Here is a 57,671-nt window from a genome sequence, read left to right on the forward strand (position 1 = left end):
AGCCGATAAGGCTGTTGCTATGGCAAGACAGGTCTCCAAAGCCAGACAGCTATTGTTAAGGATTGGGTTTGTACCCGTGGCTGAAATAAAGATTTTCCCTTATATCTTACCGAATTTAAGGGTACAAAATCCTGAGCTAAAAATTGAGTTATTGAGCTTAAATAACCTTGAACAAATGCGCGCATTGAAAAAGGGTGAGCTAGATATCAGCTTTAGCAGGCACAATTTTCATAATGATGAAATCGAAAGTAAATTTGTGCTCCGTGAGCCGTTAATTTTTGTTTTACCCAAAGATCACCCTTTAGCCAAGTATGAACGTATCCCTGTTAAAGCGCTCAATGGGATCGATTTTATAATTCCTGCTGAAGAACAATCCACGACTTTGCACAACACCATTTTAGAGTTTGCCAAACACAATCATATTGAATTGAATATCGTCCAAAAAGCTGACAATATTTCATTGAATATTAACTCAGTTGGAGCGGGCTTAGGCTGTACAATTTTGCCAAGTTATATTGCGCCATTAATCAACAATAACACTGTCATTCGACCTTTAGAGATTGAGCTTCCCTATCTAGACTTGTATGTAAGTTACCGAAAAAGTGCTGGCTCTGTTGCAATACAAAAATTCATTGAACTATTAACCAAGGTATTTTATCTGGATATCAATCGTTTAGAGCAAGAATAAGACCGCTGCGACAAGACATAGAGCGTAAGCTTATTTTTTAATATGACGACTTAAACCAATCGAACTTAATGCTCATTTTATTTGCTCAAATATCCATCATTTTTTAATTCAGGCGGTGTTCATCATGGTAGGACGTGCATTTCACCAACTTCGATCAGGTATTCTGTCTCGTCCATATTTCTTTATTAGTTTTCTCCTTACAGCAGTTGTGTATATGGGGATGTCTTTGAGTACAAATTGGCAATGGTCAACCAATTTATTATTCAGCTGGAATATTGCCACTCTGGTCTACTTAATCCTGACCATAAAAATGCTTTGGGCAACCAATCAAGCGCATATTTTAAAGCGTGCTCAGCAGCAGGATGCCAGCAAATGGATCATTTTGCTGTTGGTTGTGCTCTCACTCATCATGTGTTTTATTGCCATTATTATTGAATTGGCACATTTGCCCGATGTGACTGGAGTTAAAGCAGGACATATCGCCTTAGCAATTTTAACCATCATTTTTGCATGGTTATTTATGCATACTATTTTTGCTATTCACTATGCACATGACTTTTACTTGGCAGTGGAGAATCATCAGGATGGTGGATTGGACTTTCCAAAAACACCTAAACCAACCTACCCTGAGTTTTTGTATTTTAGTTATGTCATTGGTACTTCTGCACAAACAGCAGATGTATCGATTACATCTCGTTCGATGCGCGTTTTAAATATTCTCCATATCCTTTTGGCGTATGGATTTAACACGACGATTTTGGCGATCTGTATTAATGTTGCCGCAGGTTTTATTTAACTGAAGTAAAAATAGAGGGATTAACACCAAAAGCCAATCTCCAAAGTTTTTTATCATTTTTCTGCGCTTGAATGTGACTAAAAAACCTCAATGCAAACCCAGCACGAGATCATGCTAAGTTTGCATCGTCTTGATGATTTAGTCGCTAAAAAGTGCTTGATTATTTCTTAAGTTTTTTCGGCTTTTGATTGAATTAAGATATTTTTCAATTGCAGGATGGCTTTCAATCTCTGCCATCTTCAATTGCCAAAATAGCATGGAACCAACAAACACATCGGCTACCGTAAATTGCTCACCACATAGATATGGTTGAGCCTGCTCCAAGCCCTGAATTAAAGCGGTATAAGTGTCCTGAAAGTTTCCATAGCCAATATGCATTTTTTGCTCGTCGGTAATCTCAACTTTTAATGCGCGATCCGTCGTGGCTGCATCCCACGGTCCAGCAGCAAAGAATAACCAACGGAAATACAAGCCACGTTTTGGATCATCCAGTGCTGGTGCAAGTCCTTGATCAAAAAACTTATCTGCCAAATAGGCGCAAATTGCAGGCATTTCATAAATCACCACATCGCCATCGACTAAGGTGGGTACTTTGCCAAATGGGTTAATCTTTAGATAAGATTCCGACTTGATTTCAGTGTGATAAGCCAACTCAATTTTTTCAAATTCAGCACCCAGCTCAATCAGTAGCCATTCAATAACAAGACCTCTAGACTGCGCGTTGCTATATAGTTTTAAGCCCATTTTTTCCATTCCTTTATAGTGGTGTATTGAATATAAAGGGCGGCTGTGTCAGTTTTTGTCAGGAGCTTTTTAGCATGGATTTTTTTTGCAGCTCTTTTTGCCACCATGCCTGAAAAAGATGGCGCTTAAACTCTGGGTAAATGATTTCGGTCACAGTTAATTTTTGAATCCGATCTAAACGAAAATTTCGAAAATCCTCACGTAATTCACACCATGCAGCCAACAACATTTTGTCATTGAAATACCCTAAGACAAAAGGCCAAAGCATACGGCTAGAGATATTTTGTTTTTCGTCTAAATAATGCACTTCAATCTTGACCTGATAACGAATAGCTAGACGTACTTGTTCGACAATTTTTTCATCAACCACAAGCCAATGGTTGATAGACCGAAGCATGGTTTCATCAATCAGTTCTTGTTTATTCTTGGGCAATACCGCATTGAGTTTGGCCAAAACTGAATGTGCAGCATTTTTTAATGCTGGATCCGGCACTGACCTTAACCAGTGCAATGCCAAGAACACTGCTTCGACTTCCGTTTCATCCAAACTCATCGGAGGCAGTAAAAAGTTTTCTTTCAGCTGAAATCCTAAGCCCGCACTGCCCTCAATATTGACACCTTGGTCACGTAAACTTTCAATATCCCGATAAACACTTCGGACACTAATTTCCAAATGTTCTGCTAAGCATTGCGCGGTAATGGGATAACGCTGTTCACGTAAAAGTTGTAATAAAGTGAGTAATCGAATAGAACGGCTCATGGTCAATTTTCTTATTATATCTCTTTGGTTTTATCTAAGTTTACGCTGAGGGCAATCTGCAAACAGCGTAAAAACAGCATCTAAGCAACTTCACTCGCCTTAAGCTGTTGAGTTAAAAACTGATGTAAATGATCGACGTTATCCGCGATCGTCAGCGGATTAAAACGCTGTAATACATCAATCGCATGTACCCCATAACTCACCCCAACACGTGGCATGGCAATGTTCTGTGCCATTTCTAAGTCATAAGATGTATCACCCACCATAATGGCTTGCTCCGCCGAAATTCCAGTGTAATCTAAAATTTCAGCCAACATCAATGGATCTGGTTTGGATTTGGTTTCGCTCGCTGCACGGGTGATCTCAAATAAATCCTGACTCTGGGTCTGAGCCAAAACACGATCTAAACCACGACGGCTCTTCCCTGTTGCAACTGCCAATTTGATATTTTGATTTTTTAAATCATGCAACATTTCAGAGACACCAGCGAACCACAAATCATCTTTGGAATGCTCAACATAATGATCGCCATAGCATTTCAAAATTTCAGTGTGTAACTCGGGAACTTTTGGAAATAACACTTGAGCAACTTCAGGTAAACCCAAACCAATAATACTTTTCGCAGCATCAGCTGTTAACGGTTGGTCAAAGGCTTCTGCAGCAACCAATAAACTCGCCACAATTTGCCCAACTGAATCAAATAAAGTGCCATCCCAATCAAAAATGATAAGTTCTACAGGTTTTTGCATGAATTATTTCCAATATTTGCTCAGTTTACGCATGACTAATGTTTAGATCTTATGCCCTTTACATGACAAGCTAACGCATTTTTAAACACAAAGGGAACTTTTCATAAAACAAGTTCCCTTTGTGTAAAAGATAAAGTGAGCAGCGAGATCGAATCAATCTTTCTTTTGTGCTCTTAACTGCGCAACCAAGCTTTGCATATCTTCAGGTAAAGGCGCTTCAATCACAGGATAACCAGGAATTTCAAGGCGCATTGCATGTAGGCTCAATCGACGAGCTTTTGGTCCACGATACTCTGTTTCATGACCATACTTATCGTCACCCACTAAAGGATGACCAATACTTAAACCATGCACACGAATTTGATGGGTACGGCCTGACAGTGGAGAAGCATAGACCAGTGTCGCATGCATAAAGCGCTCGGCAACTTTCCATTGTGTCTTAGATTCTTTACCTTCTTCTGAGACACGTACACGACGTTCACCATTGGACAGTTCATAGCGCAATAAAGGTTGATTAATCAACTGTTGATCTAAACTCACTTGACCTTTAACAATCGCAGCATAGGTTTTTTTAATTTTATGCTCACGCAACATATCTTGTAGCGCCTTCAATGTGCTGCGTTTTTTACTCACCATCACCAGACCCGAAGTATCGCGGTCAATACGATGAATCAACTCCAAATATTTTTTACCTGTTGCCGCGCGTAAGCCTTCAATTAAGCCATATGCCACACCGCTTCCACCATGTACGGCAATTCCAGACGGCTTGTTGACCACCAATAAACCTTCATCCTCATACACCACACGGCTGAGTAAGCTTTGTGCAACCTTATCGGATACAGGTGCATCAGTTTCGTCTTTTTGCTCAAAGCGAATAGGTGCAACACGGATTTGATCGCCAATCGCTAGCTTAGTTTCTGCTTTTATACGCTTTTTATTGACGCGCACTTGACCTTCACGAATTAAACGATAAATACGGCTTTTCGGCACACCTTTCAGGCGAGTAAATAAGAAATTATCGATGCGCTGGCCTTCTTGATGCTCGTCTACTTCAAACCAAGTTACATTTTGCCATTGTTGCGTAGAATTCATACAGTTAGGTGATCCAATAAAAAACTAAAATTTGATTAAAAACTGATCATTTAGACTATGCTTTTCATACAAAATAAGCATATAGCCCATAGGCAGATGATTCAAGGTTTGCTATAGTCAGCGCACGGATACCACCGTAAGTGAAATTTAGTGCCACCCTTTTTTAAAAATGAAAGCGTGACACAAACGATAAAATTCACGACAGATGCGGAAAGGTCCCAAAAGAATATGCCGACGCCGAAGGCTTTATTATATCGGCAAAAAGACAAACTGTTGCGTTTAATTGTACTTAAAGTACAGAAATCAGTTTGTTTAAAAATATATGTCGCCAACCCAGACGTTGGTTTTTAAACATAAACTGATACACATCAGGCAAGTCGCTGTAGAGTGTTATTCAGGACATAAGTGTTTGAGGCATTGGAACTGCACAATTTGTAAAGGTACGATGATAATTCCGTATCAAGACGCTCTCACAAAAGTTGAGATGCTCTTCGAGCAATGTGATAGTGAAAGACGAATCAAATCAGTCATCCAATGCACCACTTAAGTGCCAGTGAAGAGCTCAAAACTTTAATCGTGCAAAGATTAAAGAAGTATTGCAGCATCAATACAGGCATCAAACCCAACCTTGCTCAAAACAAGTGGGTAAATTACTCAGATCATATTGGATGTATCCGTGATTTGAGCATTGATCCAATATTTTAGATGTTCGCTTCACTTAAAAAGATAGCGAGTTGTTGGTGTGAATCACTATTAGGTGTTACACCCATGAAACGTATGTTGATTAATGCAACACATGCCGAAGAAGTTCGCGTTGCACTCATCACTGGTCACCGTCTTTACGATTTCGATTTAGAAAACCGTACACGTGAACAAAAGAAAGCCAATATCTATAAAGGCCATGTCACTCGCGTAGAGCCTTCTTTAGAAGCTGTATTTGTAGAGTATGGTGCGGGTCGTCAAGGTTTCTTGTCGATGCGCGAAATTGCCAATACTTACTACAAGGCAGACCCTCGCCAAACATCAAATATTCGTGAACTCATCACTGAAGGCACTGAACTTTTGGTTCAAGTTGAAAAAGAAGAGCGTGGCAACAAAGGCGCTGCACTTTCAACTTATATTTCCCTTGCTGGTCGCTATTTAGTTTTGATGCCGAACAACCCAAAAGGTGGTGGTATTAGCCGTCAAATTTCAGGTTCAGTTCGTGAAGAACTCAAAGAAATGTTGGCGTCATTAAATACCCCTCGTGGTATGAGCGTAATCGTTCGTACAGCAGGGATTGGCCGTTCACAAGAAGAACTGCAACTTGATCTTCAACATTTGTTAGACCTATGGGCACAAATCCAAGGTACAGCAAACTCTGGTCCATCACCAATGCTTGTTCATCAAGAAGCTGGTGTGGTGACGCGTGCTATCCGTGACTATTTACGTGATGATGTTGCAGAAATTTTAATTGACTCAGAGCAAGCCTATAACGAAGCCTATAACTTTGTTAAAGCGGTAATGCCAAATCAATTGGATAAGTTAAAAACCTATACGTTAAATGAACCGTTATTTGCGCATTTTGGTATTGAAAGTCAAATTCAAACAGCTTATGAACGTGAAGTTAAACTTCCTTCAGGCGGTTCAATTGTAATCGACCAAACTGAAGCACTGGTTTCAATCGACATCAACTCAGCGAAATCAACACGTGGACATGATGTAGAAGAAACTGCGCTCAGCACCAACTTAGAAGCAGCTGAAGAAATTGCTCGCCAATTACGTTTACGTGATATTGGTGGTTTGGTGGTGATCGACTTTATTGATATGACCAAAGAACGCAACCAACGTATGGTTGAAGCTAAACTTCGTGAAGCGACGCAAAGTGACCGTGCCCGCATCCAGTTCGGTCAATTGTCACGTTTTGGTTTAATGGAAATGAGCCGTCAACGCTTACGCCCATCTCTTGAAGAAGCTACTGGTTATGTATGCCCTCGCTGTCATGGCACAGGTATGGTACGTGATCTACGTTCTCTTTCTCTTTCAATTATGCGTAAAGTTGAAGAGATTGCATTACGTGAACGTCAAGGTGAAGTTCAAGTTGAAGTGCCTGTTGAAATTGCAGCATTCTTATTGAATGAAAAGCGTCACAGTTTGGTTTACTTAGAACAAACGTCAAATGTGCGTGTTACTGTACTGCCACATCCACATTTAGAAACGCCACATTACGAAATCTCATATAACCCAGAAGGTTTTGCGCCAACTAGCTATGAACGTACTGAAGCTACCCGTTCAAGCGAAAAAGAATTGGGCTATGAGTCATCTGAGTGGCATTTAGAAGAAGAGCAAACGCAACACAATGCTGCACCAGCTCAAGCACAAAACAATAAGCAAAACAGAAAGCAACAACCTGCTCAAGCTCAAAAAGCTCAGCAAGCGGTTCAAGCACAAGTTGCTCAACCAGCTTCAAGCCCATGTGCTTGGTTAGAAAATCTGTTTGTACAAAAACAAGCAGCAACTGTTGACCAATCACGTACTGCAAACAATGCAGCTGCAGCCATTGAACAAATGATTAACGGTGGTGCTGTAAGCCGTGGTCAATTTGGCCAAGTGAATAGCAATAGCGCGCCAGCTGCAATTGAAGCTCAAGTTGTTGCTGAAACCAATGCTTATCTTTCACATGCACCTGTTCAAAAACAAGAACCGCGTGAATATGAAAAACAGGGCGAGAAAGAAGAACGAGCTCCGCGTAACAACAACAATAAAAATAAAAATCGCAACAAGCACAAAGAGTCACGTGAACAAAACACTGATCAACATCAAGTGATTGAAGAAGTGGTTCAGGTGCCTCGTCAAGAGCAACGCCAAGAACAGCGTCAGGAACAACGTGATCAACGTCGTCAGCAAAAGCAGCCACGTCAACAGCATGATCAAAATGCTGAAACGAATCATGCTGAACAAGCTGTTCCACGTCGTGATCGTAACCATCAGCAACGTCCAAACCGCCCAAATCGTCATCGCGATAGCAGCGTGTTTAATGATGAGCAACAACAAGCGCCAAACAACAATGCGCCTGTAGAGCATAATCAACCTCAAGAGAAACAACCTAAGGTTGAACTCATTGACACCCCGAAGCATGCAGCACTTGAAACAGCTTTAGTGGTTAACCTTGATCAAGCTCAAAGTGAAATTGTCGCATTAAACCCGCAACAAGTTGCTGCGCCAGCAAGCAACAAGCCGAAGCGTCATGATCGCAATGAAAAAGCTGAAACTGTTGCTAAAGCACCTCGCACTGTAGATGCTCAACCAGCTACTGCACCGGCTGTAGAAAGTCAGGCTGTAACGACTGAAGCAAAAGCACCTGCAGCAGAGGTTCAAGCAGAACAGCCTGTGCAACGTGCCAGCAATGACCCGCGCCAAAAACGCCGTCAACAACGTGACGCTGCTCAAGCAAAAGCGGCAACGCCTAAAATCGCACCATCTCAAGTACCGACATTAAATCAGTACACAGTGGGAACGTTGATTCGTCATGTCTATGGTGATGACTGTGCGGTACTGATTGAACAGTTTGGGTTAATTCCAACATTCAATCGTGCTTTGGTTAAGTTTACTGAAGAATATTCAGCGACCTTAACTGTGGTAGAAAAGACCGATGTACAAAGCAAGCAGCCTGTAACACGTGATGTTGCTATCTCTAAAGCAGCACCAGAAGCACAACCTGCTGATGTTTTAGACTTAACACCACCGAAGCCTGAGAATGATCGCCGTGTAGCGAATGATCCTCGTGAACGTCGTCGTTTAGCAAAACAAGCGGCTGTACAAGCAAAGCAAGAGCATCAAGCTGAACTTGAGCAACAACCAGAAGAAGTGAAAACTGAGACTCAAGCAAGTCCAGTTGAAGCAGCACCGGTGGTTACTCAAGCAGAAGAAGTGCAAGCTGAAACGCCTGTAGAAACGACAGTTGAAACAGCACCTGCGGAAGTTCAAGTGGTTAAAGCAGCCCCGGCTAAGTCAGCTGAGAAAGCAGTTGTTGTAACTGAAAAGGCGAAAAAGCCACAACAATCGCTTGCTTTAGATACGACTGCTGAAGCTGGTGTAGATGAAGATGCCCAAAAGGCAGACAATGTGGCAACAGATGAAAAACCTGCCCGCCCTCGTCGCCCTCGTGGTCGCCCGCCAAAAAAAGCGACACCGCCAGCGGATGAGTAATTTTTAAAAATTTGCTTAAAATGTAGCGATTAAAGAGAACCTAGTCATTTCGATGGCTAGGTTTTTTTGCTATTTTGAAGAGATTATCAGGACATTTGTCAGATTAGGTTGATTGCACTAGTCTTATACGATTAAAAAGACAAATGTAATGTGAGTCAATGACACTCTAAAAATTGTATTGGATTACGAAAAATAAATAGGATTGATATGAGTCAAACAACACAGGCCGATCTCATCGGATTTACTGATGTCGCAGAGCGCTTACCACAGCTCATCAATAAGCTTCCCAATATCCTGACTGGACTTAAACAAGCTTATATCAGAACACCCAATACGCCTGCTGGGCTAGGTCTTGCTTTTGAACGTGCTGTAAAACGCAATCCTTATGGTGATGCGTTATTATTTGAAGATCAACGCTATAGTTATAAAGAACTGAATAACTGGGCCAATCAAATTGCACACTTTTATCTTTCTATTGGCATAAAAAAAGGCGATGCGATCACCGTGATGATCGAAAATCGTCCTGAGTTGATTGCGACCGTGATTGCACTGGCAAAAATTGGCGTAACAACAGCTTTAGTCAATACCTCACAGACAGGTAAAGTCCTGACGCATAGTATCAATTTGGTCAATCCTGTTGCGGTGATCGTCGGTGAAGAATGCCGTGCTGCGGTAGATGAGATTCGTCAAGACTTAAACATTGCTCAAGACCGCATCCATTGGTTTGCAGATCAAAATACAACGCAAGACCCGGGTATAGCACCTCAAGGCTTTATCAATCTTGCTGAAAAAATTCAACAATTTCCAAAATTCAATCCTTCGACCACACAAAGTGTCAAAGGGAAAGATGGCTTGTTTTATATCTATACCTCTGGCACAACGGGTTTACCTAAAGCTGTGGTCTTTACCAACAGTCGTTGGACCTTGGCATATGGAACATATGGCCATGTCTTAAACTTAGGTGAAGATGATGTGATGTACTGCACTTTACCGCTTTACCATGCAACAGGTATGGTGGTGTGCTGGTGTGGCGCAATTGCAGGCGGTTCAGCCTTGGCAATCCGTCGTAAATTCTCTACCTCTGCATTCTGGTCTGATGTCAAAAAGTTTAATGCGTCAGCCATTGGTTATGTCGGTGAACTCTGCCGCTACCTTATGGATGCACCTGCTTCAGAACTTGATCACACGCACCGTGTCACCAAAATGATCGGTAATGGTATGCGTCCAAATATTTGGGGCAAGTTTAAAGAACGCTTTGGTATCGAAGAAATTTTAGAACTTTATGCCTCTAGTGAAGGAAATGTAGGCTTCAGTAATGTTTTTAATTTTAACAATACTGTTGGCTTCTCCCCTACACCTTATGCCATCGTCCAGTTCGATAAAGAAAAAAATGAAGCAATCCGTGACAGTCATGGTGCATGTCAAAAGGTCAAAAAAGGTGAAGTGGGCTTATTGATTGGTAAAATCACCAAGCGCTCCCCTTTTGATGGCTATACAGACCCAGAAAAGAACAAGTCAGTGATCATGAAAGATGTTTTTAAAAAGGGCGATTCTTACTTTATTACTGGTGACTTGGTTCGTGATATTGGTTTCCGACACGCGCAATTTGTCGATCGCCTTGGCGATACTTTCCGCTGGAAAGGTGAAAATGTTTCAACCACCGAAGTTGAAAATATTTGTAGTGAATACCCTAAAATCACAGAAGCTGTGGTTTACGGCGTTGAAATTCCAAATACCAATGGTCGAGCAGGTATGGCTGCCATTACTTTACATGATGGGGAAGAACTGACTGAACAAGATCTAAGCCAACTTGCAGCCGAGTTTAAAAAGAACTTACCAGCCTATGCTGTTCCGGTATTTTTACGTATCCAACAAATTGTAGAAACGACGGGTACATTTAAATATCAGAAAAATAAATTAAAGGAACAAGCCTTTAATCCTGAAAAAACATCTGATCGTTTATTGGTTTTACTGCCAAGTGCCAATGCCTATTGTGATGTCACTGCGGAAGTTTTTGCCAATATTGAAGCCTATAAATACCGCTTCTAAAGCTAAAAGCCCTGATTTCAGGGCTTTTTTAGTCCATTTTGTGTTATTTATAACCGAACGTTGCAAACTTTCTTAATTTTTACTTGCGCTCTATCAATATCTTGCTAAAATACGCTCCATCAAAACAAAGTGGTGTTTAAAAACTTTTTAGTTTTCTTGCACTACACATTCAAGCCTAGCTTGGATGAAGGTTCAGGGTCGTTAGCTCAGCTGGTAGAGCAGCGGACTTTTAATCCGTTGGTCCCGCGTTCGAATCGCGGACGACCCACCACTTAATTGTTTTGACCTGTAAATGGATAGCGATAGAAAATTCTCAATTTTCACAAATATCGTGTAAAGCAGCGCTTTACACATCCTTGCTCAGGGTCGTTAGCTCAGCTGGTAGAGCAGCGGACTTTTAATCCGTTGGTCCCGCGTTCGAATCGCGGACGACCCACCATCTTCATGTTTCAACCTGTAAATAGATACCGATAGAAAATTCTCGATTTTCACTGATATCGGGTAAAGCAGCGCGCTTTACACATCTCGCTCAGGGTCGTTAGCTCAGCTGGTAGAGCAGCGGACTTTTAATCCGTTGGTCCCGCGTTCGAATCGCGGACGACCCACCATTCTTTCTTAGGGCTTCTTTCTGTACAGTTAAAGTACTACAATAGAAACGAAACCTGCAAACGTTCCGACCAAGACCAAACATCTTTATTAGATGCTTCGCCATTCTCGAAATTTTGCTTCATCTTTTGTTCTGGTTTAATCATGTTTTAAACAAGTTCAGGGTTGTTAGCTCAGTTGGTAGAGCAGTAGACTCTTAATCTATTGGTCGTGGGTTCGAACCCCACACAACCCACCAGATTTTTAAGTCATTTCTCCCCCTTAAAATAAGCTCAGTTGAATTATTTTTCTGATAGCTGCAGGCCCTAATCAAACGGATTGTTTTATCCTTCAATGATGACGAAGCATCAATACTCAAATATTGACTGAGACGTGCGTTAACGGTTTTAGCTTAAAACAACCAAGCCAACAATCACAATCAGATGACACGACCAAACCGAATAAGCTAAAAAAGCTTTTATTCTTCTTGTCGAACGAGTAAATACCAAATCATCGCTAGCAAGATAATATTCTCCTGCTTGACGAGTCATCGTATTCCCCCTCCCAAACAATATAAAACCGTACCCAATAACCAAGATTGCGCACGGTTTAATTATGCGTATGACCACTCAATTAAAACAATCAGCGGGAATTTACCCAGTGGGTTATTGCTGTTGAAGGATAAAATCTGCGGCACGTTCGCCAATCATAATACATGGTGCATTGGTATTACCTGACACAAGATCAGGCATAATGGATGCATCAGCGATACGCAGATTATTAAAACCAACGACCTTAAGCTTTGGATCGACCACACTCATTGCATCAATCCCCATCTTACATGTTCCCACGGGATGAAATACGGTTGCAGCATATTCACGAACATAGGCTTGATAATCTGCATCGGTTTTAACATCAGGTCCGGGTAAGATTTCTCGACCATTGAACGCCTTAAATACATCTTGCTTTAAAATACGCTGTGCCAGTTTAATTCCTTCAATCAGCACTTGCATATCTTGTTCTTTTTCAAGGAAGTTATAATCAATCTCAATCTGCTTTTGGGCATTCACACGTATTTCACCAATGCTCTTGGGTCTTAAAACACAGGTGTGGATTGCATAGCCATGCCCCCATTCAAACAGACGACCACGATGACTCCGATACCCCGGAACAAAGTGAAATTGCACATCTGGTAAATCTGTTGCCAGTGGTGTTTTTGCAAAGCCTCCTGCTTCTACATAGTTGGTGGTCAACCAGCCTTTTCTTTTGAGTGCATACTGGAATGGTGCGGGCAGTATAGATGCCAAAGCCCCAACGGAAAAACCCAGTGTTTTTGAACTATTTGTTCTAACCGTCACCAAACCATCAATATGCTCTTGCAAGTTTTTACCTACCCCAGGTAAATCAAGCTTACATTCAATACCGGCCTGTTCCAGCTCAGATTTCGGACCAATACCAGATTTCATCAATAATAACGGCGAAACAAAAGCACCAGCAGAGAGGATTAACTCTTTATTGATTCTGATATCAAAATTTTGTCCTTGTCGTTGCACATGAATCGAGTGTACTTGCCCCTCACTATGATGAATACGCTCAACCTCGCATTCAGTCACCACTGTAAGGTTTGAACGTGTCAATATCGGCTGAACAAATGCTTTAAAGCTGGATAGACGCTGACCATCACGTTGAGTCACATCATATATCCCCACTCCTTCGCTTGATGCAGCATTAAAATCTTGATTCTCTTTTAGATTAAGTAAAGCAGCAGCTTGGATAAAAAGTTTAGATAATGGGTTCGGATCTTTCGGATGATCAACAAACAACTCACCCTCAACACCATGAAAAGCCAAGTCTTGCTGAATGACATTTTTTTCAGAACGTTTAAAGAAGGGTAAAACCTCTTTCCAGCCCCATCCAGCACAGTCTTTCGCTTCCCAATTGTCATAATCAGAGGCATTTCCGCGAATATAAATCATACTGTTCATTGAACTTGAACCGCCGACCATTTTGCCACGTGGAGCATGAATTTGACGATTATTCAAACGTTTCTGTGGCGTAGAAAAGAAATTCCAGCTGTATTTTTTACTCTTATATAACGTGATCGTTCCTGCTGGAATCTGAATGCGTGGCGAATTATCAGCAGCGCCTGCTTCAATCAAGCAGACACGAGTATTTGGGTTTTCACTTAGTCGATTGGCAATCACACTCCCCGCCGAACCCGCGCCAACGATGACATAATCATAGCTATGTTGCTGTAATAGTTGATTGTCTATTTCAGGTAATGCGCGTTTATATAACATCGCCACAACATAATACAGTGGGCTAACCACCAACAAACCAACCGCCCATGAAATATCCACTTCACCCAATAATTTAGCAAGCGGACCAACATACAGCGGTGTAGATAAAAATGGAATCTGAATCAAAATCCCAATCACATAACAGATTAATGCAGGCCAATTGAAGTAACCATAAATCCCACCATCAGGTTTAAAGAAGGATGGCACATCATATTCAGTATGATGGATAAAGTAATAATCGATGAGGTTGATGGCTGTCCATGGAATCAGTACACACATGAGCAAGAGAATAAAATTGACATAACTCTCGACAAAGCTTTCCGAACTTGAAACAGATAAGAACATCGCCACACTAAATAAGCTTAATGCCACTATGGTTCTGGCAAGCACTCGCGGTGACCACCGGTGAAAAATCGTTTGTAGAATAGTGATGCTCGATAAAGTACCACAGTACAAATTCATTGAGTTTGTGGCAGCAATCCCGAGAGAAAAGACGATAATCAAAGCGGTACTGAATAGACCGGAGCCGGTTAAGTGAATTAAGCCTTGAATAAAGTCACCACTATAGGCACGAGCAACGGTTAAGCCCAAGATCATTGAAATCAGTGAGCCGAGTGAACAGCCCCAATAGCTTGCCCAAAATGCAGTTTTTGCCCCAGTCGCTTTAGGCAAATAGCGGGAATAATCTGATACATACGGGGCATAAGCCAACTGCCATAATGCGGCAATGGATAAGGTTCCCATAAAGCCAATGCTTGAAAACGTTCCCAGCTGAAAGAAATCTTGGGGGAAGTATTGCGAACTAAATACACAAATAAAAGCAGCAAGCAGCATTAAACCTGAAAGTACCGCAAGGATTTGGGTGTATTTATGAATGAGTTTATAACCAAAAATAACTGCAATCAGACTCCCAATCGCAATAATCGTAATGCCTTATACCTTGGAAATCGGCTGATAAATTGTATGTAGTGCTTCACCACCAACCACCAGATTGGATGCATAAAAACCCAAGTACATAATCACCACGACGCCAACAACAAGCAAAGCCCCATAGAAACCAAATTGCCCGCGTGTCTGAATCATTTGCGGCACTGCAAGTTGTGGGCCTTGCGCAGAATGCAGTGCGACAAAAATCGCACCAACAAGATTGCCTAAAACCAATGCCATTAAGGCGGAAAAGAAACTCAGATTAAAAACTGTAACTGCCAATGAGCCCGTAAACATAGTCAATAACATAATGTTTGAGCCAAACCAGATCGTAAATAGATCGCGTGCGTTACCGTGACGTTGATTTTCAGGAATTGCCTGAATCGTACTACTTTCCATAGTTGTGATAGACATAGGAATCCATTCCATAAATAAAAAGTTATAACCAATCTTAGGATCAGCTTAAATTTTTATATTCAGTATCAAGCCTTTAGTTTTTTTAAAGTAAGGCTAAAAAGGACTGAATAGCGTAGTTACTCCATCGCAAAAAGATCAAAATCATTTGCGAAATCACCTTAAAATTTCAAATAAAGACCATCTAATATGTTGAAAATATAGAGGCCAGAATAATCACGAACAAATTAAAGGAAAAATTATCTCAGGCCTGTATTTGATCGATATTCAATATCGACCTATACACCAGCTTGAGTACCACTTGAATTGAATAAAAACGATGGGTGAAAAGTAGATCATTGATCTAGGGTTAAAAAAGTAATGTATCGTTCAAAAGAATTTTTTATTAAAAAATAATTACATAAATAATCATTAAAAAAATTTAACTCAATTGGATAAAAGTCATCGTTATACCCAAGCGATTCAGATTTTTTGAGGCATGTGTTCTGAATATTCTATTATCTCTTTATAACATCACTACTTAAGATAACAAAAACAAAAATGCGTCGTTGATCGACATAAAAAAGGATTTTGGAATAATCCAAATTTTTACGAAAAGGAAAGCAATATGATTAAACCAGTAATTTTATCGGTAATGCTGACAACAATGGCGACACATTCTGCTGTGGCCACAGAAACGGGACATTCATCAGGTCTTAGCTTAAGCGGCTCTGCTGCACTGACAACGGACTACCGTTTCCGTGGTCTATCCCAATCTCGTAATGATCCTGCGGTACAAGGGACCTTTGTACTGTCACATGATTCTGGTTTATATGGCGGAATCTTTGCGGCCAATACGGACTTCGGTGGTTCAACATCACCACATTTTGAGTTTACCTCATATATTGGCTATAACACGGCATTAAATTGGTCTGAAAAAGTTAAGCCAACACTAGATTTAAGCTATAACCGATTTAGCTATCCAGGTTGGTCGGATTGGGCATGGCATGAGTTTTCTGCACGTTTAACCTTTAATGATATCTTTTTAGGTAAAGATAGCCTCCTCACCAATATTAATTATAGTGATGACTATATCGGGTTTGCAGGTGATGCATGGAACTTCACCTTAGGCTATTCAGTACCATTGGCTGAAACAGGTTTTGGTCTGACATCAAGTATTGGTTATTCCATCATCCAAGATAAAGGTGCATTGATTGATGTTGATGCCGACAATTACATCGATTGGAAGCTTGGGGTGAATTATCAATTTAAAACACTTGAAGGTTTAACTGCGGAGTTATCTGGGGTTGGTACCAATTTGAATACCGATCAGCTCTCTAAAAGTGAAAAACGTACAGTCGCAAACGGTGCAATTTTTAGTTTAACCAAAGCGTTTTAACATTGCGTTTTTAGAGGATACACAATGTTCAATTGCTATCTGATTTTCGAAGATTTGTTCAATTTAAAAATGCTTTTTTGAAATGATCATTCATTTCAAAATTTTAAATGCATCATTCTGGTGGGTGACACCCTAAAGCCCCACCAGATTGTTTAATTATCAATTTTTCTAGCTACCAATTTTTTAATTATCAAATTTCTTTAACACATAGGCTTTTGTTGGTGCGGTATGGTGTTGACTAAAATAAAGTCGATTTTCTTCAGTGCCATTGACTATTTTATCAATATCCATCACTAAGTCATTTTGTGCATCCACGTTGTAATAGAACTGAATACCTTCAATTCGATTAATCACAATTTCATGATTTACTTCGTCATAGGCCCAAGTATTTTTTTGATAACCACGGTTCGGCTTGATATCACTATTTTCATAGGTCATTTTACCCATATACACAAAGGTACGATGTGCAGTTCCGTCTGGGAGTAAATTAATAATAAACTCCGCACTGCCTTTGTCACACTTGGCAAACGGATCTTCACAACTCATTTGTACATGATAACGTCCTACAAATGCCTCAGCTTTTGTGGAAACCACGCCACTTTGCTGGTCTTGCCCTTTCATTTCTACCATTGCAGGCAAGGTGGCTTGACCCGCGAGATCGGTCAGTTTTTTCCCTTCACTTGCATTGGCACGTGGTGGCGTTTGTTGCAAAGCAAGTTCGCTGGATGAATTTTGTGTGTCAGATGCACCTTGTTGTTTATCATTTGATTTTGAGGAATCGCAAGCACTCAGTACTGTACAAATACTGATGCCTAAAATTCTAAAAAAAATTACTTTATGAAAAGTTAAATACATAAATCCAAATAACCCAATTACACCGTGCCAGACACATCAAAGATCAATGTGTATATCTATATCTTATTGCGTTGTGCCGTTTCTCGAAATCTTAACGCTGTATTTTTTACAAAAGTATAAAAAACATATTTATCACCACCGCCACCTACATCGGATTGGACACTTTTTACATTATTTTTAATGATTTAACTGGCGTTGTTACACAGTCTTAACAATTTTAATTGGTGATTCACTTGAAGAATCAAACAGAAACGCCACTATTTACTTATATGAATTCATTTTTAATTTTTTAATCATGAATGATGATGAATAACTTTAAGGAGATTTAAATGGCCAATTCTGGTTTATATCGTTCAAGCCGACATAATATGATCGCCGGTGTAATGGGCGGTATTGCTGAACGTTTTGGTTGGAATGTCACATTACTACGAATTATTTTCGTGATTGTTTCATGTTTGAGCGCAGCTTTTCCAGGTATTCTGGTGTATTTGGTGCTTTGGTTAATTATGCCAAAACAAAAATTGCAGCTAAATGAACCGCAAAGCTATGAACGCCCTGTACGAACCATTTATGAAGAGAAAACCCATTAATTGACTTCGATTTAAAGATATGACCCTTTTCAGCTACAACAGTTCCCCCAAACTGCTGTAGCTTTTTTTATGCCGCATCATTTTTAAACGGTTTTATTTTGAAACAGTATCATTGTGAATTATTGAGTTGTTGCTGTAATGCTGCAATCATATCTGCGCGACTAATAATCCCGACCATTTTTTGATGATCAACCACAGGGATATAATTAAAAGAGCGTTCAACGAAATAAGGCACTAAGTCTTGAATCGGTTGTGTCGGCTGTACAGTGACCACTTGTCGATTCATAATTTGTTTGACCAAATGTTCCCAAGGGGCACGCGCATCGGCAGCGCGTTTAAACCACTCTACAATTTCATACAATGCCAATGTACCAACCAATTCCCGATCAGCATTGAGCACGGGCAAACTCATCAAATTCACATGTTTAAACTTATCTAAAGCTTGGTGAATATCATCTTGTTCATCCAAGCTCAGCACATCTTTGCTCATAATATCTTGGCAAAGGTATTGATGTACTGCTCTTGCATTGGCCTTTGCTTGTGCTTCTAAAATAATTTTTTGTAAATCATATTCACTAATATCTAAGAGCTGTGTCTGTTGTTCTAACACATCTTGAATATCTTGCGGTTGAATCGTGACTTTCTGTGTCGGGGTTGGATCCTTAGAACGTGTATTAAGCTGTGCAACTTGTGGAAATTGCTTTCCCAACATACGATTAAAAATGATTGCAATCACCAGCAGCAAGACTGAATTGAGTAATACTGGGTAAAAGATAAATTGATAACCCAACTGGTGAATAGATGCACCACCCAATACGGCAGTAATCGCCACCGCACCACTTGGCGGATGCAATGAATCTGTACTCATCATCAAGAATATCGACAATGCAACAGCAACACTAAATGCCTCGGTTGGATTGGAAATAAAGATGGCACAAGTCACGCCGACTAAACCTGCGATGGTATTTCCCACCACCATATTCCAAGGTTGTGCTAAAGGACTTGCGGGTACAGCAAAAAGCAATACCGAGGACGCGCCCATCGGTGCGATATACCATGCATTAAATCCACCGAGTACATACCAACTGATCAATGATGACACTGCTAATCCAAGCAGTGCACCAACACCACAGACTAAGCGATCTTTTAGCGGTAAAACTTTAAAATTGGGTTTTAAGGTATTTAACCATTCAAGTTGCGTATGAAACACGACAGTCCTGCGCTTTAACACGGTTTAAAGTGTGAATTATACGATGTTGTGGTTATAAGATATATTTATTATCTATCTTAAATGGATAAATTTTTCGCTGATATTTCTCATCTACTGATTTTTCACTGGGCATATTCAGTCAATTGATCAAGTCTTTTTCCATATTCTTGCATTGGACAAAACGCATACATGGGTGAACCAATATAACTTCCAGCATTTTGGCACTCCTGATCAACATAAGCTTTCCATAAGCGTTGTGATTTCATGATGTCGTTATAACGTTCTGGCTGATGGTTTATCTGACTCTGTTTTTTGATCTGATCGAGAACTTTGACAATTTCTTTTTCATAATATGCTCTGCTCTGGTTACTACATGATTCAACCACGGCATTGTTGATGTTGCCTAAAGCCAGTTTTTCGATGATTTGTTCAACACATTGGTTATATACATCGGGTGAAGCAGTAGTCTTTTCCGCATAAGCCGATATTGAACAAATAGTTGTAGATAAAACCATCATGATTGTGCATGCTCTTATCATATTTATTCCTTTGTTGTTTTGATCATGGCTCAATATAGCAATAAATCGATTTTAAAGGCTTTGTTTTTAGCACCCAGTCTGAGCTTAATCCTATTGGTCGCGTTTTTTCTTTTTATGAATCATCAATATGATATACAGTCTTTACTCACAATATTTGGTATCAGCCTAATCGTTTATCTGATTTATTGCATTATTGTCATTCCAATTGCTTATGTCATTTCACTTTGGCTTGCACATCAATATTGGCTTAATTTTTTCAGTATTTTCGCCGGCTCACTGTTGATGTGGCTAATTGTCAGCATCATTGGCTATCTGGTTTTTACTGGGTCATTACCCACACCGCTATGGAAACTATTGAGCGATTGGTTTTTTTATGCAATTTCTGTATTTGCAGGGTGCTGTTATTGGGTTTTGTTAAAAGTATTCTCCAGACCATCATTTACGACTCACGATAATGTAGATAAAACTGATTACTAAAAATCTCCTCTGGATCATATTTTTTCTTCAAACTAAAAAAGGCGTCGGTTTGCGGATAGGCTAAACGCATCTTGTCGCGACTCACATGTAAGCGATAAGGCAAATAAAATGTGCCTTGGTTTTTAAGTGTAATATCAACCAATTGCTGAGTCAGTTGTTGCATATCCTGCTCTTGTTGTGCGGTCTTCTTTTGATTAAACAGAAACACCAAGCCAAAAACATCCTCTCGGGCATAATTCATAAATGCATCATGATCATGTTCAACTTCACGAATCGTGATATTGAGTAGATCCACTTTTTTCGTTTTTAAAACGGGCTTGAGATCTTGAATAAACTGAGCCAAGTGCTGCTTTGGAATAAAATATTCATGCAATAGATCGGTTGAATGGATATCTTTATTTTCAATCAAAGCGGCATCTTCACTGAGAATTTCATTGCGACTAAACGTCGCATAAGGCGATACTGAATTCAGACTACTTTCTAGATCCCAGCGTAGCCGTTTGCCGTATTCACTATCGACAGAGCCACGGAACACAATCCGCTTAGTCTCAGCGTTTTTACTTTGTTGTTGTGACAAGGCTAAGGGTTTTTTATCGATTTTTTCAAAATAGTTTAAGGTTGCCTGCTGTAAAAAATGCTTATCTGAAATACGTAAACGACCATAAGCAAATTGTACATTTGGATTATTACTGACAATCTTTTGGTACGCGTTTACATAGTCTTCAGGTAATACTGAAATTGATTGAAATGTTAAAGCGACATTATCCACAGCTTTTAATTTTACATCGAGAATAATACCAAATAATCCATAGCCACCAATCACCAATTTAAACAGTTCAGGATGTTCTGTACGACTACAGTTTACAATCTCTCCCTGCGCATTCATCAAGGTAAATGATTCAACACTGGATGAAATCGGGGGTGAATTCTTTTGCCAACCATGCCCATTGACACTGATCGAACCGCCAATCGAGAAATTACTAAAAGATTGCATCACTGCAATTGATTTACCATAGCCGTCTAAATACCGAAGGGCCGCTTCCCATGTTGCACCCGAGCCAATCGTGAGAATATTGCTCTTCTCATCAAAGCTCATGTGGTTATAGGGCAGCATATTTAGTGCAATACCATCAGGATAAATGGTGTGCCCGCCCATACTGTGCTTAGCTCCCGCAATCGAGACTTTTAGATGATGTTCACTTGCATATTTAAGCAAAGTTTTAAGTTGTTGTTGAATCGCTTCGGGTGTACTTTCTACATCGACAATTTTATGCACTTTTGTCAAATTAAGATGGCTGGCATCATCCCGATAACCTGTAGGAATATGCTCAATTCCCTGTTGCTCATTGATTTTTGTTTTAAAAAGATGAATCGCAGGAATAGAAATAACTGCCAATACAATAAGGAAAAGGCTTAGCCAAAGTTTGTTTTTCTGTGTTTTTTGCATAATGAATGATTTAAAAATGTTTTAAATTTATTCAATAATTTATAAGCTATAAATATTAAAAAAGCAAAATACCGATAAAATTTGTCAGCGATCAAAATCATCATTTATAATGACTTCCAGCATAAAAACAATATCTTAAAATAAGGAGAATATATGGCTTATATTATGGTGGACATCGAAGCAGATGGTCCAATTCCCGGTGATTACTCAATGATTGCGCTAGGTGCAGTGTTGGTCGAAGATCACTTACATCAACAATTCTACGGTTTACTTAAACCAATTTCCGAAAATTATATTCCTCAAGCGCTCGCAGTTTCAGGCTTTAGTCGTGAAGAAACCCTAAGCTTTAACAATCCTGAGCATGTTATGAAAGACTTTGCCAAGTGGGTGAGTAAAGTCAGTAAAGATCGCCCTATCTTTATTAGTGATAATAATGGTTTTGACTGGATGTTTGTCTGTTGGTATTTTCATCATTTTACTGGCAGTAATCCGTTTGGATTTAGTTCACAAAATTTAGGCAGTTTGTATAAAGGACTGGTCAAAGATAGCTTTCAAAGTTTTAAGCATTTACGTAAAACAACACATACCCATAACCCTGTGGACGATGCCAAAGGCAATGCAGAAGCTTTATTGGCAATGAAAAAGGATTATGGATTGAAGATTAAGTTTTGATTGGTCTTTTCTAGATATAAAACCCGCCCCTCATAACCACGCATATCCCACATGATGTTCTGCTGATTAATTGAAAGTTCCATGAAGTTTATGGGTAGGTTTAATGACAACATATACTGGAATTGATGTATCACTTGTAAAATATAACCATCAATATTTAGAAGATTTAAACCTATATTAAACATGCTGAATTCATCGATAGATAGCATATATAAATCCTCATCTAGATAATACCAAATATCCATTATTGGATGATAAACACCATCACACACCGTATTGTCACTAATCGTTTCACAAATATTTTTTAAAATATTTACAGCAAGTTCAGGCTGGATTTTACCGCCCAACACTTCATCACAAAAAAATTGTAAGTAAGCAAAAATTGCTTTTTTTGAATCTGGATAAGGTAAACCTAGTTCGTCTATTGATGCGTGAAAATATTTTTCAGCTAACCCGATCTCTGGAAAACTTTCCAATATTAAAGAAACCAAAGCAATAATAGATTCTGTTTCAAAACCATTTTCTAATTTTGCTACAGCCCAATCAATATAATCTTGTGCATTTTTACCATCTACTAAATTCTTACCAATGATTTCTAAATAATTCATTTAATTACCATTGAATAAAAAGTCATGATTTGTTCATGATGAACTTCCAGCATCCAACTTCTGGTTTGATCCACAATATTTAAACTTATCCCAACAGACCAACTAAAGATATCCCAGTGTTTCACAAAAACTTTCCATTGGGTTTTGATTACATTTTCATCATATAGCATGTAAATATCTTGATCGAAAGGAATCTTTTGCTGAAACAACCATTCTCTCACTTGCGCAATTTCAAGATCAGAATTCCAACTTTCTGAAATATTTAAGTATTGCTCATTCTTAAAAGATTTAGGCATTTCTTTATACATGAGTCGAGCAAATTCAGTGGCTTCAAAGCCTTTCAAAAAAGTTATGCGTTGGGAAAGATAGTGTTCTAACGCGAATTCGTCGATCAAAAAAGATAAACCAAATGGTAGCTCTGGATAGCTTTGCCAACTTTTGAATTTACGCTCATAATCCATTAAATACATAATATTTAAAATTTCCGTGTTAATATCAAATATATAATTTAACTTATTTAATTTTACCAATGAACAAAATAACCCATTCCATCATTTTAACTTCTTCTTTTTTCCTTGCTGCATGTAGTACATCAAATGAACCTGTAATTTTAGAAGCAAAGCAAATTGCAATGACGGGTGAACCATCAAGCACACTTGAACTTACCCTAATTAAAAAAGATAAAATCTGTATCTTAAAAGCAAAAACCACTTCTAAAAATACACCAACAATAGAAAAAGATTGGGCTTTTTTTAGGGACGATCTCATTTTAATATCTGAAAATTCAAGCTCGGAACCCGTAATCAATAGCGATGCTCCAGATGCAAAAATTGAAGAGCACATTGAGGAAATGAAAATAAGAAAAGAGGCCAAAGAAATGAAAAGTTTTATCTCAAAAGAAAATCTGAAAAAATGTACATAAGTTGATCTGCGATAAGAATCAATATTTATAGACTAACCTTTGCCACACCTCCCCAAAATCCTTATACTTAGAACCAATTTTTTCTAATACTTATAGTGGATGCTGCATGAGTCGCGCCATATCGCATATTGATACATTCCAAGGCTTAATTCTTGCCTTACAAAACTACTGGGCTGAACAAGGTTGTGTGGTGTTACAGCCTTACGATATGGAAATGGGCGCAGGGACATTCCACACTGCAACATTCTTACGTGCGCTTGGGCCAGAAACATGGAACGCAGCATACGTTCAACCCTCACGTCGTCCTAAAGACGGTCGTTACGGCGAAAACCCAAACCGTTTGCAGCACTACTATCAATTCCAAGTGGTGCTTAAACCCAACCCTGACAATATCCAACAACTGTATCTAGACTCTTTAGAAGCAATTGGTATTGATACGCTTACACATGACATTCGTTTTGTAGAAGACAACTGGGAATCGCCAACATTGGGTGCTTGGGGCTTAGGTTGGGAAGTGTGGTTAAACGGTATGGAAGTGACTCAGTTTACTTACTTCCAACAAGTTGGTGGGGTTGAATGCTACCCAGTCACAGGTGAAATCACTTACGGTCTTGAACGTCTGGCAATGTACTTGCAGGGCGTCGATTCAGTTTATGACTTGGTTTGGACCAAAGGTCAATTTGGTACAGTCACCTACGGTGATGTGTTCCATCAAAATGAAGTAGAGCAATCAACTTATAACTTTGAATATGCCAACGTTGAAAAAATGTTTGAACTCTTCGATTTTTATGAAGCTGAAGCAACCCGTTTAATGGAAGCGGAACTTCCACTTCCAGCATATGAGCAAGTCATCAAAGCATCACACAGCTTTAACTTACTCGATGCACGTGGTGCTATTTCTGTCACTGAGCGTCAACGTTATATTTTACGTGTGCGTACTTTGGCACGCTCTATTGCACAAAGCTATGTGGCTGCTCGTGCCAAACTCGGTTTCCCAATGGCTGAACCGCATTTACGTGACGAAGTGCTTGCACAGTTAAAGGCACAAGTTGAAGCAGAAGCAAAAGCTGAGGAGAATAAATAATGTCTAAACATACAGTTTTATTCGAACTTGGCTGTGAAGAATTACCGCCTAAAAGCTTAAAAACTTTACGTGATGCGTTACAAGCTGAAACGGTTAAAGGTTTAAAAGACGCAGGTTTGGCATTTGATTCAATTGAAGCTTATGCAGCACCACGTCGTTTGGCATTAAAAATTGTTAATGTTGATGGTGCACAAGCAGACACTCAAAAGCGTTTTGATGGCCCTGCCCTACAAGCTGCTTATGATGCAGAAGGCAAACCAACTAAAGCCTTAGAAGGCTTTATGCGTGGTCAAGGCATTACTGCGGATCAAGTATCAACTTTCCAAGCAGGTAAAGTTGAAAAAGTTTGCTATTTAAAAGATGTGAAAGGTCAAAGTCTTGACGCTTTACTTCCACAAATTTTACAAACAGCACTGGATAATCTACCCATCGCAAAACGTATGCGTTCTGCGGCAAGCCGTACTGAATTTGTTCGTCCAGTGAAATGGGTCGTCTTGTTAAAAGACAATGATGTGATTGATGCAACGATTCAGGATCATAAAGCGGGTAATCTGACCTATGGTCATCGTTTCCATGCGCCTGAAGCGATTTCACTCACAAATTCAGATGATTATTTACCGAAATTAAAAGCAGCACATGTCGTAGCTTCTTTTGAAGAGCGTCAAGCAATCATTGACCAACAAGTTAAAGCTTTGGCTGATGAAGTCAATGCGATTGCCATCGTTCCTGCTGATCTACGTGATGAAGTGACTGCATTGGTTGAATGGCCTGTTGCGCTACGTGCAAGCTTTGAAGAACGTTTCCTTGCGGTACCTCAAGAAGCCTTGATTACCACGATGCAAGACAACCAGAAGTATTTCTGTTTGGTCAATGCAGCACATAAATTACAGCCTTATTTCATTACTGTTTCCAATATTGAGTCTAAAGATCCAACTCAAATCATTGAAGGCAATGAAAAAGTTGTACGTCCTCGTTTGTCTGATGCAGAGTTTTTCTTCTTACAAGATCAAAAGCAACCCCTTGCTTCTCGTAAAGAAAAATTAGCCAATATGGTCTTCCAAGCACAATTGGGCACACTTTGGAACAAGTCTGAACGTATTGCAAAATTGGCTGTGGCGTTATCTGCAATCACGGGTGCAAATCCTACTGATGCTGAAAAAGCTGCACTGCTTGCAAAATGTGACTTAACTTCAGAGTTAGTCGGTGAATTCCCTGAACTTCAAGGAATCGCGGGAACTTATTATGCACGTATTGAAGGCGAAAATGATGAAGTTGCTGAAGCTTTAGGTGAGCAATATTTACCTAAGTTTGCTGGTGATGTTCTACCAAAAACGAAAACAGGTACAACCATTGCCCTTGCTGATCGTTTAGATACCCTCACAGGTATTTTCGGGATTGGCCAAGCACCAACAGGTTCGAAAGATCCATTTGCTTTACGTCGTTCTGCGATTGGTATCTTGCGTTTGGTGACTGAAAATAATCTTGATGTTTCGATTGAAGAACTGATCAAGCTTGCTTTGGCTGCTTATGGCGATGTATTGAAAGATCATGCGAAGACTTTAGCCGATGCTGTCGCATTCCTTGAAGGTCGTTACCGTGCTAAGTACGAAGACCAAGGTGTTGCGGTTGATGTGATTCAGGCTGTTCAAGCACTTTCTCCAAAATCACCTCTTGATTTTGATAAGCGTGTGACAGCGGTAAATCATTTCCGTAACTTGCCAGAAGCTGCTGCTTTGGCTGCTGCCAATAAGCGTGTTGCCAATATCTTGGCAAAAGAAGCTGCACCTACAGGTGAGATTATTGAAACTAAATTGGTTGAAGATGCTGAAAAGGCGCTTTATACCGAGATTCAAAATATCAAACCTGCGGTTCAACCACTTTTGGACGCGAAAGACTACACCACTGCGCTTTCTAAGTTGGCTGCGCTTCGTGCACCGATTGATGCATTCTTTGAGAATGTGATGGTCATGGCAGATGATGCAGAACTCAAAGCAAACCGTTTACGTTTACTTGCACAGTTACGTGACTTGTTTACAAGTGTTGCTGATATTTCGGTGTTACAACACTAAGTTAAGCATCTGTAAATTAATAAAAAACCCTACTAGTTATAGTGGGGTTTTATTTGGATGATCATTTAATGCAAAAAATTATTATAACCTTCATTTTTGTTATTTTATCTATTGGGCAATATGGCTGTTCTTCAACTCCAGTTAATCGTACTCAATCTCACATCGAAAATAGTCAAAAAACTAAACCTAGTGTAATTGGGATGTCTCGAAGCAAATTTTTAACTCATGCAAATACACCGACATCAAGTCATTTTGTAGGTGATAAAAGAGTTGATATTCTCACATATTATAAAAGTTCTAAAACGAATATCACTAAAATTTTTGGACAACAATTATTTAAAAGTTTAGCCGTTAATTTTACCCCATTAGGTCTAATCAGCAACGATGATGACATCACCTCATCTGACTTTAGAGGAGATAAAATAGTGCTAAAAGTTACTTATGATTCGTCAGATCATGTAGAACGAATTCAAAGAATAGAATGATTTAAGTTTATCTAGTCCTGAAATAAATTGACACTTATTGCGCACAAACGCTCGATGAATTTCATCGGGCGTTTTGTATTTTAACGACATATGCGGACTACGAACATTATAAATTTCTATAGACTCTACAACCATTTGTCTAGCATCTTCAAGGTTCCTTGGTTTTTAAAGTAAATATTCATTCTTCAATAATCCTTTGGTTTTAATCATCTTTGCTTTGGTCTTTTTAGTAGTCTTTATTTTTCAGTCATACGACTTGTAGACATACTTAAAAAAGATTGGCTCGTATTAAGCGGAATTTTAAGTGCTTTTGTTCTGCTATTCTTTTACCTAAGATTTAGGCTTAGTGAGGTTCGTTTAAGTCTACTTGCACAGTTACATGACTTGTTTACAAGCGTTGCTGATATTTCGGTGTTACAGCACTAAGTAGAAATATAAATTATAACCCGCTTTCGAGCGGGTTTATTTTTAGTCTCCGCTTTCCAAAACGCATAAATAACTGAAAAGATAACAATAAAAATTAACAATCTAAAACTAAATATTCCCAATACATTGTATAGACTCAATTGATCAAGTTAAGTTTAAGATCAAAAGCATATGAATTCTAAAATATTATTATCTGTACCTTTAATCGCGATCGTCCTCACAGCCTGCTCAACTACACCCACCAATCCAAACGCTCCAACTGTTTTAGAACAACATAAAAATATCTCTGCTGAACCAAGCACAAAACATAACCTTGCCAAACTCATCAAACAAACAGACAACTGTGTCATCGAATTTACTGGCAACTTTGAAACAGGAAAAGCCACAGAACATTGGATTTTTAAAGGTGATCAGCTCATCTCTGCATTTTCAAATGTAGATGCTGAAGTCGAAAATAAACAAACTGTTTTTGACCCCAAAGACGCGGAAAAGCTTAAAAACTTCAACTCACTTAAAAACAACTTTAAAGCATCAAATCTGGAAAAATGTAATTAATCTCGGCACTTCACTTTGATACGTCGTTGAAGTTAAAAGGGCTAAAATGCACAATCATTTCGCTCTTTTAGCCACATAAATCACGGGATAAATCCAAACAAGGATGTCAATGAGTCCAATCGCAGCAAATATGAAACTATTTGGGAGGTAATGATTAAACCAATAATAAATTGGATTTAAACCCAATTTAAACGAATTCATCATTGCGTAGAGCATCGCAATCATCAGCACATGAGACAAAATCAGATGTCCAATAGATAGCTGATATTTCTTAAAATATTTTGCAAAATAAAAGCTTGGAATCAAATAAATTAAAAAAACCACGCCCATCACAATCCAACTCATTATTTGATGGCTGGAAGACAATTCATCACCACAGCCACAGGCAAAACTGGGTTTGAAACTCAATATAAAGGTGAGAAATATCAAGATTATTATATTTTTCATTATGATGATTAAACCAACAATTTAACCCAAAGCTTATGTCGTTTTTGTTTTAATAACAAGCTAGAAATTCTTACTGAAAATGCTTTTATCATCATTCTCATATTCTTATAAACATCAGAATTTAAAAAGTAAAAACGCTCAATTCCCCCAAACACATCTGGCCGTAACATTCATTCACAATTCTTACACTATTGTTAAAACTCTGTAGATAAGCTGTTGCTGTTTTATCTCAAAGACTATTTTTATACATATTTCACATTATTATAGGCAACACTCAAACTTGAACTCATTCAGGTACAGGATAAAACTAATTATGAAAATGCTTAAAACAACAGTGATCGCCACAGCACTTCTTGCCAGCTCTCCTCTTTTTGCCAATACAGATGTAAGTGCAAATGCTTCTGCTGAAGTCGGAACCAATGGAGGCATTCTAAGCAACATTGGTCAAGGTATCCATAACACAGCAGACAAAGTGGGTAATGGAATTGAAAAAGGTGTTGATAAAACCCGTGATGTGTCTAAAGACGCTTGGGATGGCACCAAGAATACTGCTGCTAAAGTAGGTACAGGTATTGAAAAAGGTGTCGATAAAACCCGTGATGTATCTAAAGATGCATGGGATGGCACTAAAAATGTTGCTGATAAAGTCGGGACAGGTGTGGAAAAAGGTGTCGATAAAACCCGTGATGTATCTAAAGATGCATGGGACGGCACTAAACATGCTGCTGATAAAGTCGGGACAGGTGTGGAAACAGGCATAGACAAAGGTAAAGTTGCGACGAAAGGTGCGTGGGAAAATACCAAAAAACTAAGTTCTGAAGCGGGTCATAACACCAAAGAAGCAGCTGTTAAAGTAAAAGACAAAACCAAATCAGCAACAAGTAAAACTTGGCAGAAAACCAAGGATTTAGTTAAACCTAAACCAGCAAATACAGGTGCAAAAGTAAATTCACAAACCCATGTGAAAACACCAGTAGGTAGCGCTAAAGTCGCCGTATCTACAGACGCTAAAGTTGCTACAAAATAATTTAAATTTAATGCCCATTTAGAAAAGCTCACTTAGGTGAGCTTTTCTTATACATCTGCCAGTAATTTGGTATGCAATGTATACATATGTTTTCTTGCTGTAGGATTTTTCTTTCCATTTTACTTTTTATCTAAATAAAACAGTATCATAATCCCAATTAGCACTGAGCGAATCGCTACAATCATCATAAAGGGATCAAAACATCATGAAGATGATCAAAAGTCTATGTGTGATCACTGCAATACTTGCAACACCATCACTCTATGCGCAAACCAATACTCAAAATCAAACCCAGCCATATGGTGATAATCCAAATATTTTTAAAGTATTGGCACATAAGACCGGTGAAGCTGTACAGAATACCGCTGAAAAAGTAGGTGATGCGACCGAAAAAGGGATTCAAAAAATTAAACCGTCTTTGGATGAAACCATTGAAAATACCAAAAAATATACCACTGAAAAAGCCACTGAGGCTCGTGATAGTACCCGCCAAGGCATAGATACTGCGGTAAAAAAAGTTGAGCAAACCAAAGATCGAGTAATGGGTAAAACCAGTTTAAATGTACCGATTGAACAAGGCAGTTTAAGCCAATCTTCGACCACACCCAATACGGCGAATACTGTAACTGCTGTAACGACAACAAACGTTCAAAATACGCCGATCACCACACAACCTGTTCAACCCGCAGTTCAAAATCAATTACCCAACAATGCGCAAGAAGAACCTGAAATTAAAAAACAGTCGTTACCAATCGAGAACCAAGAGCATGATGTCAACGCCAATACCACAGGCTCAAAAGACACCAACTCAACCAATACACAAAGCTCAACAGATGATGAGGTTGGTGTACCAAGATAAGCAGCTAAACACACTTAATCCGTTGATCTCCACACCTTGCGCTACCCATGTAAGCTGATAGCAGTAAACACATATAGCTGTTTAACTGTACTTTTTTAACGATGCCTTTTAATTGCGCCTTTTTTCATTGTGTTTTTAACTCGGCCCTTTAGCCATTCACCTGACGAATCGCTTTACCCTGCTTAAATGCCTCAAAATTTTCAAGCATTTGATTCACAATACGTTGACGTGCATCAACACTGCCCCACGCACTATGCGGTGTGATAATCAGGTTTGGAATATCTTGTGCAAGTAAAACATTACCTTGTGTCGGCGGTTCAACAGAAAGTACATCTGTTGCCGCACCTGCAATTTTGCCTTGTCTTAATGCGTCTGCTAAAGCCTGTTCATTAACGATACCACCACGCGCACAATTGATTAAGAAAGCAGAATTTTTCATTTTATCAAAGGCTTGAGCATCAATTAAATCACGTGTTTCCGCTGTTAGAGGACAATGCAAAGAAAGAAAATCGACTTGAGTAAGCAATTCGGCAAAAGGTGTTCGATCCTTATGCGTTGGTCGATTGGGTAATGATGCGACCAAAATTTTCATTCCAAAAGCTTCTGCCAACTTGGCAACCGCTTGACCAAGCTCACCATAACCAATGATGCCAAGGGTTTTTCCAGATAATTCGACAATTGGAAAATCCAGTAAGCAGAAAATTGGCGACTTGTTCCATTCGCCTTGTTTAACTGCATACTCATATTTAAGTAAAGATGTTGCTAATGCCAACATTAACGTCAGTGTATGTTGGGCAACTGCAGATGTGCCATAGCCCTGACAATTACACACCACAATACCTTTGGATCGTGCAAAATCTAAATCAATATTGTTGGTCCCCGTGGCCGAAATCAAAATCAATTTTAAATTTTTACATTGTTCCATCGCCTCAGCATTCACAATCACTTTATTGCTGATCACCACGTCTACATCTTGAATCCGTGCTAGAACTTGTTCTGCTGTGGTCGATGGATAAAGTATTAAGTCATCAAAAGCTGCGCTTAACAGACTAAAATCCAAATCCTGTTTATCTAAAGATTCATAATCTAAAAATACAGCTTTCATTGCTTTTCCTTAATGATAGAGAGCCAGTTTTATACTTACGAAGCAGATGCTTCTGGAAAACCAAAAGAATTATTTTTTAAAGCCAATAAGTATGCATTGGTCATACGGTAGGCCTCTTGAATAATGGCTTCAGAAATATAGCTTTCGTTGTAATAACCATGCTTCATACAAGTAAAAACCAATTCCATTAAAATCGTCAATGTATCAGGCTCCTGTGGTACATATTTATCGACGTTAATCATTTCCAGTGCTTTTCGGACGCCATGACTGACTTTTTTTAATTCTATTTGGTATTCCAGATAAGCTTGCCGGGTAAAAGGTCCACTTAAAATCAACAAGCTTGCCGTTTCAGATTCATTAAAATATTTGGCTGTGGTACGAATCATACTTTCAGAGAGTAGCTGTCCGTATACTTCTATGGCTGCATTTGGATTTTCCGTCAACACTCGAACAGCAGCCTGTCCGAGTTGTTTGACTAAATCATTTAAATGCGTCAGTGCAATATGACGAAAAATATCGTATTTCGTCGGAAAGAATTGATAAATACTGGTCCGCGGAACGCCAGATGCATTGGCAATTTCAGGAATCGAAATCTTTTCAATTCCAATGGATAACAGTAACTCTTGCGTGGTTGCCAGCATCTTATCCATTCTTTTTTGGGAACGTTCTTGTTTTGGTTGGCTCACCTTTTTCGTCATTTTTTTTAAAACTGACGTTGACGTTATTTTAATCATCAGATAATCTCTCATAAAAACCAACAAATGTTGGTTTTAAAAAACTTCCTTGTCGTACTACAAAAATATAGAGGAAACCGAAGATGAATTTACCCCTTTCCGATGTACAAATGTCCATACAAAGCAAAACTAAACTTTTTGCTGATCCAGAAGATGAACAACGTAGCCACCGAATTCGTAAAACAATTTTGGAAGCTGGAAATCAATTACGTGAACGTCATCCTTGGCTGGTTCAGCACCAAGACCAAATTGGCCTAGCCATCCTTGTAACAGCTGTAACAGGGATTATTTTCAATATAACACAATACACTCGAGGGAAAATGCCTTGGTATGTGGCAATTCCGCTTTCTGCATTTTGGATGTCGCTCTTACATGAGCTAGAACATGATCTTATTCACCAAATGTATTACCGTAAAAACAAAAAAATCAATGATGCCATGTTGGCAGCTGTTTATGCATTTCGCCCAAGTACCGTAAACCCGTGGATACGTCGCGAGGTACATTTACATCATCACAAATCATCGGGCACCAAAACAGATTTAGAAGAACGCGGTATTAACAATGGTGATCAATGGGGCTTAAAACGTTTGCTGATGACTGGTGACAATATGTTGGCGATCTATTTACGCCCCATCACCATGATGAAAACCACCAAGCGTTTTATTCATGCGCAAAAGCATTTATCCCAAGCAGATAAGCTTAAATTAAAAGCAAAACTTTCTGCGAGTTATGCACCCTTTGGACATATTCATTATGCCTTATGGCATGGTTTCTTATTGATCAATGCTGCCAAATTAGCAATGAAAGCCACAGGCATAGCGCAACCTAAAAATAACTTATGGAGACTTGCAGACAAAACCACAAAGTTTTATGCCGTTAGCATTGCAGCACCAAATTTCTTACGCACCTTAAGTCTGCATTTTACCAGTTCCAATATGCATTATTATGGCGATGTTGAAGATGGCAATATCGTTCAGCAATGTCAGGTTTGGACAGATTGGCGGATGAAACCTTTACAGGCCTTTTGTTTTAATTTTGCTGGCACACATGCCATTCACCATTTTGTTGTACGTGATCCATTTTATATTCGTCAAGCCATTGCTCAAGACTGCTATCCAGTGATGCAAGAAAATGGGGTCCGTTTTAATGACTTTGGGACGTTTAAACGAGCGAATCGTAGGTTCTAAACTTGATAACTGGTATCTTCGTCTTATGAGTTGATAGAGACCTCTGACATGGATTTTTTATATTTTAAAACACCTGATTACGCCTTATAGTGAGTTAAACAATCAACAAAAAAGACCTTACAATGAATTGGACAGCTTATCCATCACTTATGCTCGCTCTGCTTGGTTTTAGCTTATATTCACCAGTCTATGCAAAAGCATATGTTTTACAATCAATAAATAACTTAGATGAAGCTGAGTTTAGAAGTTCTGAGGGAAATGAATTTAAACTGATTAAATTAAATCGGGGTTGTCGTATTCAAGCTCGATATTATTTGGAAATGGAAAATCGTGTGTTTAATTATACCTTCCTTCATCACCCCCCCATGAAGCAAAAACTGCTCCATGCCACGCAAAAAACCTTCCGTTATCATTATAAAGACGGTGAAGAAGGTTCTCTGGCAGCAGTGACTGATGTTTATCAACATTCCAGCGAAGTCTATAAAGTCAGTGATTTAGACGTTCAAAATGAATTTAAAAAATATACTGCTTTATTTCCAATCGCCTATTTAAAGCAATGTAACTAAAGCTGTATCTGTCTATTTAAATAGCTCAAATGTGAAATCGTTAGACACCAAATGATATTTCAGCTCAACCGCTGACTTTAAGCAACTTTAAAGTGGCAAAACTCATTTAAGCTTTCATCATCAAAACTCACCAAACCTTGAATATCGCAACTCATATAAAAGTTTTTATAGGTCAACACATAAAAGTCAGTGGTTTTTTTAATCACAATTGGATTCATATCCAAAGACAAAGCTTCATCTTGCTTAAATAATTTGGTCACACGGCGATCATTCATACAAATCAAATAGGTCTGCTTTTTGATCTCGACTTGTGCCAAACCATTGTTTTCAACATGCAATGGAATAATGTATTTTCCATTCACATCAATCACTTGTTGATCATAGCTTTCTAGCTTTTGCGTGATCACGTTAAATACTAAAATATTGCCAAAACTGTCTTGTAGCTGCGTTTTATCTTCAAAAGCAAAATTGACTTGAATACCCAGTTTCTGCAAATCTTGCTCATCCACTCGCTTATTGGTCAATAAAATACGCGTAATGGTCTGCTTTAAACTGGCATCAAAGAAAGTACTATCCAGTTGGATATCTGTACCTTTTAGAATTTTACCCAAAGCCTCGTTATGTGTCCCCAATAAGTGAGCAATCACACTTCGATAATAAAATTTGCTGTTTTTCTTTACTTCACGAATCTGCTTATAAAAATAAGTTTGATCGTATTCACGTTCAATAAAATCATGTAGTAACGCAGAGTTAGCTAAAACTGCAATCGCATCATGACCAGTATACGGTAAATGTAACGTATGCAATTGAGGGATCAATGGCTTAATTTTTAAATAATGTTCTTTATCATTTTCAAAATAAGGGTCATAAACAATGATGTATTCACAGTCTGCAACGATATCTTGTGCCTGAATACGCATATCCGCATTTAATTCAGCATCATAGAAATCTGTATAACGCTTGTCCTCAACCTCTAAAGGATCGATTGAATATTGCGGAACCATGGCAACAACACGATTCATTTTTAAAGCTTTGGCATATTTGATTGCCGCATAGCCACCCATCGAACCGCCATAACCCACGATATTTTTAAATTGTTTTAAAATGGGATCTAGATGCTCTAACAATGCAGCCATGCTTGAGGCAGGAAACCAAGACTTCTGTTTTGGCATAATCCCAACCACGGCATAGTTATATTTCATCAAAGACTTTTCAGCATTGATGGAAAGTCCTTTAGCTCTAGAAATCAAGTCACCAAATGACAGGACTAAAGTGTCAGAATCGCCTTGTAAATAGATTGCTCTAATATGATCATCTTCAAAAATTATTTGCTTATCCATTCGCACACCGAGCACTAGCTCTATCATTGGCTGAAATTAAATAAATAGGCACTTGCCTATTGATTGCTTCAAGTGTCATATTTTATAGAGTCTAGTCAGATAAAAAAGCGCAAAATATGACACATTCCCTACATCCTGCTGCTCAAAAAGGCTTCAGTACTGCTGCTGAACTTTATCAACAAGTCAGACCCAATTATCCACAAGACGTGGTCAAATGGTTAAAAGAAGATTTAGCCCTTGGCCCAGATTCAAGCGTTGTTGACTTAGGCGCAGGTACTGGAAAATTTCTCCCTTACCTCAAACAAGCAACGCCCAATATTATTGCTGTCGAGCCCGTCACAGAAATGTTGGAACAATTGAAAATAGTACATCCTGATGTACAAACGCTTCAAGCAAAGAGTGATCAAATTCCGTTAGAATCTGAAAGTATTGATGCTGTTTTGTGCGCACAGTCATTTCACTGGTTTGCCAATATTGAAACCTTGAATGAAATTCACCACATTTTAAAACCTGAGGGTCATCTTGGTTTGGTCTGGAACCAGCGCGATGAGACGATAGACTGGGTTAAAGCATTGGCAGATCTGCTCGCAACGATCGAAGGAGACACACCACGTTACCATAGTGGGCAATGGAAGTTGGCGTTTGAAAATCAATTTTTATTCCAGCTTGAAACAGCCAAAGTCTTTTCACAAGTACAAACGGGAACCGTGGAAAATGTGGTCAGCAAGCGCTTATTATCCACCAGTTTTATTGCAGCGATGCCAGAACAACAGCAACTCTCGCTGAAACACAAATTCGAACATATTGTCTTGGAATATACGGGTAAACATGCGCAAGATGAAATAGACTTCCCTTATGTCACCTATGTTTATAACTTTAGGAAACTGCGCTAATCGAAACGCTTTAATGAGGAATGTTTATCATGAATTTAATACTTCGCCCTTTACTCCTTTCAGGTTTACTTACATCCGTCGTTTTCATGGCAGCATGTTCTCCTAAAGATAGCCCACAGCAAAACAATTCATCTGAACCGAAAGATGCCTCTCAAGAGATCATGGATCAATTGAAAACCAAACCGATTAAAAGCTTTCCAAGTACACCCGATGATGCTCACGATATCGCATTACTTGAAGAATATGATCAGAAATTTACCGAAAATAATAATGCTTTAGAAGCTGACCTAAAAAAACGTGCAACAGATGGCACTCTTACCGAAGAAATAGATCGTCAGCTCAAACGTGATGGCATTGAATCTGCGCTGAATATGCTTAAACAACTGGATCTAAAAACCGAACAAGGACGCTATATTCAAGGGTTACGCTATCAATATTGGGAAAATCAAGCCAAAGTCTATGATGAGAAAAAACAATCTGCAGATGGTGAACTGAAAAATCCAAGTGATGCAGTCAAAGGTATGGGAGAAATGTTAAGCGCTGATGAGCAACTTGATCACTGGAAACAATTGACTGATAAAAAATAAAAAAACTAATGCTTTAATCTTCTCTTGTGCCAGATCAAATGGCACAAGAGAAGAATCGCTAATCATGTTTAAACCAGTACAATTAAAGTGAAATCCTAAGAAACCCGAATACGACAACGCCATTGTTGATCAGGTTGTTTTGAAGATTCCCATGAACGAACGTGCACCAATTCAATATAATCTTGTCCTGGTTTTTCAGCTTTAAAACGGAAAGTCTTGGTGCCACCGACACCCACTGCTCCCTCTTCATTATCATTTTGCAAATAGGTTTCTTCTGTTTTAAATATTTTAAGTGGTTGTAATAACTGCCATTGATAACCTGTGCTTGGGTTTTCAGGTGCATTGAATACAAGCACTTCACCTACTTTCATATCCATCAAAGTTGGGCACTTTTGTTTCAATGTATACTCATGTGTTTTACCTTCCACTGTAGGACTTGAACTTTGACAAGCGACTAAGCCCAAACTGCAAACCAACAAAGTAAAACCCACTAAACCTTTCATTTATCACACTCTTTATGATTCAAACTGGCTAAAATTATAGCAAACCATATCATCTTCTCTGATGTGGCTCAATTTGAATTTAGATATTTTGCTTTTCCAACCACTGAATAGAATTCACCCGAATCAGTTTACACGCCCCATCACCGACACCATTCCAATCCAAAGCAGATTTCCACACCAAATCTTTATCATTCACTTGAACCAAATCACCAGTTAAACGAACTAAATCACCACGCTTTACCTGTTTGATTTGTTGAGCAATTTCAGGGTTAGCGGGAATAATATGCATATTACTGACCAATTGAGTTGCCAATTGAGCAGGAATTGGTGGTCGAGCCATTTTCCAATTTAAGAAACGATCATATTGATTGATCGAAATCTGACGGGCAATTTCAGGCTCAGTAAATAAACCGCGAGTTACCGCATAATCAATTGGAGAAAATTTTGCTTGCTCATCATCCTTATATTCTTTTGAACCGAGGATCCGAAATTCACCATGAAAAGGTTCCAAAACGGAAATTTTCTGATGTTGGTCGATTGGTGCTAAACCATTGGCAATATTAAATGCTGGGTTGGCTTTTGAAACTTTAGAAGAATCAGTAGATTGAAAGGCATAGACCTGAAAAGCACTCAGTGCCATCAACGCTGCACAGATTAACTTTTTACTCATATCATGCTCCTCAAACCACACTTAAAAACTGTACAAAATCTATAATCCTAGTATTAATATAAAAACTTAAAATAAAAATCGAGTTTCGGTAACAAAATACAGAGATTTCGTCCTATTTTTGTCTTATATTCAAAGCAGGCTTTGGTTAGAATTTAGCTTATATTCCTATAATTGCATACAATGATGATTTATAAATTTTACCAACAACGTATTTTCCCGCATTTGCTCAATCAAGTGATGCAAACACCCAGCATGATGGATGGACGTGCAGAATTACTTGGAAAAGTTCGAGGTGAAGTCTTAGAAATCGGTTTTGGTACAGGTTTAAACCTGCCATTTTACCAAGAGGTTGATCAAGTTTATGCGCTTGAGCCAAACCGAGATGTCTATCAACTTGCTCAAAAACGGGTATTTGATGCGCCCTTTCATGTGCAACACATTCAAGCCAGCGCAGAAAAGCTGCCTTTTGCAGATCATTCAGTCGAAAATATCGTCAGTACATGGACCATGTGTAGCATTGCCAATTTAGACAAAGCCATTCAAGAAATTTATCGTGTTTTAAAGCCTCAAGGGACACTGCATCTAATTGAACACGTTCAATATCATGACAATAATACCTTAAAAAAACTGCAAGATCTTTTAACGCCTATACAAAAAGTTATTGCCGATGGATGTCACTTAAACCGTAATATCGAACTTGAACTTTTAAACGCCAATTTTAAGTTTTCTGAAAAATATTATTTTGATGCTGAGGATCTGCCAAAAATTGGACGACGTATGTTTATGGCCAGAGCACACAAGCTCTAAGCTTTCGCCATTGAAGAGAATAGAGAAATTTTAACCTCACTCAATCTCGGTTAAAAACAAGATCGTTTCGACTTTCACCCACAATTTGAAAACAGTGTCCTTTTCACTTGATCTAAAGCAAAGTCGAAAAGGACCTTGCTTTTTGATTTAGGCTAAAAATCTACACACTCGATGCAACAACACTTCAACCTTCTAATCTTCAAAATCAATCCGAATCGTTTCAAAGCGGACTCGCCCATCTTGAATTGCTTGAGCAATCGCTTGTTGCCCTTTGGTCAAACGTGCCCCACCACTCTTAATATCAATCAGCACCACTTCAATATCTTCAGCCAAACCTTCACCATCTCGAAAATCGGTATAACCATCAAACACGACATAATCAATAGGATCCCCTAAGAACTTGGCATCACTGGGTAAATAACGAAACTCAGGCATGATTGGTGCCAGTTGTTCCGCCATCTTGCCTTTCAACACAGCACGACTGGTATTTACACTACGCTTTTGCGCGCTTGCTAAAGTCTGCTGATGCTCCAATTCCAACTCAGCAATATATTGCTCATACTCTGCTTTGATTTTGCCATTACGCGTACTTGATAACACGATTGTGGTTAAAACGATGCCAATACATGCACCAATTAACATCGCCATCCAGATGGACATGCTTTTTCCTCTAACTCGATATCTTGCACAATGTAAACAACTACTAAAGTTTTGTCATGTATAACCTATATGCTAAAAATTAATGCTAAAGTAAGGTGAAGGTTAGCTTACAGACTTAATTGATCAATCATGAAAACAATACTTGTTGCAAATTTAAAAGGCGGTTGTGGGAAAACGATTACAGCAATAACATTAGCGACGGCGCTTGCACAAAAAGGCTATAAAGTGGCCTTGGCTGATGCAGATGGACAAAAATCTGCACTGCAATGGTTAAAGCAACGTCCTGACACTGCAGCAACAATTCAAAGTCTGGATTGGCGTCATGAAAAATCAATTGGAGATGCACCTAAAAACTTAGATTATTTAGTGATTGATGCACCAGGTGCTTTAACTGGTGAACATGCTGAGCAATTGATTAGTGAATGCCATGCTGTAGTCACTCCGCTACAACCCTCATTTTTTGATATCGACAGTACCCGACGTTTCCTTAAACACATCCAAGACATTAAAAAAATCCGTAAAGGCAAAGTTTCTGTATATCTGGTTGCCAATCGAATGAAAGCCAACAGCTCAAGCTCGAAAGATATTCAGCAATTCTTTGATAAAATCGAACAAAAACCTGTTGCATGGATATCCGAACGTACTGCCTATAGCCAATTGGCGATGCAAGGTTTAAACGTTTTTGATAAAACCCAAAAGAACTTTTTAACCATTCAAGAACAATGGCAACCCTTACTTGATGCTTTAATAGACGATCCAAGCGATTGGTTCTAAAACCAATTCAAGAAAGATCAGATAAAGTACGGTTAAAATTTGCCACACTTTATTTTTCAGTTAATATTGAGTCAATCACTCACAATTTTTAGAGTAATTCGTGCAAGATTTCACTTCGAACTTACAACGTATCTTATTGTTTGGATTATTGTTTATCCTTATTTTTTTAGGTTACGATATTCTCAAATACTTCATTGTACCTGTGTTATGGGCATGTATTATTGCCTATATGACTTGGCCAATGTACAAACGCATATTAAGAATGTTTGGTTCGAATCGACCAACCCTCAGTGCATCACTGATGATTACGCTGGTGGTTTTGGTGGTTGGAATTCCACTGACTTTTGCCATTTTTATTTTACAACATGAAGGACGAAATCTTTATTTCGACCTACAACGCCAATTATCTTCAGGTCATTTGACTGTTCCAGACTTTATCCGTGAACTTCCCATCATTGGCAAAGAAGTCAGCCGTACTGTACGTGAAATTAATGCTGATCCTACCAGCCTTTCGCAAACCATTGGTCTGTGGATTCAAGGCCATATGAACTATGGTAAATTCGTCTTGAACGAAATTACCAAAAATCTGGTTAAGCTAGGTTTTGCAATCATGTCTTTATTCTTCTTCTATCGAGATGGTCAAACCATTTTGGAACAAGTCAGTAAAGCCTTACAAATGTTAATTGGCCCACGTATTCACCATTATCTTGACACCATTTCTGAAACAACCCGTGCTGTGGTTTATGGTGTTGGTTTAACTGCGGTTGCTCAAGCATTTCTTGCTGGTGTAAGTTATTTTGTTGCGGGTGTTCCAAATCCAATGGTACTCACCATTGTGACTTTCTTGATGGCACTGATTCCATTTGGCCCTCCTGTTGCTTATGGTGCAGTTTCATTATGGCTGTTTTCACAAGGTCAAACCATGGAAGCAATCGGTGTAATGGCTTGGGGTGTTTGTATTGTCAGTACTGCTGATAATGTGATTCGACCTTTGGTTATTTCAGGTGCAACCAAGATTCCGTTCTTGTTGATCATGTTTGGTGTACTTGGTGGATTGGCAAGTTTTGGGCTGGTTGGACTGTTTATTGGTCCTGTCATTCTTGCAATTCTTTTGGCCATTTGGCGTGAGTGGTTACATGAAACCACTGAGCCAGAAATCCTAATGCCAGATGCCACGATGGCCTATGACATTGATGATGATCAGCCCACAAAACCTTAGCCCAATCCAGGCAAGTGACAATTAAAATTTCAATATGGGTAAATCGTATATTCGCCAATAAGCTTTAATTGGCGAATATACCTTGTATAGCGATCTTATATCGCAGATATTCTGCGTAATTATTTTGCTGATTATTTTGTTTATTTATTTTTAGTCAGCATAATCAATGCCAATCAAATTTACTGTTAAATAAATTCATACAATCAGACATTTAATTCACATTGTTTATCAGGCCGTGCTTTGTTTGAATAGTGACTAATCATAATCAAATACTTTGGATGCGTTCGATGACATCTACTTTCTTTAAAACTTCTATACTTTGTACATGTATCGCACTTTTTACAGCGGCATGTAGTACAACAACGGTCAAACCTAAGCTTAAAACACCACTACAAACAGTGGATATGCATGCGGTCTCTGCACAAGGCATTGGTGCAAAAATTGGTACAGTGAGCTTGCAAGATTCTCCAAATGGTTTAACCATCAACACCCAACTTAGCCAATTACCTTCTGGTTATCATGGTTTCCATATTCATGAAAAAGGCTCATGTGCCCCCGCTGAAAAAGACGGAAAAATGGGCGCGGCTTTAGCTGCGGGTGGTCATTTCAATCCACAAAAAACTGGTCATGGCACTCCGAATGATGGGCATATGGGCGATTTACCTGTACTTAATGTAGATTCAAATGGTAATGCCAAAACAACATTAATTGCACCACGTCTAAAACTGGCCGATATTCAAGGCTTAGCTATTATGATTCATGCGGGTGGCGATAATTATTCAGACCATCCAAAACCACTGGGTGGTGGTGGGGATCGTATTGCCTGTGGTGTGATTCAATAATTTAAATCATTCATTGTGGATAAGTATGCGCTTATCCACATCGTGTTTATTTTAGATGCGAAAGCGCATAACGGCGGCAATGTTCCAAATAACCTGCCTCATGTACACTCATCAATTCGACAATACTACGCCATAGCCAAAATGGTGCATCAATAGTTTTAGATTGATTACGTTTTAGCTCTTTTACCCAAGCATTGCGTACTACATCATCCATCTGTCGAGCATGTGCACGACCAACCACAAAAGCCAAATAGAAAGCTAAGTCTTTGGCTTCAACTTCATTGACCCCTTCTATTTCGAGTTTTAAATCTTGTGGCAATAACTCTCGAATAAAAACCGAAGTATCTAAAAACTTACTTGCTCGCATCCGCTCCCCTAAAAATGGCGATAAATGTCTTGCGCCTTCAACAATTCTTGCTGCATTGTCTTTTGGCATCGGTGTATTTGAATAACGTGGTGCAAGTGCTGTTGTGGCTTCTTTCAGATCCATTAAACACAGGCCTTTGCCATCTCTGACAATATGATTCGATGAATCCATCAGTACGATATAGCGCAATAAGCCTAAAGAACTGCACCCTTTAACCCAATATGCTGAATCGATGACTTTCAATTGAGCAGATTGATCACGCTGACCAATCATTGTGACCAAGTCTTGAATATCAGGCTGATTAAAAACACGATGAATTTCGAGATGTTCTTTTTTTAATAAGGGCCAAAATTTCTTCCCCAAGGTTATTTCAGGCGTTAAACCTTCTAAACGCTCTCTTGCTAAATTTTTCCAGGTTCGCTTAAGTGCTTTTTGCATCGCACTATGCACAAGTACTGGTCGCTGTAATTTATCAATCCCTCGACCATTGTCGGCTAAGGCATGTACATAACCTGCATACAACGCTTCAATCATCTGCGCGGTGACCACACCAGGTAAATCTGAACTACGCACAGCTGTGGCTAAGGATAACCCTAAACGGATAACATCATTGGCAGGATTACCAATCACAGTTTGATCTAGGTCGCGAATTTCAATATCAATTTTACCCTCAGCATTGGCAACAGGGCCCAAATTCCCAGTATGACAATCTCCACAAATCCAAATCGCAGGCCCCTGTGGGATCGAACTTATTTCAGCTTGCTTCAACCAATCATAATATTTGGCCGTATTGCCACGTACATAGGCATGGATCGAACCCGCCATTTTTAAATTACGGCGTTCTGTTAGTTCAGTATTGCGATAACGAGGTTGTTTTATTTCAGTGTTTTGCTGGTTTGACATTTTTACTATTTTTAAGTATTTGATCGCTTATTCTGAGTTTTTTTAAGCATTTAAGTAAGGGTTAAACTGTATACAAAATGTTGAATATTACCGTTTATTTTTTACATTTCTATATGCAATAAATCGTGTCGCCTTTTCAGAAACGAGTAAAATATTGAAACGCCCAAGCCACTGAATTGACACTGTGAATAGCTATCAGCAAATCTTTCAAAATATAAAATCAAATTCAACTTTGATTTATTGCCTACAGATTTTGATTGTTTTAACTGGAACAACGCTTGGACTGTATTTTCTAGGTTATGAACAGCTCATTGTACCGATTACGCTTGGTGCAATTGCAACAGCGCTCACAGATTTTGATGACCGACTGAGTATTCGTTTAAGAAATCTTGGCTTGGTCTGTGTGCTGTTTTTTACTGTCAGTAGTATTTTAGATTTTTTACATCCCTATAAACTTTTATTTTTAATTTACTTATCTCTATCCAGCGCAGCTTTTATCTTAATGGGGGCATTGGGGCAACGCTACGCCACCATTTCATTTGGAACCGTGCTCTTGTCAATCTATACCATGTTTGGCTTAGGTGAATATACTGAGTGGTATCAACAGCCCAGTTATTTTGTCATGGGTACATTATGGTATGGCTTGACCTCTATCATTTTCTATCTACTGAAACCGACACAGGCTGTACAAGACAACTTATCCAATAGCTTTAATCTTCTTTCTGAGCTGTTGATGTCAAAAGCAAAACTGTTTGATCCTGATAATGTCGACAATGTTGAGCAACTTTTATATGATCTTTCTTTGCAAAACAGTCAGTTGGTACAAAACTTAAACCAAACCAAAGCCTCATTACTGACCCGATTAAAAGCCTCTCGTGCCAATAAAAACACCATTTACTGGCTTAATTTATATTTTCTGGCCCAAGATATTCATGAACAAGTTACGTCTAATTATTTGCACTATGAAAAGATTCATCAAAACTTTAGTCGCACAGATTTAATTTATCGTATTCAGAAGAATGTTCGTTTGCAGGCGCGCAATTGCCGGCAACTTGCCGAAGCAATTTTAAAACGCCAAATCTTTCAAACGCATACAGACAACAATATTGCTTTAGCCCATTTAGAAAACTCAATGCAGGAATGGATTCAACACAATCCACATAATTTAGAAGTAAAAAATTTACTGTTGGTATTAAACAATCTGAAAAATGTGCAAGATCAATTTATTAACCTAAGTATTGAACAACGTAATTATCAACAAAGTTATAGCCAACATCGAGATAATCTCAATTTATTGGATGATGATATCCATGATCTACCAGACCTTTGGCTCAAGATTAAACAACATTTAACCCCAAATTCTGCATTATTTCGCCATGCCGTGCGTATTGCTTTTGTGTTTGCTGTGGGCTATACCATTTCGCTACTGCCCTTTGCCAAAAACGGCTATTGGATTTTACTTACCAGTTTATTTGTATGCCAAATCAGTTATTTTGCCACCAAAAGCCGTTTAAAACTACGCACGCTAGGCACTGTATTAGGAGTACTTTTGGGTATTCCGATTTTATACTTTGTCCCCAGTATTGAAGGGCAATTGCTCCTCACCATTATTTTTGGGGTGTACTTTTTCTACCTACGCTCAAAAAAATATGCCATGGCGACTTTAATGGCAACGCTTATGGTCTTGTTAATCTTTAATTTAAAAGGCGCAGGCTATGCCATTATTTTACCGCGTATTATCGACACCCTCTTGGGATGTTTAATCGCATGGTTTGCGGTCAGTTTTATTTGGCCAGACTGGAACTTCCGTGATATTTCTAACAATATCCGAAAAAGCAGTAAAGCAACCTTAGACTATTTCGATGCGGTTGTTGAACAATATCAACAAGGCCGCACCAACAGTATTGATTATCGTAAAGCACGCCGAGCAGCACATAATGCACAGATTGAATTATCCACGATGATTTCCAGTTTAAGTGCTGAACCCAATCCAAATCCGGATTTAATTCACAATGCCTTTCGATACTTGGTCTATAGCCATAGCCAGCTCAGTTATGTTTCAGCTTTAGGTAGCCATCGTGAACATGTACATGATCAGCAGATTTTAGATTTGATGTTATGGTGCAAACATACCTTAACTGATGTTTTGCTTAACCAAACCGCTGTAAATGAAGCCTTAATTGAAACAAAGCTCACTGAAATTCAGCACATCAGTGATCAAGAAAATTTGTCAGATAATTTACTTTTGGTGCTTAAACAAATCAGTTTATTATTGGAAACCTTACCTGAGTTGTTAAAACTAAAAACAACCTTACTTCGATTAGAAATTAAATAGCAAGAATGACCAGACATTTAGAGGCTTCACATGAAACTTAGACATTGCCTAACGTTTTTATTCTCTGCATTGACCATTAGTGCTGCACCCAGTGCTTTTGCAGATTCTCAATTTAATCAAGACTTACAGCAATTTTTAGAGTGTAAAAAGACACTGAAAAATTATTATGACTTAGGTTTTCAATTTGAGGATGATCTGAAAAAGAATGGCTGGATCAAACAAGGTGAAGAATATAGCTATGTCAGTAAAGTCCCGATTATAGTATTCGGTCAAACTACAGATCAAATCAGTTTGGTTTCTGGTGGAATCTTGGCTGTTTTAAAACATGCAAATACCAAAGACCTCGCTAAAAAGTTTCAAATCACGCAAAACCCTTTCTTTAAAGATATGCCGTATTTTTCAGGAGAGAAAGTTGTAAAAACAGATCTTGAGACCAAAGAAATCGAAAAATCTTTGCGTAAACTGACTTTGGCTGAATCGAATCCCGTTGTAGATCAAGGTGAACATAAAACTTATATTGGGTGTGTTTATATCACTGCATTTGAACAGCAACAGCAGGATGCAGCAATCAAAGCATTACAATAATCGATCTTAAATATTGGGCTATATCTGGTCTGGAGACTAAAAGCTTATTCTCCAGAACAATCTTCCATCTATTTAAATGAATCGATTTTATTTACTATTTTTTTCAAATCGTTTAGATAATTCGGTTAGACTCAAGCTTCATTCTCATTTGACTAAGTGACCATGAATATCAAATCTTTACGTATTGTTGGTTTTCTTGAAGGCATTTCCTTTCTCCTTCTTCTCTTTATTGCGATGCCTTTGAAATATATTTGGGATATGCCTATTTATGTGAAATATATTGGCATGGGACATGGTGTGTTATTTCTTGCTTTTCTTGCTGTGTTATTGATTGTCTGTGGAAAACAGAAGTGGTCCATTCACATGTTTATTTTAGGTTTAATTGCTTCAATTTTACCTTTTGGGCCTTTTGTTTTTGATCATAAATTAAAAGCATTGCAACAGCCTTAACTTGTTTTATTTAAGAAGCAAAGCTCCCTCCCCTTTTACAAGGAGAGGGAAACTCAAGTGAGCTTAAAACTCACCATTTACTTGACGTTGCTGCATAATTGTTTTTAATAATCCACGTGGAATAGTGAACCACAAAGCAATTAACGCAAAACATGACAACGCATAAGCCCAGAGATGGAAATGCTCATACAGAATTCGAATCAGTTCAATCACAAAGAAGAACGTGAACATCATCAACACTGAAACAGCAGCAGCGACAGTGCCTTTAGAAACTTCAGATGACATTAAAGCAAAACGATAAAGCACTGAAAAACTAATTCCTTCACCAAAACTGACTAAGGTCATGCCTAAAATAACGCAATGAAGAAAATATTCGCGCCAAATGATCCCAGCCACCACAATTGCGGTACCTAACAGCATCAAAGGTAAACCAATCAAAACTGTTTTACCCAGTGGCAAGCGATCAATCACTTTAATCAGCACAATATTACCTAGAATCAATCCACCCAATACAGGGAATTGCGCCAGACCATATTGCATACTACTGAGCCCCAGTTCTTCAACCAACATCACTGGAGACAATGCGATCCATAGCATCAAAGGCATCGCCACCATCGGCAAGCCGAGGGTCATGCCCATGAACGTCTTATTTTTCAAGACTTGCATATAATCATCCCAAATATAACTCAACGGTTTTTTGGGAATACTGCTTGTACGTGCTGGCATCTTGGCTTTTAGACCAAACCAACTCAGAAAAGCTAAAAAGGCAATCGCAATAAATCCCCAGTGCCATGACACATGATCGATGAGGAATGCGCCGACAACAGGGCCAATCAAAGGGGCAAGCAAAGAAATATTTGCCATCAGTGCCATGACTTTAATGGCATCACGCTCTTCAAAGGTTTCTTGAATCGCGGCATAACCCACTGCTGCGATCACAGATAAACCAAAACCTTGTAAGAATCTTAAAACAAGAAAACTTTCAATATTGTGGGTGAGTAAAATTAATAAACAGGTGATGACAAAGAATGCAACACCTGACAATAAAACTTTCTTACGTCCTAATCGGTCAGACAAAGGTCCGAGTATCCCTGCGACGCATGCCCCGCCGAGAAGATAAAATGACATAGATGACGGTGCCCATGCACTACTCACACCAAATTCTTTGGTAATTGCGAGCATCGCGGGCTGAACCAAATCATTACCGATATAAACTGAAAATTCAAATAACACCAACGCCAATGGAAACATAAGCGTAGCGCGACTCAAACTTGCAGTTTGTTCTTTTTGCACTAAATTTTGCATTATTTTCTACATATCTTTATTGGCTTGCATCGCTCACACTACTTTTTAAAGATAAGCGTTCGCCCAATGACAAGCACTGAAATATAAATATTAAATTGTGGAATTTACGTTGAATAAAGGCAGTTCAACACCGTATTCACAAGGTGTCTAATTCAATAGGTAAAGTAATTGCTGAAACTATATTTGTGAGATTTATAACTTAACCCAATCTATGAGAAAGCTCACAGAGGTACACACAGACACAGGGTTAAGTTTTACTAGTCTAACACAGACAAATTTCCAGTGAAAGTTGAACATTTATTATTCTTAAGCTACCCTAAATGCTGTATAAGCGGATATAAATAATTTAAATGAAAAATAAAAACCCAATATCGCTGATCATTATTGGCGTGATTTTATTGTTGGTAGGTGGAGGACTTTATTTTATCAGTTCTGCACCTAAAATTAGTGCTGAAGATCAGGCGCGATGTGAACAATTGGTTCAAAATAAATATGCTGAAAACTCAAGCACTATCATAGGAAGCTGTAAAACAGATACAGGCTTTGTGGCATTGATGGATAGTCAAGCCAATGCAACCGCCTCGGCTGAAGATACGGCGAAAGCGATTAGCTCCGCCAACCATAAAGAATTGGGCTTGGGTATATTTGGCAAGTTCCTAATGGGATTATGTGTGGGTATCGGGATTGCATTGCTGATCAAAGGCTTGATTGCACTCAAGAACAAACCACAATCGATAAATTAATTACCAAAGCGAATTGTAATTCTCACAGTTTGCTTTATTCATCATCGCGCACTGTTGATTTGATAAATGTGCCACGTTTAATATCGTCATATGCTTCAAGAATTTCAGTATAGTTGTTCATGACGAATGGCCCATGCCCATTGATTGGCTCTTGAAGCGGTTTGCCTGTAAGCAGCAACAATTTACACTGTTGCAATGCCGTTATTTCAAAGTCTTGTTCCAAACTCGACATCACAGCAAGCCCTTGCTCTTCAAATATTTCATCTTCAGCTTGAAACTGAGCCTTACCCGTTCGTAAATAGACCAGTGTGGTTTCTCCTGCGCCTGCGGGCAATCTGATCTTATGGCCTGCTTGGATTTCAATATCCAAAACTTGAAGTGGCGAATGCGTTTTTGCTGGTCCGTATTGCCCTTGGTAGTTCCCAGCAATCACCCGTACCGTTCCAGCACTATTCGGGAGTTCAATCACTGGAATATTGGCTTTTCGCAAGCTTTGGTAACGTGGTGGATTCATTTTATCTTTGGCAGGTAAATTCACCCATAGTTGTACCATTTCAAAATAGCCACCCGTTTTTGAAAATGCCTCACTAAAGACCTCTTTGTGTTCCACACCTGAAGCTGCGGTCATCCATTGCACATCACCCGCTGAAACAATACCACCACCACCCGATGAGTCACGATGTTCTAATTCACCAGCAAAAATCAGGGTAACCGTTTCAAAACCACGATGAGGATGCTCACTCACCCCTTTGCGTAAATTGGTCGGTTTTAAAACACCAGGTCCTAAATGATCCAGTAATAGAAAGGGAGAAACGGTATTGCCTAATTCATAGTGTGAAAATACAGAAAGTACAGGATAAAAATCCCCTATCGCAAAACGGGTGTCATTACGATGAATAAAGGCAAGGGTTTTCATAGTGTCACTATTCTCTGATTGAGTAAAAGCATTAGCCATAAAAATGTTGTTTTAAATTAAAGCTATATTCGGTGAGATATTGCTTTAATTTTTCAATATCATTGGTCGGTTCAATCGCTCTTAGATTTAAGGCCTCAATTTTATTTTCTAACAGTTGTAAGATTTGCGCTTGTTCCGCGACAGGTAATTGCACTTTTTCTTTCTGCTGCTTTTTGATTTCTAAATAATCTTCTGCCCAATGTCGTAAGGGATCATGAGCATCGATTTGATCAAACAATTGCGTAATCAGGAGTTCAGGCATAATTTGCTGTGTTGCTAGTTCTGCTGACATCAGACCACGAATAGAATAAAACACTTTTTTATAGGTAAAGTTATCTGCGGTTTGCATGACATGCATACCGCCTTTCGCCAACGACAAGTAATGATAATACAGAGCTTTATAGTCTATTCGTTCAAGTAAGCCATCTCTAAATTTTTCCCATCCAGGAAATTGATTAAAATAGACTATATGTGCACGTACCCACTCTAAAACAGTCGGATTACTTTTTGCCAAAAGCCCAAACATTTTATTTAAGTCGAATGAAACAAAGTCAAAGTCGCCATCCATGATCTCGATTAAATCACGGTGTTGGCGATAATCGTAATATTGTGCCTTGGAGGGTAGATGGAAACCACGTACATCGTAATCGCTGTCTGGACTTGCCATACCCCATAAGCGACTACCGCTTTCGATATAAAACAGTGGATGTTCATCTCTGTTTTGGAATAAGTGTTGAATTTCTTGTTGGATGTTCATTGTGTTCACATTTTGGGTAAATCTATAAGTTTTATATCATCAATTTCAGTGCATTTTAAATTTTCTTTGAATCCAAGGTTTTCTTCCCCTTGTTTCTAATTCAAAACCTTTATCAATATTCGCTTTAATTCATTCTGATACTTACCAGCATAATTTGCTTTATAGCCAACCTGTCAAAAGCTCAGACATAAGAATAGAATTTCTATTAATTAATACTTTTAATTAAATCAATTACATGTAAAAAATAAATTATTTGATTATAAAAAGCTTGCAATGCCGCACCTTACATTCAAAGTTTAAATACCTTTGCGTAGGCGATGCCTCACTTTTCAGAGATAAAAAGATGAATTGATAACCAACAGTTTCTAAAAGTTCATACAAAAACATAAGCTTTATTTATGATTAATGACTTGATGGAAATCACTTGTATGAATAATGAGGTGGTTTGACTATATATTTTATATATTCAACTTCTTATATCAGTCAAAAATGCGAAAGATCAAAACCATTACCCACAATTAAAATATTCATTTATTGTGATTTCCCAAATAAAAAACGTACCAAGTCTGATACGTTTTTATCCAGCATTTCTATCTATTTTTCAAGCATAAATCAAAAAAATATCAAGGACATTTTGCCTTTTGGAATGTCTTGGTGTTCTTGCCGCGGTAACACTGATATTCCTTTTGCATATCTATACGTTTCCACTGACCATCAATATTTTTAAAGCTATACACACTACGAACTGAGCGCACTGAATCATCCATCAAACCTGTTTCAGTCAACTTCACCTCGGCAACAGTGGGTGATTCCACACTATTAAAATACTGACGCAACTCAACAGTCGCGAGATCCTTACGTAAATCAGGACGTTCATTTAAAACCTGACTTAATGGTGTCTCTGAACCACCCACTTTATTCATTAAATTTTGTGTTGTTGCACAGCCAGACAAAGTCACTAAACAAAATACTGAAATTAAACTCAAACGATTCATTCTGATCACCCTAAAACTAAAAGCATAGCCTAATGATGCTATGCTTTTTAAACGTACACTATTTAAAAACTGTGTCTTTATGACTCATCTGCAATATGGCTAACATCGAGCGCTATGATTTGTTGATCATTTTCATCAAACATCAAGGCTTGATCACCTAGATCCAGCATATAAAAATGCCCTGCATCAGTTAGAAAATGCCAAGCAACGATCTCTTGCCCATTATACTCATGTGATGGATCGCCAATGGTAATACGATCTAGTTCCTGACCTGCTTGCAGGCATAAAGCTTGAATAATTTTAAAATAACGTGGACTGTTTTCAGCTGCTTGCTGTTTACGTTGTTCTAAATTTGGAATTTTGGCTGCAACTTGCTCTACAATCGTCAAAATCTGATCTTCATCGACAACTTGTAACTTTGGATGTTGCTTTAACCATCGACTATTTATTTCAATCAAATCTTCACTATCATTCAATGCATAAAACTGGTCATCAAAAGCATTGAGAATATCTCGTTGCTCATTTTCACCAAAGTATTCACCCTCTAAGAACTGTTCTAATTGCTCATCCGAAAACTGATCGATTAAATCCGCACTTTGCTCAAAGAGAGCCGAATGCGCAGTCGCATTCATAGCTTTTAATCCTTCACGAACATGTTTCACCATGAACGCATCCCAACCCGTGTTATAAACGAATTGTGAAAAACCACCATTATTCACTTGAGCAAGATAGTAATCGACAAAATAACTGTATAAGGCCTCTGCCGATACTTCATCATATTCGACATAATGTTCAAATAAGCCATTTAAGCTATCAATATTGGACATAATCACATCATAGTGATCATCACTGTCTAAACTTTGTTTAGAAATTAAAATGTTATCAATGAGCATAGTTTTCAGTTTCTTATCAATATTTAAGCGTAACCAACATAACAAATTTTCAGCGATAAATGGCGACCAGCATGTAACTTTATTTTATCTTTTGTTCGGCAATAAAAAAGCGCTTCTCTCGAAGCGCTTGTACAAATGAGCTATTTAAATCATTACAGATCAAATAACTTGCCTGGGTTCATGATGCCATTTGGATCGAACACTTTCTTCAAGGCTTTCATATATTCAATTTCTTCAGCAGTCCGTGTGTAATCCAGATAAGGCTTTTTGGTCATGCCTACGCCATGCTCCGCAGAAATTGAACCGTCATATTTCTTCACAGTTTCAAACACATACTTATTTACCACCTGACATTTGGCAAAGAATTCATCTTTAGATAAATTCACAGGTTTTAAAATATTTAAGTGTAAGTTTCCATCACCAATATGGCCGAACCAGCAGATTTCGAAATCAGGATAATTTTCAGCAACAATTGTATCAATTTCCTTAATAAAAGCAGGAACATGTGTAATCAATACTGAAATATCATTTTTATACGGAGTAAATGGGGCAATCGTTTCAGAAATGTCTTCACGTAACCGCCATAAGCTTTGAACTTGTTCAAGATTTTGGCTCATCACCCCATCAAGCACCCAGCCTTGTTCCATGCAATGCTCGAAGATTTCCATCGCAGCATCCATAATTGGTTCGTACGGCGCTTCAAACTCAAGTAAAACGTAGAATGGGCATTCTGTTTCAAATGGACGTTGTACATGACCACGATCCAAAACTTTTTGCATTGCCAGTTCACCAAAGAACTCAAAGGCAGTTAAATCAATTTTGCTTTGGAATGCATGTAATACAGGCATGATTGCATCAAAATCAGGAACACCCAATACCATCACTTGTAGGTCATGCGGTTGGCGTTCAAGTTTAATTTCGGCTTCAGTCACTAAGCCTAAAGTCCCTTCACCACCGATGAATAAATGTTGCATTGCATAACCTGTAGCATTTTTAATCATGCCTTTGTTTAAACGCAATACATCACCTTTACCTGTCACCACGGTCAGACCAAGTACCCAATTACGAGTCATCCCGTATTTGATCACTTTAATTCCGCCTGCATTGGTTCCAATGTTGCCACCCAATTGTGATGAACCCGCAGAAGCAAAATCAACCGGATAATACATCCCCTGTTCTTCTGCATAGTTCTGCAACTGTTCAGTCACTACACCCGCCTGAATACGCACCATACGATCAGCTGGATAAAATTCTAAAATTTGGTTCATTTTGTCGAAGCTCACGACAATTTCACCATTGGCAGCAACAGCACCTGCTGATAAACCTGTACGACCACCCGATGGGGTAATCGCAACATTAAACTGATTGGCCAATTGAACAATTGCTTGCACTTGCTCTGTGCTCGATGGGAAAACGATAACCGATGGCTGAGGTTCAAAATGCTTAGTATGGTCTTTGCCCCAATTTTCTAAGCTGTCAGCATCGGTTTTAATTCGGTTTTCACCGACGATTTGCGTCAATTGGGTCAATAATTCAGGTGCTATCGTTACTGGAGCATTCATCGTTTTGCGGACCTAGCAAGAAGTAAATAAGAGGTTGTGCTATACAACATTCGAGATTTTAAATCAGTCTGTGAAAATTTTTCAGCATTTTTTATAGCTGAAATCGGCAACTTCACTAATTTTAGCAGTATTTTACCTAGATGACTGATGAGGATAAAGCACAGATTTGATTCACATTATCCACACTTTGTGTATAAAGTGTGCTTCAAGCATTATAAAAATCAATGCATTAGCATTTCATTTAATTTTTGAATAATGCTTATCAGAAATCGTAGATAAAATATCCACTGTACTGTCACAATCGAAATATCTATAGAACAAGGTCTATGGTATCATATTGCGACTAAATTTGGCCTTTGTAGCGGAGCCGTAATGAGCCAACATCTTTCACTACCTAAAGATAAAATTCGTTTCTTGTTGTTAGAGGGCGTTCATCAAAACGCAATCGACACGTTAAATGCTGCCGGATATACCAATATCGATTACCGTAAAACTGCGCTTGAGGGTGAAGCGTTGAAAGAAGCGGTTAAAGATGCCCACTTCATTGGTATTCGTTCCCGTACACAATTAACTGAAGAAGTCTTTGCAGCTGCGAATAAATTGATCGCAGTGGGTTGTTTCTGTATCGGAACCAACCAAGTGAATTTAAATGCAGCCATGATTCGTGGTATTCCTGTATTTAACGCACCATACTCAAATACTCGTTCAGTTGCTGAATTGGTTCTTGCTGAATCAATTCTTTTACTTCGTGGTGTGCCTGCTAAATCTGCTTCAACTCACCGTGGTGGTTGGAACAAGTCTGCGGTAGGTTCATTTGAAACGCGTGGTAAAACTTTAGGTATCGTGGGCTATGGCTCTATTGGCTCTCAACTTTCAGTTTTAGCTGAAAGCATGGGTATGCATGTCATTTATTATGATGCTGTGACTAAGCTTCCTATGGGTAATGCACGTCAAGTGGGTTCTTTAGACGAACTACTTGCAAATGCAGATGTTGTTACACTGCATGTACCCGATGTTCCTTCAACACGTAATTTCTTTGCAAAAGCTCAATTTGCAAAAATGAAAGAAGGTTCAATCTTCATCAATGCTGCACGTGGTACATGTGTTGTTATTGAAGATTTGGCAGATGCGATTAAATCTGGTCATATTGCTGGTGCAGCTGTTGACGTATTCCCGAAAGAACCTAAAGCCAATGGTGAAGAATTTGTTTCTCCACTTCGTGGTCTAGACAATGTGATTTTAACACCTCACGTTGGTGGTTCAACCATGGAAGCGCAAGCCAACATCGGTTTAGAAGTTGCTGAAAAATTTGTGGCTTATTCAGATAAAGGTATGACTTTATCTGCGGTAAACTTCCCTGAAATCGCACTTCCATTGACTGAAGGTAAACACCGTTTACTACACATTCATAAAAACGTGCCAGGCGTGTTATCTAAAATTAACAACCTGTTCGCTGAACATGGCATCAACATTTCTGGTCAGTCTTTAATGACTAAAGGTGATGTCGGTTACTTGGTGATGGATGTAGACGCAACTGCATCTCAAGAAGCGCTTGATACCCTTCATGAAGTTGAAGGCACAATCCGCGTTCGCGTATTGTTCTAAGACGATTTAAGTTAAAAAAACCACAGGTATTTGCCTGTGGTTTTTTATTGGACTTATAAATCTGTCACTTCTTTCCGATAGTATATTTTTAAGTTAAATAATTTGATTAATAAACTATTTAGCATCTTCTCTCGCCCTATTCTACAAAGACAGTGTACTATCTAAAGCACAATAAGCTTTGCAAATTACATGAGCATTTCATCTAAATTGTTTTATATAAGAAGCTTATTGCGGAGATTTTCCTCCAAGCCCTTACTCTAAATTTCAGAAACAATGCCAAATTTAAAAAATGCACCACACCTGCAAGCTTTAGTTCTATTGTTCATTGCCATGATCAGTATGCAAAGCAGTGGCGCATTAGCAAAAACATTATTTGATCAATTTCCAGTCCTTACCATTTCCGCTATGCGGTTATTGCTCGGCTCATTGATTTTGGCCGTGATTTTTAAAATTTGGCAGGTCAATTTTAAACAGGTGAAATGGTCATCCATCATCAGTTATGGTATTGCCCTTGCAGGAATGAATGCTTTATTTTACTTATCGATTCATCGTATTCCGCTCGGCATTGCCGTAGCGTTTGAATTTATTGGACCGCTCAGTGTTGCCCTGTTTCATGCACGACAAAAATTCGATTTTATTTGGGTTGGGCTTGCAGTACTTGGACTGGTTTTACTGTTTCCATTTGATCAGGCAAAGCAAAGCCTTGACCCTATTGGCATTGCCTTTGCCTTAGCTGCTGGCGCTTGCTGGGCGCTGTATATTATTGCAGGTCAACGACCTTCAGGGGTTTCTGGAAACCATACTGTATGCTTGGGGATGTTTGTAGGCATGTTGTGCTTAATGCCAATTGCCTTATTTTCTGCGATGCCTTTACAGGTTTTTGAACCTTCAAATTTAATTTATTTTATTGCGTTGGCGATCTTGGCAAGTGCCTTGCCGTTTTCATTGGAAATGATTGCATTAAGAAATTTATCTGCTTTAAGCTTTGGCACGTTAATGAGCCTAGAACCTGCAATTGCCGCATTTTCAGGATTTATTTTCTTAAATGAACAATTGTTATGGACTCAATGGTTGGCATTAGCCACGATCATTAGTGCGTCAATTGGTTGCACCGTAACCACACAAAAAGCACGGCATAAAGGATAAAACCACCTCGAAAGGTGGTTTCAATTCACTCATCTAAAACCTACCAATCAGGTGCCCCCATAATTAGTTTTATCATGCTATTCGGATCTGGCTCTAGTTCAAGACCAATTCGTTCAACCAAATCACCATTACTGTCTTCTATATTTGCATAAATACTTAAATAAGTAATAGGACCTTTTCCTGCTGAATCAAAACCTGAATATTGATTTGGTAATTGAATTTGCATCGGTTTTCCATAGAT

The 57,671-nt window shown here is 38.7% G+C and carries 55 protein-coding genes, 4 tRNA genes and 2 pseudogenes (2 of these 61 only partly in view); 32 read left to right on the plus strand and 29 right to left on the minus strand.

Going from position 1 to position 57,671, the window contains the following annotated elements; genetic code table 11:
* Positions 1-688: the 3' portion of a DNA-binding transcriptional regulator HcaR gene (gene hcaR / locus PYV58_RS19905; RefSeq protein ID WP_034611600.1), read on the plus strand. It extends 221 nt beyond the left edge of the window; 688 of the gene's 909 nt are visible here — the last part of the coding sequence; its start codon lies beyond the left edge, outside the window; its stop codon occupies positions 686-688.
* A 124-nt stretch (positions 689-812) separates the two neighbouring features.
* Positions 813-1,484, plus strand: a complete 672-nt coding sequence (locus PYV58_RS19910) for a DUF1345 domain-containing protein (RefSeq protein ID WP_034611599.1) — start codon at positions 813-815, stop codon at positions 1,482-1,484.
* Positions 1,485-1,622: 138 nt separating this feature from the next.
* Here the strand turns inward: PYV58_RS19910 and PYV58_RS19915 are convergent, their stop codons facing one another.
* The 4 genes from PYV58_RS19915 to PYV58_RS19930 form a co-directional block, all read right to left on the minus strand.
* Entirely contained in the window at positions 1,623-2,228 is a 606-nt protein-coding gene (locus PYV58_RS19915) for a glutathione S-transferase family protein (RefSeq protein WP_034611598.1), read from the minus strand.
* Between the two features lie 58 nt (positions 2,229-2,286).
* Positions 2,287-2,988 (minus strand): YafY family protein, encoded by a 702-nt coding sequence (locus PYV58_RS19920; protein ID WP_034611595.1) that lies wholly within the window; start codon positions 2,986-2,988, stop codon positions 2,287-2,289.
* 80 nt (positions 2,989-3,068) lie between these two features.
* Positions 3,069-3,737, minus strand: coding sequence for an HAD-IA family hydrolase (locus PYV58_RS19925; protein WP_004718155.1), 669 nt, complete (start codon positions 3,735-3,737; stop codon positions 3,069-3,071).
* 153 nt (positions 3,738-3,890) lie between these two features.
* Positions 3,891-4,829 (minus strand): RluA family pseudouridine synthase, encoded by a 939-nt coding sequence (locus tag PYV58_RS19930; protein WP_004718156.1) that lies wholly within the window; start codon positions 4,827-4,829, stop codon positions 3,891-3,893.
* Between the two features lie 768 nt (positions 4,830-5,597).
* Between PYV58_RS19930 and PYV58_RS19935 the strand changes: the two genes are divergently transcribed.
* From PYV58_RS19935 to PYV58_RS19960, 6 genes are all read left to right on the plus strand, one after another.
* On the plus strand, positions 5,598-9,017 hold the full coding sequence (locus tag PYV58_RS19935) for an Rne/Rng family ribonuclease (protein ID WP_034611591.1): 3,420 nt from the start codon (positions 5,598-5,600) through the stop codon (positions 9,015-9,017).
* A gap of 207 nt (positions 9,018-9,224) precedes the next feature.
* Complete coding sequence (locus tag PYV58_RS19940) at positions 9,225-11,066, plus strand: long-chain-acyl-CoA synthetase (RefSeq protein ID WP_034611588.1); 1,842 nt, start codon at positions 9,225-9,227, stop codon at positions 11,064-11,066.
* Between the two features lie 195 nt (positions 11,067-11,261).
* Positions 11,262-11,337: transfer RNA gene (locus PYV58_RS19945), tRNA-Lys, on the plus strand.
* Positions 11,338-11,429: 92 nt separating this feature from the next.
* Positions 11,430-11,505 (plus strand) — tRNA-Lys (locus PYV58_RS19950).
* 93 nt (positions 11,506-11,598) lie between these two features.
* A tRNA-Lys gene (locus PYV58_RS19955) sits at positions 11,599-11,674 on the plus strand.
* Positions 11,675-11,834: 160 nt separating this feature from the next.
* Positions 11,835-11,910, plus strand: a tRNA-Lys gene (locus PYV58_RS19960).
* 148 nt (positions 11,911-12,058) lie between these two features.
* Here PYV58_RS19960 and PYV58_RS19965 read toward each other — a convergent pair.
* The 3 genes and pseudogenes from PYV58_RS19965 to PYV58_RS19975 form a co-directional block, all read right to left on the minus strand.
* On the minus strand, positions 12,059-12,202 hold the full coding sequence (locus PYV58_RS19965; RefSeq protein ID WP_155768689.1) for a hypothetical protein: 144 nt from the start codon (positions 12,200-12,202) through the stop codon (positions 12,059-12,061).
* Between the two features lie 114 nt (positions 12,203-12,316).
* Positions 12,317-13,951: a GMC family oxidoreductase N-terminal domain-containing protein gene (locus tag PYV58_RS19970; RefSeq protein WP_051671041.1), complete on the minus strand. Its 1,635-nt coding sequence runs from the start codon at positions 13,949-13,951 to the stop codon at positions 12,317-12,319.
* Positions 13,952-13,999: 48 nt separating this feature from the next.
* Positions 14,000-15,307, minus strand: a pseudogene (locus tag PYV58_RS19975) (cytosine permease); the annotation flags it as partial.
* A gap of 592 nt (positions 15,308-15,899) precedes the next feature.
* Here PYV58_RS19975 and PYV58_RS19980 point away from each other — a divergent pair.
* The gene (locus PYV58_RS19980) at positions 15,900-16,670 is read left to right on the plus strand and encodes a TorF family putative porin (protein WP_034615427.1); all 771 of its coding nucleotides are present in this window, start codon (positions 15,900-15,902) and stop codon (positions 16,668-16,670) included.
* Positions 16,671-16,853: 183 nt separating this feature from the next.
* On the opposite strand, the gene PYV58_RS19985 is transcribed toward PYV58_RS19980, so the two are convergent.
* Positions 16,854-17,525, minus strand: coding sequence for a hypothetical protein (locus PYV58_RS19985; RefSeq protein WP_034615425.1), 672 nt, complete (start codon positions 17,523-17,525; stop codon positions 16,854-16,856).
* 329 nt (positions 17,526-17,854) lie between these two features.
* On the opposite strand from PYV58_RS19985, the gene PYV58_RS19990 reads away from it, so the two are divergent.
* Positions 17,855-18,115, plus strand: coding sequence for a PspC domain-containing protein (locus tag PYV58_RS19990; protein ID WP_004718168.1), 261 nt, complete (start codon positions 17,855-17,857; stop codon positions 18,113-18,115).
* Between the two features lie 109 nt (positions 18,116-18,224).
* On the opposite strand, the gene PYV58_RS19995 is transcribed toward PYV58_RS19990, so the two are convergent.
* From PYV58_RS19995 to PYV58_RS20005, 3 genes are all read right to left on the minus strand, one after another.
* Complete coding sequence (locus PYV58_RS19995) at positions 18,225-19,325, minus strand: HPP family protein (RefSeq protein WP_034615424.1); 1,101 nt, start codon at positions 19,323-19,325, stop codon at positions 18,225-18,227.
* Between the two features lie 122 nt (positions 19,326-19,447).
* Positions 19,448-19,864 (minus strand): lysozyme inhibitor LprI family protein, encoded by a 417-nt coding sequence (locus tag PYV58_RS20000; protein ID WP_034615422.1) that lies wholly within the window; start codon positions 19,862-19,864, stop codon positions 19,448-19,450.
* A gap of 439 nt (positions 19,865-20,303) precedes the next feature.
* Positions 20,304-21,788, minus strand: coding sequence for an FAD-binding oxidoreductase (locus tag PYV58_RS20005; RefSeq protein WP_034615417.1), 1,485 nt, complete (start codon positions 21,786-21,788; stop codon positions 20,304-20,306).
* A gap of 153 nt (positions 21,789-21,941) precedes the next feature.
* On the opposite strand from PYV58_RS20005, the gene PYV58_RS20010 reads away from it, so the two are divergent.
* Positions 21,942-22,460, plus strand: coding sequence for a 3'-5' exoribonuclease (locus PYV58_RS20010; protein WP_034615415.1), 519 nt, complete (start codon positions 21,942-21,944; stop codon positions 22,458-22,460).
* Here PYV58_RS20010 and PYV58_RS20015 read toward each other — a convergent pair.
* Together PYV58_RS20015 and PYV58_RS20020 are read right to left on the minus strand one after the other, a co-directional pair.
* Positions 22,436-23,068, minus strand: coding sequence for a hypothetical protein (locus PYV58_RS20015; RefSeq protein ID WP_034615413.1), 633 nt, complete (start codon positions 23,066-23,068; stop codon positions 22,436-22,438). The two genes, PYV58_RS20010 and PYV58_RS20015, sit on opposite strands and share 25 nt — an antisense overlap.
* Positions 23,065-23,529 carry a hypothetical protein gene (locus tag PYV58_RS20020; RefSeq protein WP_227504253.1) on the minus strand — a complete coding sequence of 155 codons (465 nt, stop codon included), beginning with the start codon at positions 23,527-23,529 and terminating at the stop codon, positions 23,065-23,067. The genes PYV58_RS20015 and PYV58_RS20020 overlap by 4 nt, the downstream gene beginning before the upstream one ends.
* Positions 23,530-23,597: 68 nt before the next feature.
* On the opposite strand from PYV58_RS20020, the gene PYV58_RS20025 reads away from it, so the two are divergent.
* The 4 genes from PYV58_RS20025 (at position 23,598) to PYV58_RS20040 (ending at position 27,628) form a co-directional block, all read left to right on the plus strand.
* Positions 23,598-23,990: a hypothetical protein gene (locus tag PYV58_RS20025; RefSeq protein ID WP_034615411.1), complete on the plus strand. Its 393-nt coding sequence runs from the start codon at positions 23,598-23,600 to the stop codon at positions 23,988-23,990.
* 106 nt (positions 23,991-24,096) lie between these two features.
* The gene (glyQ, locus tag PYV58_RS20030; protein WP_004718182.1) at positions 24,097-25,074 is read left to right on the plus strand and encodes a glycine--tRNA ligase subunit alpha; all 978 of its coding nucleotides are present in this window, start codon (positions 24,097-24,099) and stop codon (positions 25,072-25,074) included.
* Positions 25,074-27,143 (plus strand): glycine--tRNA ligase subunit beta, encoded by a 2,070-nt coding sequence (glyS, locus tag PYV58_RS20035; protein ID WP_034615408.1) that lies wholly within the window; start codon positions 25,074-25,076, stop codon positions 27,141-27,143. Before glyQ ends, glyS begins: the two co-directional genes overlap by 1 nt.
* 53 nt (positions 27,144-27,196) lie before the next feature.
* Entirely contained in the window at positions 27,197-27,628 is a 432-nt protein-coding gene (locus tag PYV58_RS20040; protein WP_275059649.1) for a hypothetical protein, read from the plus strand.
* Positions 27,629-27,673: 45 nt separating this feature from the next.
* Here the strand turns inward: PYV58_RS20040 and PYV58_RS20045 are convergent.
* Positions 27,674-27,823 (minus strand): annotated as a pseudogene (locus tag PYV58_RS20045) (integrase core domain-containing protein); the annotation flags it as partial.
* Positions 27,824-28,225: 402 nt separating this feature from the next.
* Between PYV58_RS20045 and PYV58_RS20050 the strand changes: the two are divergent.
* A complete protein-coding gene (locus tag PYV58_RS20050) occupies positions 28,226-28,609 on the plus strand; it encodes a hypothetical protein (RefSeq protein WP_034615401.1) in 384 nt (127 codons plus the stop codon).
* Between the two features lie 54 nt (positions 28,610-28,663).
* Here the strand turns inward: PYV58_RS20050 and PYV58_RS20055 are convergent, their stop codons facing one another.
* The gene (locus PYV58_RS20055; RefSeq protein WP_034615398.1) at positions 28,664-29,056 is read right to left on the minus strand and encodes a hypothetical protein; all 393 of its coding nucleotides are present in this window, start codon (positions 29,054-29,056) and stop codon (positions 28,664-28,666) included.
* Positions 29,057-29,369: 313 nt separating this feature from the next.
* On the opposite strand from PYV58_RS20055, the gene PYV58_RS20060 reads away from it, so the two are divergent.
* Complete coding sequence (locus tag PYV58_RS20060) at positions 29,370-30,083, plus strand: hypothetical protein (RefSeq protein WP_004818715.1); 714 nt, start codon at positions 29,370-29,372, stop codon at positions 30,081-30,083.
* A gap of 205 nt (positions 30,084-30,288) precedes the next feature.
* A complete protein-coding gene (locus PYV58_RS20065; RefSeq protein ID WP_034615395.1) occupies positions 30,289-30,942 on the plus strand; it encodes a hypothetical protein in 654 nt (217 codons plus the stop codon).
* Positions 30,943-31,090: 148 nt separating this feature from the next.
* Here PYV58_RS20065 and PYV58_RS20070 read toward each other — a convergent pair whose 3' ends face one another.
* Together PYV58_RS20070 and PYV58_RS20075 are read right to left on the minus strand one after the other, a co-directional pair.
* Positions 31,091-32,047, minus strand: coding sequence for a 2-hydroxyacid dehydrogenase (locus PYV58_RS20070; RefSeq protein WP_034615392.1), 957 nt, complete (start codon positions 32,045-32,047; stop codon positions 31,091-31,093).
* A gap of 35 nt (positions 32,048-32,082) precedes the next feature.
* Complete coding sequence (locus tag PYV58_RS20075; protein WP_034615433.1) at positions 32,083-32,781, minus strand: TetR/AcrR family transcriptional regulator; 699 nt, start codon at positions 32,779-32,781, stop codon at positions 32,083-32,085.
* Between the two features lie 83 nt (positions 32,782-32,864).
* On the opposite strand from PYV58_RS20075, the gene PYV58_RS20080 reads away from it, so the two are divergent.
* The gene (locus tag PYV58_RS20080; protein ID WP_034615390.1) at positions 32,865-33,968 is read left to right on the plus strand and encodes a fatty acid desaturase; all 1,104 of its coding nucleotides are present in this window, start codon (positions 32,865-32,867) and stop codon (positions 33,966-33,968) included.
* 122 nt (positions 33,969-34,090) lie between these two features.
* Complete coding sequence (locus PYV58_RS20085; RefSeq protein WP_034615386.1) at positions 34,091-34,534, plus strand: hypothetical protein; 444 nt, start codon at positions 34,091-34,093, stop codon at positions 34,532-34,534.
* Between the two features lie 77 nt (positions 34,535-34,611).
* Here PYV58_RS20085 and PYV58_RS20090 read toward each other — a convergent pair whose 3' ends face one another.
* Positions 34,612-35,901: a hypothetical protein gene (locus PYV58_RS20090; RefSeq protein WP_004818705.1), complete on the minus strand. Its 1,290-nt coding sequence runs from the start codon at positions 35,899-35,901 to the stop codon at positions 34,612-34,614.
* 89 nt (positions 35,902-35,990) lie between these two features.
* On the opposite strand from PYV58_RS20090, the gene PYV58_RS20095 reads away from it, so the two are divergent.
* The gene (locus tag PYV58_RS20095) at positions 35,991-36,767 is read left to right on the plus strand and encodes a class I SAM-dependent methyltransferase (protein WP_034615383.1); all 777 of its coding nucleotides are present in this window, start codon (positions 35,991-35,993) and stop codon (positions 36,765-36,767) included.
* 29 nt (positions 36,768-36,796) lie between these two features.
* Positions 36,797-37,354, plus strand: coding sequence for a hypothetical protein (locus PYV58_RS20100; RefSeq protein ID WP_004818703.1), 558 nt, complete (start codon positions 36,797-36,799; stop codon positions 37,352-37,354).
* A 95-nt stretch (positions 37,355-37,449) separates the two neighbouring features.
* On the opposite strand, the gene PYV58_RS20105 is transcribed toward PYV58_RS20100, so the two are convergent.
* Together PYV58_RS20105 and PYV58_RS20110 are read right to left on the minus strand one after the other, a co-directional pair.
* Positions 37,450-37,857, minus strand: coding sequence for a protease inhibitor I42 family protein (locus tag PYV58_RS20105; RefSeq protein WP_004718213.1), 408 nt, complete (start codon positions 37,855-37,857; stop codon positions 37,450-37,452).
* A gap of 79 nt (positions 37,858-37,936) precedes the next feature.
* Complete coding sequence (locus PYV58_RS20110) at positions 37,937-38,527, minus strand: hypothetical protein (RefSeq protein WP_004818701.1); 591 nt, start codon at positions 38,525-38,527, stop codon at positions 37,937-37,939.
* A gap of 183 nt (positions 38,528-38,710) precedes the next feature.
* Between PYV58_RS20110 and PYV58_RS20115 the strand changes: the two genes are divergently transcribed.
* A complete protein-coding gene (locus PYV58_RS20115; RefSeq protein ID WP_004718217.1) occupies positions 38,711-39,334 on the plus strand; it encodes a class I SAM-dependent methyltransferase in 624 nt (207 codons plus the stop codon).
* Positions 39,335-39,526: 192 nt separating this feature from the next.
* On the opposite strand, the gene PYV58_RS20120 is transcribed toward PYV58_RS20115, so the two are convergent.
* Complete coding sequence (locus tag PYV58_RS20120) at positions 39,527-39,994, minus strand: Holliday junction resolvase-like protein (RefSeq protein ID WP_034615380.1); 468 nt, start codon at positions 39,992-39,994, stop codon at positions 39,527-39,529.
* Between the two features lie 129 nt (positions 39,995-40,123).
* Between PYV58_RS20120 and PYV58_RS20125 the strand changes: the two genes are divergently transcribed.
* From PYV58_RS20125 to sodC, 3 genes are all read left to right on the plus strand, one after another.
* Positions 40,124-40,768: a ParA family protein gene (locus tag PYV58_RS20125; RefSeq protein WP_004718222.1), complete on the plus strand. Its 645-nt coding sequence runs from the start codon at positions 40,124-40,126 to the stop codon at positions 40,766-40,768.
* A 100-nt stretch (positions 40,769-40,868) separates the two neighbouring features.
* Complete coding sequence (locus tag PYV58_RS20130; RefSeq protein WP_004818697.1) at positions 40,869-41,987, plus strand: AI-2E family transporter; 1,119 nt, start codon at positions 40,869-40,871, stop codon at positions 41,985-41,987.
* A gap of 287 nt (positions 41,988-42,274) precedes the next feature.
* Complete coding sequence (sodC, locus tag PYV58_RS20135; protein WP_004718225.1) at positions 42,275-42,829, plus strand: superoxide dismutase family protein; 555 nt, start codon at positions 42,275-42,277, stop codon at positions 42,827-42,829.
* A 46-nt stretch (positions 42,830-42,875) separates the two neighbouring features.
* Here the strand turns inward: sodC and PYV58_RS20140 are convergent, their stop codons facing one another.
* Positions 42,876-44,099, minus strand: a complete 1,224-nt coding sequence (locus PYV58_RS20140) for a DUF2252 family protein (protein ID WP_034615374.1) — start codon at positions 44,097-44,099, stop codon at positions 42,876-42,878.
* 184 nt (positions 44,100-44,283) lie between these two features.
* Here PYV58_RS20140 and yccS point away from each other — a divergent pair, with 184 nt between their 5' ends.
* From yccS to PYV58_RS20155, 3 genes are all read left to right on the plus strand, one after another.
* The gene (gene yccS / locus PYV58_RS20145; RefSeq protein ID WP_034615371.1) at positions 44,284-46,434 is read left to right on the plus strand and encodes a YccS family putative transporter; all 2,151 of its coding nucleotides are present in this window, start codon (positions 44,284-44,286) and stop codon (positions 46,432-46,434) included.
* Between the two features lie 30 nt (positions 46,435-46,464).
* Positions 46,465-47,019 carry a hypothetical protein gene (locus tag PYV58_RS20150; protein ID WP_034615369.1) on the plus strand — a complete coding sequence of 185 codons (555 nt, stop codon included), beginning with the start codon at positions 46,465-46,467 and terminating at the stop codon, positions 47,017-47,019.
* 162 nt (positions 47,020-47,181) lie between these two features.
* The gene (locus tag PYV58_RS20155; protein ID WP_034615366.1) at positions 47,182-47,469 is read left to right on the plus strand and encodes a DUF3817 domain-containing protein; all 288 of its coding nucleotides are present in this window, start codon (positions 47,182-47,184) and stop codon (positions 47,467-47,469) included.
* 63 nt (positions 47,470-47,532) lie between these two features.
* Here the strand turns inward: PYV58_RS20155 and PYV58_RS20160 are convergent, their stop codons facing one another.
* Positions 47,533-48,774 carry an MFS transporter gene (locus PYV58_RS20160; protein WP_051671039.1) on the minus strand — a complete coding sequence of 414 codons (1,242 nt, stop codon included), beginning with the start codon at positions 48,772-48,774 and terminating at the stop codon, positions 47,533-47,535.
* A 350-nt stretch (positions 48,775-49,124) separates the two neighbouring features.
* On the opposite strand from PYV58_RS20160, the gene PYV58_RS20165 reads away from it, so the two are divergent.
* Positions 49,125-49,517, plus strand: coding sequence for a hypothetical protein (locus PYV58_RS20165; protein ID WP_004718237.1), 393 nt, complete (start codon positions 49,125-49,127; stop codon positions 49,515-49,517).
* Positions 49,518-49,551: 34 nt separating this feature from the next.
* Here the strand turns inward: PYV58_RS20165 and PYV58_RS20170 are convergent, their stop codons facing one another.
* The 5 genes from PYV58_RS20170 to PYV58_RS20190 all read right to left on the minus strand — a co-directional run bounded on the left by PYV58_RS20170 (position 49,552) and on the right by PYV58_RS20190 (position 54,679).
* Positions 49,552-50,433 (minus strand): pirin family protein, encoded by an 882-nt coding sequence (locus tag PYV58_RS20170; protein ID WP_034615429.1) that lies wholly within the window; start codon positions 50,431-50,433, stop codon positions 49,552-49,554.
* A 31-nt stretch (positions 50,434-50,464) separates the two neighbouring features.
* Positions 50,465-51,229 (minus strand): nucleotidyltransferase domain-containing protein, encoded by a 765-nt coding sequence (locus PYV58_RS20175; protein WP_034615362.1) that lies wholly within the window; start codon positions 51,227-51,229, stop codon positions 50,465-50,467.
* Positions 51,230-51,852: 623 nt separating this feature from the next.
* Positions 51,853-52,224, minus strand: a complete 372-nt coding sequence (locus PYV58_RS20180) for a hypothetical protein (RefSeq protein WP_034618033.1) — start codon at positions 52,222-52,224, stop codon at positions 51,853-51,855.
* A gap of 77 nt (positions 52,225-52,301) precedes the next feature.
* A complete protein-coding gene (locus tag PYV58_RS20185; protein ID WP_034618035.1) occupies positions 52,302-53,117 on the minus strand; it encodes a DUF4375 domain-containing protein in 816 nt (271 codons plus the stop codon).
* A gap of 152 nt (positions 53,118-53,269) precedes the next feature.
* Positions 53,270-54,679, minus strand: a complete 1,410-nt coding sequence (locus PYV58_RS20190; RefSeq protein WP_034618040.1) for an FAD-binding oxidoreductase — start codon at positions 54,677-54,679, stop codon at positions 53,270-53,272.
* A gap of 372 nt (positions 54,680-55,051) precedes the next feature.
* Between PYV58_RS20190 and serA the strand changes: the two genes are divergently transcribed.
* Both serA and PYV58_RS20200 read left to right on the plus strand, forming a co-directional pair.
* The gene (serA, locus tag PYV58_RS20195) at positions 55,052-56,284 is read left to right on the plus strand and encodes a phosphoglycerate dehydrogenase (RefSeq protein WP_004718250.1); all 1,233 of its coding nucleotides are present in this window, start codon (positions 55,052-55,054) and stop codon (positions 56,282-56,284) included.
* Positions 56,285-56,557: 273 nt separating this feature from the next.
* A complete protein-coding gene (locus PYV58_RS20200) occupies positions 56,558-57,430 on the plus strand; it encodes an EamA family transporter (RefSeq protein ID WP_034618041.1) in 873 nt (290 codons plus the stop codon).
* A gap of 40 nt (positions 57,431-57,470) precedes the next feature.
* Here PYV58_RS20200 and PYV58_RS20205 read toward each other — a convergent pair whose 3' ends face one another.
* A protein-coding gene (locus tag PYV58_RS20205) for a PKD domain-containing protein (RefSeq protein ID WP_034618042.1) crosses the window boundary here: on the minus strand, positions 57,471-57,671 show its final stretch. The gene runs 1,836 nt beyond the window's last position; 201 of the gene's 2,037 nt are visible here — the last part of the coding sequence; the start codon falls outside the window, past its right edge; its stop codon occupies positions 57,471-57,473.

Source organism: Acinetobacter sp. TAC-1 (genome assembly GCF_029025845.1).
GTDB lineage: Bacteria > Pseudomonadota > Gammaproteobacteria > Pseudomonadales > Moraxellaceae > Acinetobacter > Acinetobacter guillouiae.

Excerpts from the sequence above, each read along its gene's own strand:
- PYV58_RS19910 (WP_034611599.1), top strand. The coding sequence starts at position 813 with ATGGTAGGACGTGCATTTCACCAACTTCGATCAGGTATTCTGTCTCGT.
- PYV58_RS19915 (WP_034611598.1), bottom strand. The coding sequence starts at position 2,228 with ATGGGCTTAAAACTATATAGCAACGCGCAGTCTAGAGGTCTTGTTATT.
- PYV58_RS19920 (WP_034611595.1), bottom strand. The coding sequence starts at position 2,988 with ATGAGCCGTTCTATTCGATTACTCACTTTATTACAACTTTTACGTGAA.
- PYV58_RS19925 (WP_004718155.1), bottom strand. The coding sequence starts at position 3,737 with ATGCAAAAACCTGTAGAACTTATCATTTTTGATTGGGATGGCACTTTA.
- PYV58_RS19930 (WP_004718156.1), bottom strand. The coding sequence starts at position 4,829 with ATGAATTCTACGCAACAATGGCAAAATGTAACTTGGTTTGAAGTAGAC.
- PYV58_RS19935 (WP_034611591.1), top strand. The coding sequence starts at position 5,598 with ATGAAACGTATGTTGATTAATGCAACACATGCCGAAGAAGTTCGCGTT.
- PYV58_RS19940 (WP_034611588.1), top strand. The coding sequence starts at position 9,225 with ATGAGTCAAACAACACAGGCCGATCTCATCGGATTTACTGATGTCGCA.
- PYV58_RS19965 (WP_155768689.1), bottom strand. The coding sequence starts at position 12,202 with ATGACTCGTCAAGCAGGAGAATATTATCTTGCTAGCGATGATTTGGTA.
- PYV58_RS19970 (WP_051671041.1), bottom strand. The coding sequence starts at position 13,951 with ATGTTATATAAACGCGCATTACCTGAAATAGACAATCAACTATTACAG.
- PYV58_RS19980 (WP_034615427.1), top strand. The coding sequence starts at position 15,900 with ATGATTAAACCAGTAATTTTATCGGTAATGCTGACAACAATGGCGACA.
- PYV58_RS19985 (WP_034615425.1), bottom strand. The coding sequence starts at position 17,525 with ATGTATTTAACTTTTCATAAAGTAATTTTTTTTAGAATTTTAGGCATC.
- PYV58_RS19990 (WP_004718168.1), top strand. The coding sequence starts at position 17,855 with ATGGCCAATTCTGGTTTATATCGTTCAAGCCGACATAATATGATCGCC.
- PYV58_RS20000 (WP_034615422.1), bottom strand. The coding sequence starts at position 19,864 with ATGATAAGAGCATGCACAATCATGATGGTTTTATCTACAACTATTTGT.
- PYV58_RS20005 (WP_034615417.1), bottom strand. The coding sequence starts at position 21,788 with ATGCAAAAAACACAGAAAAACAAACTTTGGCTAAGCCTTTTCCTTATT.
- PYV58_RS20010 (WP_034615415.1), top strand. The coding sequence starts at position 21,942 with ATGGCTTATATTATGGTGGACATCGAAGCAGATGGTCCAATTCCCGGT.
- PYV58_RS20015 (WP_034615413.1), bottom strand. The coding sequence starts at position 23,068 with ATGAATTATTTAGAAATCATTGGTAAGAATTTAGTAGATGGTAAAAAT.
- PYV58_RS20020 (WP_227504253.1), bottom strand. The coding sequence starts at position 23,529 with ATGGATTATGAGCGTAAATTCAAAAGTTGGCAAAGCTATCCAGAGCTA.
- PYV58_RS20025 (WP_034615411.1), top strand. The coding sequence starts at position 23,598 with ATGAACAAAATAACCCATTCCATCATTTTAACTTCTTCTTTTTTCCTT.
- glyQ (WP_004718182.1), top strand. The coding sequence starts at position 24,097 with ATGAGTCGCGCCATATCGCATATTGATACATTCCAAGGCTTAATTCTT.
- glyS (WP_034615408.1), top strand. The coding sequence starts at position 25,074 with ATGTCTAAACATACAGTTTTATTCGAACTTGGCTGTGAAGAATTACCG.
- PYV58_RS20050 (WP_034615401.1), top strand. The coding sequence starts at position 28,226 with ATGAATTCTAAAATATTATTATCTGTACCTTTAATCGCGATCGTCCTC.
- PYV58_RS20055 (WP_034615398.1), bottom strand. The coding sequence starts at position 29,056 with ATGAAAAATATAATAATCTTGATATTTCTCACCTTTATATTGAGTTTC.
- PYV58_RS20060 (WP_004818715.1), top strand. The coding sequence starts at position 29,370 with ATGAAAATGCTTAAAACAACAGTGATCGCCACAGCACTTCTTGCCAGC.
- PYV58_RS20065 (WP_034615395.1), top strand. The coding sequence starts at position 30,289 with ATGAAGATGATCAAAAGTCTATGTGTGATCACTGCAATACTTGCAACA.
- PYV58_RS20070 (WP_034615392.1), bottom strand. The coding sequence starts at position 32,047 with ATGAAAGCTGTATTTTTAGATTATGAATCTTTAGATAAACAGGATTTG.
- PYV58_RS20075 (WP_034615433.1), bottom strand. The coding sequence starts at position 32,781 with ATGATTAAAATAACGTCAACGTCAGTTTTAAAAAAAATGACGAAAAAG.
- PYV58_RS20080 (WP_034615390.1), top strand. The coding sequence starts at position 32,865 with ATGAATTTACCCCTTTCCGATGTACAAATGTCCATACAAAGCAAAACT.
- PYV58_RS20085 (WP_034615386.1), top strand. The coding sequence starts at position 34,091 with ATGAATTGGACAGCTTATCCATCACTTATGCTCGCTCTGCTTGGTTTT.
- PYV58_RS20090 (WP_004818705.1), bottom strand. The coding sequence starts at position 35,901 with ATGATAGAGCTAGTGCTCGGTGTGCGAATGGATAAGCAAATAATTTTT.
- PYV58_RS20095 (WP_034615383.1), top strand. The coding sequence starts at position 35,991 with ATGACACATTCCCTACATCCTGCTGCTCAAAAAGGCTTCAGTACTGCT.
- PYV58_RS20100 (WP_004818703.1), top strand. The coding sequence starts at position 36,797 with ATGAATTTAATACTTCGCCCTTTACTCCTTTCAGGTTTACTTACATCC.
- PYV58_RS20105 (WP_004718213.1), bottom strand. The coding sequence starts at position 37,857 with ATGAAAGGTTTAGTGGGTTTTACTTTGTTGGTTTGCAGTTTGGGCTTA.
- PYV58_RS20110 (WP_004818701.1), bottom strand. The coding sequence starts at position 38,527 with ATGAGTAAAAAGTTAATCTGTGCAGCGTTGATGGCACTGAGTGCTTTT.
- PYV58_RS20115 (WP_004718217.1), top strand. The coding sequence starts at position 38,711 with ATGATTTATAAATTTTACCAACAACGTATTTTCCCGCATTTGCTCAAT.
- PYV58_RS20120 (WP_034615380.1), bottom strand. The coding sequence starts at position 39,994 with ATGTCCATCTGGATGGCGATGTTAATTGGTGCATGTATTGGCATCGTT.
- PYV58_RS20125 (WP_004718222.1), top strand. The coding sequence starts at position 40,124 with ATGAAAACAATACTTGTTGCAAATTTAAAAGGCGGTTGTGGGAAAACG.
- sodC (WP_004718225.1), top strand. The coding sequence starts at position 42,275 with ATGACATCTACTTTCTTTAAAACTTCTATACTTTGTACATGTATCGCA.
- PYV58_RS20140 (WP_034615374.1), bottom strand. The coding sequence starts at position 44,099 with ATGTCAAACCAGCAAAACACTGAAATAAAACAACCTCGTTATCGCAAT.
- PYV58_RS20150 (WP_034615369.1), top strand. The coding sequence starts at position 46,465 with ATGAAACTTAGACATTGCCTAACGTTTTTATTCTCTGCATTGACCATT.
- PYV58_RS20155 (WP_034615366.1), top strand. The coding sequence starts at position 47,182 with ATGAATATCAAATCTTTACGTATTGTTGGTTTTCTTGAAGGCATTTCC.
- PYV58_RS20160 (WP_051671039.1), bottom strand. The coding sequence starts at position 48,774 with ATGCAAAATTTAGTGCAAAAAGAACAAACTGCAAGTTTGAGTCGCGCT.
- PYV58_RS20165 (WP_004718237.1), top strand. The coding sequence starts at position 49,125 with ATGAAAAATAAAAACCCAATATCGCTGATCATTATTGGCGTGATTTTA.
- PYV58_RS20170 (WP_034615429.1), bottom strand. The coding sequence starts at position 50,433 with ATGAAAACCCTTGCCTTTATTCATCGTAATGACACCCGTTTTGCGATA.
- PYV58_RS20175 (WP_034615362.1), bottom strand. The coding sequence starts at position 51,229 with ATGAACATCCAACAAGAAATTCAACACTTATTCCAAAACAGAGATGAA.
- PYV58_RS20180 (WP_034618033.1), bottom strand. The coding sequence starts at position 52,224 with ATGAATCGTTTGAGTTTAATTTCAGTATTTTGTTTAGTGACTTTGTCT.
- PYV58_RS20185 (WP_034618035.1), bottom strand. The coding sequence starts at position 53,117 with ATGCTCATTGATAACATTTTAATTTCTAAACAAAGTTTAGACAGTGAT.
- PYV58_RS20190 (WP_034618040.1), bottom strand. The coding sequence starts at position 54,679 with ATGAATGCTCCAGTAACGATAGCACCTGAATTATTGACCCAATTGACG.
- serA (WP_004718250.1), top strand. The coding sequence starts at position 55,052 with ATGAGCCAACATCTTTCACTACCTAAAGATAAAATTCGTTTCTTGTTG.
- PYV58_RS20200 (WP_034618041.1), top strand. The coding sequence starts at position 56,558 with ATGCCAAATTTAAAAAATGCACCACACCTGCAAGCTTTAGTTCTATTG.